37 protein-coding genes are annotated in these 45,781 nt (G+C 70.8%); 24 read left to right on the top strand and 13 right to left on the bottom strand.

What is annotated here, in order from left to right:
- Positions 1-1,171, bottom strand: a 1,171-nt coding sequence (locus E1285_RS12880; protein ID WP_132151515.1) for an acyl-CoA dehydrogenase family protein, incomplete at its 3' end; no start/stop codon positions are given.
- 149 nt (positions 1,172-1,320) lie between these two features.
- On the opposite strand from E1285_RS12880, the gene E1285_RS12875 reads away from it, so the two are divergent.
- The gene (locus E1285_RS12875) at positions 1,321-2,112 is read left to right on the top strand and encodes a GntR family transcriptional regulator (RefSeq protein ID WP_132151513.1); all 792 of its coding nucleotides are present in this window, start codon (positions 1,321-1,323) and stop codon (positions 2,110-2,112) included.
- A gap of 8 nt (positions 2,113-2,120) precedes the next feature.
- Here the strand turns inward: E1285_RS12875 and E1285_RS12870 are convergent, their stop codons facing one another.
- Both E1285_RS12870 and E1285_RS12865 read right to left on the bottom strand, forming a co-directional pair.
- On the bottom strand, positions 2,121-3,197 hold the full coding sequence (locus E1285_RS12870) for an acyl-CoA dehydrogenase family protein (protein WP_132151511.1): 1,077 nt from the start codon (positions 3,195-3,197) through the stop codon (positions 2,121-2,123).
- Complete coding sequence (locus tag E1285_RS12865; protein ID WP_132151509.1) at positions 3,185-4,696, bottom strand: AMP-binding protein; 1,512 nt, start codon at positions 4,694-4,696, stop codon at positions 3,185-3,187. The genes E1285_RS12870 and E1285_RS12865 overlap by 13 nt, the downstream gene beginning before the upstream one ends.
- A gap of 75 nt (positions 4,697-4,771) precedes the next feature.
- Between E1285_RS12865 and E1285_RS12860 the strand changes: the two genes are divergently transcribed.
- Positions 4,772-5,536: a crotonase/enoyl-CoA hydratase family protein gene (locus tag E1285_RS12860; protein ID WP_132151507.1), complete on the top strand. Its 765-nt coding sequence runs from the start codon at positions 4,772-4,774 to the stop codon at positions 5,534-5,536.
- Positions 5,537-5,604: 68 nt separating this feature from the next.
- Here E1285_RS12860 and E1285_RS12855 read toward each other — a convergent pair whose 3' ends face one another.
- A complete protein-coding gene (locus E1285_RS12855) occupies positions 5,605-6,837 on the bottom strand; it encodes a CoA transferase (protein WP_165966593.1) in 1,233 nt (410 codons plus the stop codon).
- A gap of 156 nt (positions 6,838-6,993) precedes the next feature.
- On the opposite strand from E1285_RS12855, the gene E1285_RS12850 reads away from it, so the two are divergent.
- Genes E1285_RS12850 through E1285_RS12830 form a run of 5 tightly spaced genes read left to right on the top strand, consistent with a single transcriptional unit; the run spans position 6,994 to position 12,001 of the window.
- The gene (locus tag E1285_RS12850) at positions 6,994-8,184 is read left to right on the top strand and encodes a cytochrome P450 (RefSeq protein WP_132151505.1); all 1,191 of its coding nucleotides are present in this window, start codon (positions 6,994-6,996) and stop codon (positions 8,182-8,184) included.
- 29 nt (positions 8,185-8,213) lie between these two features.
- Entirely contained in the window at positions 8,214-9,692 is a 1,479-nt protein-coding gene (locus E1285_RS12845) for an aldehyde dehydrogenase family protein (RefSeq protein WP_132151503.1), read from the top strand.
- 45 nt (positions 9,693-9,737) lie between these two features.
- Positions 9,738-10,601 carry a mycofactocin-coupled SDR family oxidoreductase gene (locus tag E1285_RS12840; RefSeq protein WP_132151525.1) on the top strand — a complete coding sequence of 288 codons (864 nt, stop codon included), beginning with the start codon at positions 9,738-9,740 and terminating at the stop codon, positions 10,599-10,601.
- Between the two features lie 22 nt (positions 10,602-10,623).
- The gene (locus tag E1285_RS12835) at positions 10,624-11,769 is read left to right on the top strand and encodes an amidohydrolase family protein (protein ID WP_132151501.1); all 1,146 of its coding nucleotides are present in this window, start codon (positions 10,624-10,626) and stop codon (positions 11,767-11,769) included.
- Between the two features lie 10 nt (positions 11,770-11,779).
- Positions 11,780-12,001, top strand: coding sequence for a hypothetical protein (locus E1285_RS12830; protein WP_132151499.1), 222 nt, complete (start codon positions 11,780-11,782; stop codon positions 11,999-12,001).
- A gap of 25 nt (positions 12,002-12,026) precedes the next feature.
- On the opposite strand, the gene E1285_RS12825 is transcribed toward E1285_RS12830, so the two are convergent.
- On the bottom strand, positions 12,027-13,292 hold the full coding sequence (locus tag E1285_RS12825; protein WP_132151497.1) for an ABC transporter substrate-binding protein: 1,266 nt from the start codon (positions 13,290-13,292) through the stop codon (positions 12,027-12,029).
- Positions 13,293-13,578: 286 nt separating this feature from the next.
- Here E1285_RS12825 and E1285_RS12820 point away from each other — a divergent pair, with 286 nt between their 5' ends.
- The 8 genes from E1285_RS12820 to E1285_RS12785 all read left to right on the top strand — a co-directional run bounded on the left by E1285_RS12820 (position 13,579) and on the right by E1285_RS12785 (position 24,266).
- A complete protein-coding gene (locus tag E1285_RS12820; RefSeq protein WP_207946561.1) occupies positions 13,579-15,582 on the top strand; it encodes an ABC transporter permease in 2,004 nt (667 codons plus the stop codon).
- The gene (locus E1285_RS12815) at positions 15,579-16,430 is read left to right on the top strand and encodes an ABC transporter ATP-binding protein (protein WP_132151495.1); all 852 of its coding nucleotides are present in this window, start codon (positions 15,579-15,581) and stop codon (positions 16,428-16,430) included. Before E1285_RS12820 ends, E1285_RS12815 begins: the two co-directional genes overlap by 4 nt.
- Entirely contained in the window at positions 16,427-17,149 is a 723-nt protein-coding gene (locus tag E1285_RS12810; protein ID WP_132151493.1) for an ABC transporter ATP-binding protein, read from the top strand. The genes E1285_RS12815 and E1285_RS12810 overlap by 4 nt, the downstream gene beginning before the upstream one ends.
- 49 nt (positions 17,150-17,198) lie before the next feature.
- Positions 17,199-18,662, top strand: a complete 1,464-nt coding sequence (locus E1285_RS12805; RefSeq protein ID WP_132151491.1) for an FCD domain-containing protein — start codon at positions 17,199-17,201, stop codon at positions 18,660-18,662.
- A 53-nt stretch (positions 18,663-18,715) separates the two neighbouring features.
- Positions 18,716-20,158 carry an FCD domain-containing protein gene (locus E1285_RS12800; protein ID WP_207946560.1) on the top strand — a complete coding sequence of 481 codons (1,443 nt, stop codon included), beginning with the start codon at positions 18,716-18,718 and terminating at the stop codon, positions 20,156-20,158.
- A 97-nt stretch (positions 20,159-20,255) separates the two neighbouring features.
- Entirely contained in the window at positions 20,256-21,905 is a 1,650-nt protein-coding gene (locus tag E1285_RS12795; RefSeq protein ID WP_132151489.1) for an OB-fold domain-containing protein, read from the top strand.
- Between the two features lie 49 nt (positions 21,906-21,954).
- Positions 21,955-22,890: a hypothetical protein gene (locus E1285_RS12790; protein ID WP_132151487.1), complete on the top strand. Its 936-nt coding sequence runs from the start codon at positions 21,955-21,957 to the stop codon at positions 22,888-22,890.
- The gene (locus E1285_RS12785; protein ID WP_132151485.1) at positions 22,890-24,266 is read left to right on the top strand and encodes a phosphotransferase family protein; all 1,377 of its coding nucleotides are present in this window, start codon (positions 22,890-22,892) and stop codon (positions 24,264-24,266) included. The genes E1285_RS12790 and E1285_RS12785 overlap by 1 nt, the downstream gene beginning before the upstream one ends.
- 247 nt (positions 24,267-24,513) lie before the next feature.
- Here the strand turns inward: E1285_RS12785 and E1285_RS12780 are convergent, their stop codons facing one another.
- The 6 genes from E1285_RS12780 to E1285_RS12755 all read right to left on the bottom strand — a co-directional run bounded on the left by E1285_RS12780 (position 24,514) and on the right by E1285_RS12755 (position 30,460).
- Positions 24,514-25,860 carry a tyrosine-type recombinase/integrase gene (locus E1285_RS12780; RefSeq protein ID WP_243722743.1) on the bottom strand — a complete coding sequence of 449 codons (1,347 nt, stop codon included), beginning with the start codon at positions 25,858-25,860 and terminating at the stop codon, positions 24,514-24,516.
- 605 nt (positions 25,861-26,465) lie between these two features.
- Positions 26,466-26,882: a pyridoxamine 5'-phosphate oxidase family protein gene (locus E1285_RS12775; protein ID WP_132151483.1), complete on the bottom strand. Its 417-nt coding sequence runs from the start codon at positions 26,880-26,882 to the stop codon at positions 26,466-26,468.
- Positions 26,883-26,984: 102 nt separating this feature from the next.
- Positions 26,985-27,824 (bottom strand): alpha/beta hydrolase, encoded by an 840-nt coding sequence (locus E1285_RS12770; RefSeq protein WP_132151481.1) that lies wholly within the window; start codon positions 27,822-27,824, stop codon positions 26,985-26,987.
- 42 nt (positions 27,825-27,866) lie between these two features.
- Entirely contained in the window at positions 27,867-28,829 is a 963-nt protein-coding gene (locus tag E1285_RS12765; protein ID WP_243722742.1) for a protein kinase, read from the bottom strand.
- Positions 28,826-29,545: an ABC transporter permease gene (locus E1285_RS12760; protein ID WP_132151479.1), complete on the bottom strand. Its 720-nt coding sequence runs from the start codon at positions 29,543-29,545 to the stop codon at positions 28,826-28,828. The genes E1285_RS12765 and E1285_RS12760 overlap by 4 nt, the downstream gene beginning before the upstream one ends.
- Positions 29,546-29,581: 36 nt before the next feature.
- Positions 29,582-30,460 (bottom strand): ABC transporter ATP-binding protein, encoded by an 879-nt coding sequence (locus E1285_RS12755; RefSeq protein ID WP_132151477.1) that lies wholly within the window; start codon positions 30,458-30,460, stop codon positions 29,582-29,584.
- Positions 30,461-30,729: 269 nt separating this feature from the next.
- Between E1285_RS12755 and E1285_RS12750 the strand changes: the two genes are divergently transcribed.
- The 3 genes from E1285_RS12750 to E1285_RS12745 all read left to right on the top strand — a co-directional run bounded on the left by E1285_RS12750 (position 30,730) and on the right by E1285_RS12745 (position 34,491).
- Positions 30,730-33,462 (top strand): LuxR family transcriptional regulator, encoded by a 2,733-nt coding sequence (locus E1285_RS12750; RefSeq protein WP_132151475.1) that lies wholly within the window; start codon positions 30,730-30,732, stop codon positions 33,460-33,462.
- A 382-nt stretch (positions 33,463-33,844) separates the two neighbouring features.
- The gene (locus E1285_RS45560; protein ID WP_165966592.1) at positions 33,845-34,006 is read left to right on the top strand and encodes a hypothetical protein; all 162 of its coding nucleotides are present in this window, start codon (positions 33,845-33,847) and stop codon (positions 34,004-34,006) included.
- Positions 34,003-34,491 (top strand): STAS domain-containing protein, encoded by a 489-nt coding sequence (locus E1285_RS12745; RefSeq protein WP_132151473.1) that lies wholly within the window; start codon positions 34,003-34,005, stop codon positions 34,489-34,491. Before E1285_RS45560 ends, E1285_RS12745 begins: the two co-directional genes overlap by 4 nt.
- Positions 34,492-34,560: 69 nt before the next feature.
- Here the strand turns inward: E1285_RS12745 and E1285_RS12740 are convergent, their stop codons facing one another.
- Entirely contained in the window at positions 34,561-35,418 is an 858-nt protein-coding gene (locus tag E1285_RS12740; RefSeq protein WP_132151471.1) for an N-acetylmuramic acid 6-phosphate etherase, read from the bottom strand.
- A 689-nt stretch (positions 35,419-36,107) separates the two neighbouring features.
- Here E1285_RS12740 and E1285_RS12735 point away from each other — a divergent pair.
- The 6 genes from E1285_RS12735 (at position 36,108) to E1285_RS12710 (ending at position 41,383) form a co-directional block, all read left to right on the top strand.
- Entirely contained in the window at positions 36,108-36,422 is a 315-nt protein-coding gene (locus E1285_RS12735) for a GNAT family N-acetyltransferase (RefSeq protein WP_132151469.1), read from the top strand.
- 44 nt (positions 36,423-36,466) lie between these two features.
- On the top strand, positions 36,467-37,192 hold the full coding sequence (locus E1285_RS12730) for a flavodoxin family protein (RefSeq protein WP_132151467.1): 726 nt from the start codon (positions 36,467-36,469) through the stop codon (positions 37,190-37,192).
- A gap of 172 nt (positions 37,193-37,364) precedes the next feature.
- The gene (locus E1285_RS12725; protein ID WP_132151465.1) at positions 37,365-38,291 is read left to right on the top strand and encodes a DUF5996 family protein; all 927 of its coding nucleotides are present in this window, start codon (positions 37,365-37,367) and stop codon (positions 38,289-38,291) included.
- A 106-nt stretch (positions 38,292-38,397) separates the two neighbouring features.
- On the top strand, positions 38,398-39,450 hold the full coding sequence (locus E1285_RS12720; RefSeq protein ID WP_132151463.1) for a pirin family protein: 1,053 nt from the start codon (positions 38,398-38,400) through the stop codon (positions 39,448-39,450).
- Between the two features lie 92 nt (positions 39,451-39,542).
- Complete coding sequence (locus E1285_RS12715) at positions 39,543-39,935, top strand: GNAT family N-acetyltransferase (protein ID WP_132151460.1); 393 nt, start codon at positions 39,543-39,545, stop codon at positions 39,933-39,935.
- A gap of 161 nt (positions 39,936-40,096) precedes the next feature.
- Complete coding sequence (locus E1285_RS12710) at positions 40,097-41,383, top strand: glutaminase (protein WP_132151458.1); 1,287 nt, start codon at positions 40,097-40,099, stop codon at positions 41,381-41,383.
- Positions 41,384-41,785: 402 nt separating this feature from the next.
- Here E1285_RS12710 and E1285_RS12705 read toward each other — a convergent pair.
- Positions 41,786-45,781, bottom strand: a 3,996-nt coding sequence (locus E1285_RS12705; RefSeq protein ID WP_132151456.1) for an SDR family NAD(P)-dependent oxidoreductase, incomplete at its 5' end; no start/stop codon positions are given.

The following is a 45,781-nucleotide window of genomic DNA, read 5'->3' as shown; positions in this document are numbered from 1 at the left end:
GGCCCAGGGCTCGCTCGGCGATGATGTTGCGCATGATCTCCGAACTGCCGCCGGCGATCGTGTACGCGCGTGCGTACAGGTAGGCGTCCTGCCAGCGGCCCCCGGCGACGGCGTCCGGATCGCCCTCGGTGAGGACGCCGAGGGAACCGGGCAGGGACAGGGCGTACTCCGCCATCCGCAGGTTGAGCTCACTGAACGTCAGCTTGGTGGCCGGGGCGTCGATCATCCTCGCCTTGCCCGCCCGCCACCGGGCCATGGACGTGTGGGCGAGCAGCGCGCAGGCGTCGACCTCGGCCCGGAACCTGGCGAGCCGCTGCCGCACGTCGTCCAGTTCCAGCGCGGGACGCCCGTCCACGGTGAGCCCGCGGGCCATGGCGACCAGGTCCTCCCAAGCCATCTGCAGTCCCACGACCGAGGCGCCCACGCCGTTGCGCTCCTCGGCGAGCGACGCGTTGGCGATCAGCCAGCCCTGGCCCGGCTCGCCGATCAGGGCGTCCGCGGGCAGCCGGACATCGTCGAAGAAGACCTCGTTGAAGTCGGAGGTACCGGTCAGTTCCCGTAGCGGGCGCACCTGCACTCCCGGGAGGCGCATGTCCAGGACGAAAGCGCTGATGCCCTTGTGCTTCGGTACGTCGGCATCGGTGCGGGCCAGCAGGTAGCCGTGATGCGCCCAGTGCCCGTTGGTCGTCCATACCTTCTGCCCGCTGACCACCCACTCGTCGCCGTCCCGCACCGCGGTGGTCCGCAGGGACGCCAGGTCGCTGCCCGCGTCGGGCTCGCTGAACAGCTGGCACCACAGGTCCTCGCCGGACCGGATCCGCGGGAGGAAGCGCTCCTTCTGCTCCCCCGACCCGAACTTGATCAGTGCGTGCGCGGCCAGCGAGCCGCCGCTCACGGGCATGGGCGCGCGCGCCCGCGCGACCTCCTCCCCCACCACGAACTGGCGCAGCGGGTCGTGATCGGGCGCGCCGCCGTACTCATCGGGCCAGTCGGCGCCCATGTACCCGGCCGCGTACAGCTCGGCCGTCCAGCGCTGGAGTTCCTTCAGCTCCGCGGCGTTCTCGGGGCTGCGCACCCCCGACCTGACCTTGAACCCGGGAGCGTGGGCCGCGACGAACGCGCGCACCTGCTCGCGGAACTCCTCCAGCGGCGTACCGGCACCGAACTCCACGGCGGCACTCCTTCTCCAGGTGGTTAACGAAGTTACCTTAGAACACACATGGTTTACTAGGTTATCTATTAGAGGTCCGGAGGCCGCCGCCGGAGCCGCGGTCGATATCCTTGTCCACTTGGTCAGTCATCTGCAGGGAGCGATCATCCATGGCACTGCCGGAGTCAGGGGTACGGCGCGGCGCGACCGCGGGCGCGGCGTCCGACGGCGTCCGCCCGCCCAAGACCGGCGAGCTGGTCGCGCGCCGGCTGCGGCGCCGCATCGTGGAGGGCTCCCTCACCGACGGCGACTACCTGCCCAACGAGGCCGCGCTCATGGAGCACTTCGGGGTCTCGCGTCCCACGCTCCGCGAGGCGTTCCGGGTACTGGAGTCCGAGGGCCTGATCGAGCTGCGGCGCGGCTCCCGCACCGGTGCCCGGGTGACCGTGCCCGGACCGGAGGTGGTCGCGCGGCCCGCCGGGCTGCTGCTCCAGCTGGGCGGGGCCACGCTCGGCGACGTGTACCTGGCGCGCAGCGCGATCGAACCGCCCGCGGCCCGGCTGCTCGCCCTCAGCGGTGACGAGGAGCGGTACGCGGCGCTGGAGGAGGAGATCGAGCCCGCGCGCGCCTCGGTCACCGACCACGAGCGGTTCGCGGTCGACAGCGCGCAATTCCACCTGCGGCTCGTGGAGCTGTCCGGCAGCCGGACCCTCGCGCTCATGGCGGGGATGGTGCACGAGATCATCCTGCGGCAGACCCAGGCGTCGGTGCGGGCGGGCGAGGCGACCGGCGAGCCCGGCGACTACGCCCGGGCGCTGCGCGCGTACGAGAAGCTGGCCAAGCTCGTCCGGGCCGGCGACGGACCCGCCGCCGAACGCTTCTGGCACAAGCACCTCCAGATCGCCGACCAGATGGTGCTGCGCGACCGCGAGGCCACCTCGGTCATCGACATCCTCGACTGAACCCCGCTTCAAGCCACCAGCTCCATCAGCCGGGCATAGTGGTGCCGGGGCGTGCCGCCCAGCAGCTCACCGGCCTTGACCCGCCGCAGGTAGAGATGAAGGTCGTGCTCCCAGGTGAAGCCCATCCCGCCGTGCAGTTGCAGTGCGGTACCGGCGACCCGCGAGCACGCTTCGCCCGCGATCGCCGCCGCCTCGGCGATCCTGATTCGCCGGGAACCGGGGTCCCCGGAGTCCAGGGCGCGGGCTCCGGCGCGCACGCTCGCACGAGCACGCTCGACGTCCACGGCCATGTCGGCGCAGTGGTGCTTGACCGCCTGGAAACCGCCGATCACCCGTCCGAACTGCTGCCGTTCCAGGACGTAATGGCGCGTCATCGCCAGGAGCCGGTCGGCCGCGCCGAGCGCGTCGGCGGCATGGTGCAGGGCCACCGCGCCGCCCAGCCGCTCGATCGCGTCCGGCTCGGCCTCGGTCCAGGAGCCGGCCGGCACCTGGACACCGTCCAGCACCACGGCGGCGAAGTCCCGCGTGATGTCGAGCGAGGTGCGCGCCGTACGGCCGAGCCCGTCCGCGCCGGCGGCGGCCAGGGCGAGCACCGGCGCCCCGCCGGTCCCGGTCGCGACGACCAGCAGGCCGCCGGCGTCGAGCGCGCCGGCCGCGATGGCCGCCCGCCCGTCCAGGACCAGCGCGCCGTCCGGACCGGCGGAAGCCCTGATCGGGGCCTCCCCTGGCTCGGGCAGAACGGGCACCATCAGCGCCGATCCCGCCGCGACCCGGCCGGCCGCGTCACCGCCGATCCCGGCGTCGTCGAGCGCGCGGACCGCCAGCGCGGACTGGCCGAGCGGCAGCGGGGACGCCGCGTATCCCAGTTCCTCGACTACCAGCGCGAGATCGGTATGTGTGCCGCCCTCCGCGTCACGCAGGAGCCCCACCAGGCCGAGCTCCGCCGCGGCCTGGAAGTCCTCGGGACGTGACACCGGCCCGCCGTCCCGGTCGGCGCGCGCGGCGGCCAGGTCGGTGTGCCCGGCCAGCCAGTCGCGGACCGTCTCGGCGAGCGCCTCCTGCTCCTCGCTGATCAGGAGGTCCATTCGCGCACTTCCTTCCTCAGTTCGTGCTTGCGTACTTTGCCCGACGCGGTACGGGGCAGCGCGTCCACGATGACCAGGCGTTCGGGGGTCTTCAGCCTGGCTGCCCCCAGCGCCGCGAAATGGCCGCGCACACCGTCGAGGTCGAGCTTCGCCCCGTCCCGCAGCACGGCGAACGCGCAGACCCGTTCGCCGTAGCGCTCGTCCGGCTCGGCCACGGCGACCGCCTCGGCCACGGCCGGATGCGCGGCCAGCAGGTCCTCGACCTCCTTGGAGGAGATCTTCTCCCCGCCGCGCACGATGATGTCCTTGAGCCGGTCGGTGATGGTCAGGTGCCCGTCGCCGTCCATCCGCCCCACGTCGCCGGTGCGCAGCCAGCCGTCCGGGGTGAACGCCTGCGCGTTCAGTGCCGGGTCGCGGTATCCGGCGAAGACCTCGGGACCACGCGACCAGATCTCGCCCTCCTCCCCCACCGGGAGGTCCCTGCCGTCCAGGTCGACGATGCGTACCTGCGTGCCGGGCTTCAGCCTGCCGTCGGTGGTGGCGCGCTTGCGGCCGGGGTCGTCCGCAGCACCGGCGCTGATCGTGGGGTGCTCGCTGGACCCGTACGCGCGGTACGCGGCGATCCCGGCCCGTTCGCACCGTTCGACCAGCACGGGCGGGACGCTCGCCGCACCCACGAGATACTCCCGCAGGGTGCCGGCGCCGCGGACGCTGCGCTCGGCCGCGTCCAGCAGCCCGGCCAGGTGGAACGGGACGCCCGCCGAGGCCGTCACCCTGTGCCCGTGGATCAGATCCAGGGCGGTCTCCGGATCCCACTTCTCCATGAAGACGGTCGGCACCCCGCGCGCCAGGACCCGCAGCAGGACGCACAGGCCGGCGACATGGCCGGGCGGGAACGCGTCGAGGTAGACGTAGCCGTCTCCGTGCCCCGCCATGGTCGCCAGCTCCGCGAGGATGGAGCGGTGGGTGTGCTGGACGCCCTTCGGATCCGCGGTGGTGCCGGAGGTGTAGACGAGCACGCACACCTCGTCCGGATCGGGCGGGGCCTGCGCGCCGAGCGGCGGGTGCGCCTCCAGCGCGCTCCAGTCCTCGTCCCCGACCGCGATGACCCGCCGCAACGCGGGCAGTTCGGTACGCATGGCCCGCACCTCGTCCGCCCTTCCAGTGGAGGTGATCAGGGCGACGGCCTCCGACTGGCGGAGCACGAACCGGAGTTCCCGCACACCGTAGATCGGGACGATCGGGAGCACGACCGCGCCGCGCAGCAGCACGGCGGCATGGGCGACGGCGCTCTCCACGCATCCGGTCAGCTGGAGAGCGACGACGTCACCGGGCTCGACTCCCAGGTCCGCGAGTCCGCCCGCGACGCGCAAAGCCCGCCCGAGCAGGTCGTCCAGGCGGGTGGTCACCGTGCCGTGGGCGCCGTGGAAGACCAAGGCCGTGGAGCCGTACCGCCCTGCCGCGGCGCGAAGCGTGCCGCCGAGGTCCCTTTCTTCCATCCTGTCTCCAACATAGTTTACGAAGTAGTCTATGTTTCGCCATCACGAGCCACACACACGCGGTCGAGGAGCCCCATGTCGGACGAGGTCCTGGTCGAGCACGCCGACGGCGTCACCGTCGTCACCATCAACCGCCCCGAGGCGCGCAACGCCGTGAACCGGGCGGTGACCGACGGCGTCGCCGCCGCCCTGGAGGAGTTCGAGTCCCGCAAGGACCTGACCGTCGCCATCCTCACCGGCGCCGGCGGGACCTTCTGCTCGGGAATGGACCTCAAGGCGTTCGTGGCGGGCGAGAACGTGAGCCATCCCGAACGCGGCCTGGCCGGAATCACGCTGCGTCCCCCGCGCAAGCCGGTGATCGCCGCGGTGGAGGGGTACGCGCTGGCCGGAGGCTGCGAGATCGCGCTCGCCTGCGACCTGATCGTGGCCGCCGAGGACGCCAGGTTCGGCATCCCCGAGGTGAAGCGGGGCCTGGTGGCCGGGGCCGGCGGGCTGATCCGGCTGCCCCGCCGCGTCCCGTACGGGGTGGCGATGCGGCTGGCGCTGACCGGTGAGTTCATCACCGCCGCGGAGGCCGAGCGGCACGGCCTGGTCACCGAGATCACCGCACCCGGCAAGGCCCTGGAGGGCGCCCGCGCGCTGGCGGAGACGATCGCCGTCAACGCCCCGCTGGCCGTCGCCGCCACCAAGCAGGTGCTTGACGCCCAGGCCGACTGGGCCTCTGACGAGGCGTTCGACCGGCAGCAGGAGATCATCCGCCCGGTGTTCACCTCCGCCGACGCCCGCGAGGGCGCCACCGCGTTCGCCGAGAAGCGGCCGCCGGTCTGGCGCGGCGAGTAGCGGACCGGGTGCGTCGATGGCAGCGCCGGAGCCGGGCCAGGGCACGCGGCGCCGCCGCGTCCCGCGGCTCACGTGACGGCGCCCTCGATCTTGAGCTGGATCAGCTCGTCGTCACTCCAGCCGAGCTCGCGCAGCACCTCGTCGGTGTGTTCGGCGAACTGCGGGGCGCGGCGCAGTTCCGCCGGGGTCTCGTCGAACTGGACCGGGTTGGCGACCATTTCTCGCTGAACGCCGTCGGTGTCCTCCAGCGGCGCGATGAGATCGTTGGCTCGCAGCGACGGGTCCTGCGCCACGTCCCAGGGCTCCTGGACCAGTGCCCATTGCCCGTCGCCCCCCTTGAGCAGCTCGACCCATTCGGCGTGGTCGCGGCCGGCGATGATCCCGGCCACGATCTCGCTCGCCTCGGCGGCGTTCTTCATGATGTTCTCGACCCCGTCGAAGCGTTCGTCGGTGATCAGGTCCTCGCGGCCCGCGATCGCGCAGAACTCCGGCCAGTACCGGCCGGGCTGCAGCATCGCGAGCTCCAGCCAGCGCCCGTCGGCGGTGCGGTAGGCGCCGATCAGCGGATTGGTCGCCGAACCGTGCTTGGGCTGCTCGGGCCGGGGCAGCGGCCCGCCCATCGCGAGGGCCATGTTGACCGAGAACTGGGTGGCCCACGCACCGACGCCGAGCAGCGACACGTCCACCACGGACGGCTCACCGGTGGTCTTACGGGAGTACAGGGCGGCCGCGATCCCGCCCGCGATGGTCATGCCGCCGATGGAGTCGCCGTAGGCGCCCGCGGGCATGCGCATCATCGACTCCGAGCTCGGCGGGGTGACGCCGGCGGCGCTGCCTCCCCGGGCCCAGAAAGCGGTGCTGTCGTACCCGCCCTTGTCCGCCTCGTCGCCGCGCTGGCCGAAGCCGCTGCCACGGACGTAGACGATGTCGGGGTTGATCGCCCGGATGTCCTCGACGTCGATGCCCAGCCTGGCGCGCGCACCCGGCAGGAAGTTGGTCAGGAACACGTCGCTCTCGCGGACGAGGCGCTCCAGCACCGGCCGCGCCGCCGGGTTCTCCAGGGCGAGGCCGACGCTGCGCTTGCCCCGGTTCGGGCCCTCCATGATCGGGAAGAACGAGCTGCCCCCGCTCAGGGCGTCGAGCCCGAGCACCCGGATCAGGCCGCGCTGCGCGTCACCCCGCTCGGCGTGCTCGATCTTGATGATGTCGGCCCCCCAGTCCGCCAGCACCGCGCCCGCGGCCGGCACGAAGGTGAACTGGGCGACCTCCAGGACGCGCACGCCCTCCATCGGTCGGTGCATGGGTTACCACCTTAGCCCTATTGTGTGCACTCATAGACCCGTGGGCTGGAGAGTAGCAACTTACCGGCGTCCATGGAAGGCTAATTGAGACTACCCAAATCGCGACTGCGGTCGTACGATCCAGGGCATCGCATCGACGCGCACCGAGGAGCCGAGATGGCCGCAGACCCCACCCCACAGACCTGCCCCGTCGAGGACTACACGAGCCAGGGCACGGGACCGGCACTGACGTTCTTCCAGCGGATGGACGGCTACCAGGACCGCACCCGCCCGGTGATGCGCTCCGAGGAGGCCGGCGGCTACTGGGTCTTCACCGACCACGACGCCATCCATGACGGGCTCCAGCGGAGCGATCTGTGGTCCAGTTCGGTCGTCGTGCCGACCGACCCCAATCCGCCCTACAAGCTGATCCCGCTGATGCTCGACCCGCCGGAGCACACCCCCTGGCGGCAACTGCTCCGCGGCTACTTCTCCCCGAAGCGCGTGCGGAGCATGGCCGATGATCAGCGGCGGCTGGCCGGAGAGATCATCGATGGGTTTGCGGCCCAGGGCGAATGCGACTTCGTGGACACCATCGCGCGCACCTTCCCATCCACGATCTTCCTCCAGATCATGGGGATGCCGCTGTCGAAGCTCCCGGAGTTCCTGGAGTGGGAGGGCATGATCCTGCACTCCGGGGGCGACAGGGAGAAGACCGGAGCCGGCACCGGCCTGGTGATCGAGTACTTCGCCGGCCTGATCGCCGAGCGCAGGGCCGATCCCGACCCCGACGCCACCGACATCGTCAGCACCGCGCTCACGTGGGAGATCGACGGCGAGCCCATCAACGACGGCGACCTGCTGAACTGCATGCTCCTGCTGTTCATGGCGGGCCTCGACACGGTGACCAGCCAGGCGTCCTACGCGTTCCTGCACCTGGCCACCCATCCCGAGGACCGCAAGCGGATCGCGGACGACCCCGATCTCATCCCGATCGCGGTCGAGGAGATCCTGCGCGCCTACCCGATCGTGCAGACCGCACGCAAGGCCGTCCAGGACACCGAGTTCCACGGCTGCCCGGTCAAGGCGGGCGACATGGCGGTCTTCCCGCTGTCGGCGGCGGGCCGCGACGAGTCCGTCCACCCTGACGCCCGGCGCGTGAACCTGGACCGCGGTACCACCAAGCACATCTCCTTCGGCGGCGGGCCGCACCGCTGCCTGGGATCGCACCTGGCCCGCCAGGAGCTGGTCGTGCTGCTGAGCGAATGGCACCGGCGCATCCCCGACTACGAGCTGGCCGAGCAGCCGACCGAGCACTCCGGCGGCGTGTGGGCCCTGAACGAGCTGAAGCTGCGCTGGGACGTGTGACCACGGCGGCACCTACAAGGAGACGACTCATGAGCGAAGTGCCGACCCATCGGCTCTACATCGACGGTGAATGGACCGACAGCACCGGCGACGCGTGGATCGAGGTAGTGAACCCGGCGACGGAGGAGGCCATCGGCCTCATCCCCGAGGCGACGAAAGAGGACGTCGTACGGGCGGTGCGGGCCGCGCGGCACGCGTTCGACGAGGGCCCGTGGCCCTCGATGCCCGTGCGCGAGCGGGCCCGGATCATGCTCCGCATGGCGGAGATCATGGAGCGGCGCACGCCCGAGCTCGTCGATCTCAACATCGCCGACGCCGGGACGATCCGGCTGCTGGCCGAGATGCTCCAGATCGGCGTCCCCGTCGCGCACTTCCGGGACATGGCCGAGCGGATCATGCCGGCGTTCGCGTGGGAGCGGCCGATGCCGCCGACCGTCGTTCCCGGGCTGGGCATCGGGCAGGGGGTCCTGCGGCGCGAGCCGTTCGGTGTCGCCGCGCTCATCCCGGCGTACAACTTCCCGTTCTTCCTGAGCGTCATGAAGCTCGCGCCCGCGCTGGCCGCCGGCTGCACGACGGTGCTCAAGCCCGCGCCCGCCGCTCCGCTGGAGGCGCTGCTCCTCGCCGAGATCGCCGAGGAGGCGGGACTTCCCGCGGGCGTGCTCAACATCATCACGGGCGACATCGAGGCCGGGCGCGAGCTCACCACCAACCCGATGGTGGACCTGGTCAGCTTCACCGGCTCCGACAGCGTCGGCCGGCAGGTGTACGAGCAGGCCGCCGGCGGCATCAAGAAGGTCGTGCTCGAACTGGGCGGCAAGTCGGCGAGCATCGTCTGCGAGGACGCGAACCTGGACAAGGTCCTGGGCGAGATGCTGGCCGGGATCACCGTCAACACCGGCCAGGGCTGCTCGCTGTTCACCCGCACGCTGGTGCACCGCTCCCGGTACGACGAGCTGGTCGAGAAGGCCGTCGCCGCGCTGGAGCACATCACGGTGGGCGACCCGGCCGACCCCGGCACCGCGATGGGGCCGCTGATCAGCGCGGCGCAGCGCGACAAGGTCGAGAAGCTCGTCCGGACCGGCGAGGAGGAGGGCGCGCGGATCGTGTTCGGCGGGCGCCGTCCCCCCGCCCTGAGCCGGGGCTACTTCTTCGAGCCCACGCTGTTCACCGAGGTCGACAACGCCATGACGATCGCGCGGACCGAGTTCTTCGGGCCGGTCGGTGCCGTCATCGCCTTCGACGACGACGACGAGGCCGTGCGGCTCGCCAACGACAACCCCTACGGGCTGGCCGGTTCGGTATGGGCGGCCGACCCCATCCGGGCGCACGGGATCGCGACCCGCGTCCGGGCAGGCATGGTCATGGTGAACGGCGGTGGCGGCGGAGTCACGCCGCACGCGGCCTTCGGCGGCTACAAGCAGAGCGGTCTCGGCCGGGAGTGGGGCGAGCACGGCCTCGACGAGTTCCTGCAGACCAAGAGCATCACCTGGCCGGTGGCGTCCGGCTGACCGGCCACCAGTGATCTCACCCGAATGAACGAGGAGGTAGCGGCCATGGGCCGTGTACAGGACAAGGTCGTGTTCATCACCGGGGTCGCCAGGGGGCAGGGCCGCGCGCACGCGCTCCGGCTCGCCGAGGAGGGCGCCGACATCATCGGGGTGGACCTCTGCGCGGACATCGCCACCAACGGCTACGCGCTCGCCACCCGCGAGGACCTCGACGAGACCGTCCGCCAGGTGGAGAAGCTGGGCCGCCGCATCGTCGCCCGGCAGGCCGACGTGCGCGAGCCCGGCGAGCTCAGGGAGGCGGTCGCCGCCGGCGCCGCCGAACTCGGCGGGCTGGACGCCGTCGTCGCGCAGGCCGGTATCTGCCCGCTGGGCACCCAGGACCCGCAGGCGTTCCTGGACGCCGTGACGGTCGACTTCAACGGCGTCGTGCACGCCGTCCAGGCGGCGCTTCCGCACCTGCGCGACGGCGGTTCGATCGTCGCCACCGGGTCCGTCGCGGGCCTGCTGCCGGGCGGTACCGACAACCCGGCCAACGGCTTCGGCGGGATGGGCTACGCGTTCGCCAAGCGGGCCGTCGCCTCGTTCGTCCACGACCTGGCGGCGACGATGGCGCCGCGCAGCATCCGCGCCAACGCCGTGCATCCGACGAACACCAACACCGCCATGCTCAACAGCGACCCGATGTACCGGGTGTTCCGCCCGGACCTGGAGAGCCCCACCCGCGAAGACGTCCTGCTCGCCTTCCCGGCGCTGAACGCGATGCCGGTCGGGTTCGTGGAGCCCGAGGACATCGCCTCCCTGGTCCTGTTCCTGGTCTCCGACGAGTCCCGGTTCATGACCGGCTTGCAGTTGCGGGTGGACGCGGGCGCCTACGTCAAGAACCGCCCGCAGCAGCCACCGGCTCTCTGAGCCCTTCCCGTAGGAGTCACCAATGCCTCTGCAGCCTTGGATGAAACTGCTGTCCGTCGACGACCACCTGATCGAACCTCCGCACGTGTGGTCGGACCGCCTGCCGGCCAAGTTCCGCGAAGCCGGGCCGGTGATCGTCGACCAGCCCCGCCCGAACGGCGGGCCGCCCTCGGAGGTGTGGCGGTACGAAGACCGGATCTACCCCAACATCGGCCTCAACGCAGTCGCGGGCAAGAGCCCCGAAGAGTTCGGAATCGATCCGACCCGCTACGACGAGATGATCCCCGGCTGCTACGACCCGCGGGCGCGGCTGGCGGACATGGACATCGACGATGTGTGGGGAGCCATGTGCTTCCCGTCCTTCCCCCGGTTCGCCGGCACCGTGTTCCTCGAAGGGCAGGATCGCGAGCTGGCGCACCTGTGCGTGCGGGCGTGGAACGACTACATCCTTGACGAGTGGTGCGCCACCGCGCCCGACCGCTTCATCCCGCTGATCATCCTGCCGCTGTGGGACGTGGACCTGAGCGTGGCCGAGATCGAGCGGTGCGCCGCCAAGGGCGCCAAGGCCATCGCGTTCCCGGAGAACCCCGTCCCGCTGGGGCTCCCCTCCTTCCACACCGACCACTGGGACCCGGTCCTGTCGGCCGCCGAGGAGACCGGCATGCCGCTGGCCATGCATTTCGGCACCTCGGGGCAGGCGCCCATCACCGCGCCCGAGGCGCCGATGGCCGTGATGATCGCGCTGTTCGGCTGCAACTCGATGTACGCCACCGCCGACCTGCTGTTCTCACCGGTCTTCCACAAGCATCCGCGGCTGAAGGTCGGCCTGTCGGAAGGCGGCATCGGCTGGATCCCCTACCTGCTCGAACGCATCGACGGGACCTGGGAGCGGCACCGCTTCTACCAGAACCTCAACCAGGACGTCCGTCCCTCGGAGCTGTTCGCCAGAAATATGCACGGGTGCTTCATCGACGACTCCTTCGGCATCGAGGCGCGCCACACGATCGGCGTCGACAACATCACCTGGGAGTGCGACTACCCGCACTCCGACTCCTACTGGCCCAAGAGCCGCGCCGTCGCCGCCGAGCGGCTGGCGGACGTCCCGGACGACGAGGTCCACAAGATCGTGGAGCTGAACACCCGCCGGCTCTACAACTTCGGCGTGTGAAGGCCGGGAGATGAGCGAGAAGCCGGAGTCTGAGCGTTCCGACTGGACGGACCAGGACCTGCTCACCCGCCGGGAGGCGGGTGAGCGGGTCCGCGCCGAGATGGCCGAGACCCAGGCGCGGCTGGAGGCGACCGACCCGTCGCAGGCCGACGAGCGGGCGGCTCTGGAGCGGCGCCTCGCCGCGTTGCGCTCTCATGCCGCCGCCGCGCCCGCTGACCCGTCCGGCGCCTGAGGCGACCGGACGGGTCCCGGACGGGCTACCGCTTCACCTTCTCGTCGAGCAGCGTGCCGCAGGCCGGCTTGGCCTTGGGGTCCGGCACGAACCTCTTACCGCGCAGGGTCGTGACGTAGAAGCAGTTGCCGGCCCCGTGGCTGCCGGCGACGGTGCCGTACTGGGAGAAGTCGATCGGCTTGGGGTGCAGGCCCCCCGCGTCCCAGTCCTTGCTCTTGCGGAGCGCGTCGATGAGCTGTTCCTGGGTCGCGTCGCAGCCCGCCTTCTTCAGCCCGTGCAGCAGCAGGTCGGTGGTCTGCCATCCGAGGGACTGGGAGAAGCTGGGGAGGCTGCTCGTCGACCCGGCGTGCTTCTGGAGGCCCTCCGACATCGCCTTGCCCCCGGCGGTGGGCACCTCGACCGGTGCCGCGGGCGACACGAAGTTGAGCCCCTGGGCGGCCTGCACGGCAGGCTCGGACTTCAGCAGGTCGGCACCGTAGCCGGTGGCCAGCAGCACGGACTTCATCTCGACGCCCGCCCGCTTGAGCCCTCCCGCGATGGCGAAGGCGGTCTCGGGCGTGACGGGGAGGTACAGCACGTCGGCACCGGAGTTCTTGATGCCGAGGACGATGGAGCCGACGTCCTTGCTGCCGAAGGGCACCTTGACGTTGACGTAGCCGCGCTTCAGCCCCGCGTGCTCGGCGGACTGGACGCTGGCCAGGGCGGCCCCGGACGAACTGGCCGTATCGAAGCTCACCGTGGCCGCCTTGGTGCCGCCGAGGCTCTTCCAGTAGTCGCCCATCGTCGAGGCGACCTTCTCGTAGTCGGTGCTGCCGAGGGCGTTGAACAGGTTCCGGTAGTCCTCGTTCAGCCACTGCTTGCCGCCGTCGAAGCCCGCTCCGACGAACGGCGTCTCCTTGGCCTGCGTGCCGGCGTACTGACCCGCGCCGAAGAAGAACGAGCTGTTGGGCAGGACCGCGAATACCTTGTCCTGCCGGACGAGCTTCTGGGTGGCCGACAGGGCGCCCTGCGGCGTGGAGGTGTCGTCGGCCATCACGACCTCGAAGTCGCGTTCGCAGGCGCCGGGCTCCTCCTTGTACGCGGCGAGGCGCGCCTTGACCCCGTCCTGGATGCCGGTGAACCCGGCGCTCGCCGAACCGCTCAGCGAGGTCAGGACCCCGATCTTCGCGCTGGACGTGTCGGCCCCCGACTCCCCGCCGCACGCCGCCGCGGCGAGCAGGAGGACGCCGGCGGCGCCGACGGCGGTGAGGGGCGTGGCGAGAGGTGTCTTCCTCGGCGCGGGTCTTGGCATGGGTTCTCCCCTTTCGGTCGTGACACCGGCCGGCCGTGCGGTACCGCACGGCCGCGGCCGGGTTCACCGAGCCAACTAACCTAGCTAGCTAAGTAAACTTAATGGTCACAATTAAGGCGAGAGCCGTAACACAAGCGTTATCCAAGTTTCGGCCGAGGATTGAGACATGACATGTGAAGTGCGATCCAACAAGAGTTGACAACCAAGATGTCTTGACGCACTTGGATAACTAAGTGCACTGTATGTGGGTCCGCGTGAAGCCCATCACAGCCGTAGCCCCTGGACGGTGTCCGTGCTGCAGTACGTCCTCGCCGGTCTGGCGCTGGGCGCGATCTACGCGATCGCCTCGGCGTCGCTCGTCGTGACCTACGTCTCCTCCGGCGTCTTCAACTTCGCCTTCGGGGCGATGGCCTTCGCGGTCGCCCGGTTCTACTACTTCCTGCACACCGAGAACGGGTGGCCGATCGTGGCCGCGGCGGCGGTGTCACTGGGAATCTTCGCGCCGCTGCTCGGCGCCCTGCTCTACGGGCTGCTGTTCCGCCATCTGCGGCTGCGGCCACCGCTGATCAAGGTCGTCGCCACGATCGGCGTATCGGTGGCGCTGCCGCCGGCCGTCGACCTGATCTTCGGGAAGCTCGCCAACACGACCGCTCCGGGGCTGGCCCCCGTCCCGCTGAAGGTGTTCCACCCGTTCGGCGCCACCATGACGATGGACCAGGTCGTCAACTACCTCGGCCTGGCGGTCGTGCTCGTCGCGGGCGTCGCGGTGCTGAGGTTCACCGATGCCGGGCTCAAGATCCGCGCACTGGTCGACTCCGCCGCCCTGAGCGGCCTGTCCGGGGTGAACGCGTCACGGGTATCGCTCGGGGTGTGGGCCGCGACCACGACGCTGGCCGGGCTCGCCGGGATCCTGGTCGCCCCCACCGCCGGCCTGTCGACCGACGGGATGACCTACCTCATGGCCGCCGCGTTCGCGGCCGTCATCGCGGCGCGGCTGACGAGTCTGCCCATCGCCGTGCTCGCCGCCCTGGCCATGGGCGTGGTCACCACCGTGAGCCAGCGCTACCTGGACCCGGAGAGCGCGCTTTCGGCGCAGATCGTGCCGAGCATCCCGTTCGGGTTCATGCTGCTGTTCCTGCTCTACTACGCGCTGCGCGGGCGGGCCGGGGACGGTCCCGCGGGCGGGGCGCTGGACCGGGCGATCCGGGTGGAGGACGTCGGCGCGGGAGGCGCCGCTCCCCGTCCCGGCCTGCGCTCGCCCTCGACGGCGGCGGCCGTCGCCGCCCTGGTCGTCGTCGCGGCGCTTCCCCTCGTCCTGGACGAGTACTGGGCCGGGCTCGCCGTCACCGGGCTGGCGCTGAGCCTCGTCCTGCTGTCGTACACGCTCGTCACGGGGGAAGGCGGGATGATCTGGCTCTGCCAGATCACCTTCGCGGGACTGGGGGCGCTCGTCTCGGCGGAGCTGGCGACCTCGTACGGCTGGCCGCCGCTGGTGGCCGTCGTCGTCGGTGCGCTGCCGGTCGTCGTGCTGGGCGTCGCCATCGGGCTGCTCACCATCCGGCTCGGCGACCTGTACGTGGCGCTGGTGACGCTGACCTTCGGCCTGCTGGTCCAGACCCTGGTGTTCACGCGCGACCGTTTCGACAACTACGGGCAGGGCGTGCCGATGCCCCGTCCCGGCTTCGCCGAGGACAACCGCGTGTTCGCCTACCTGACGCTGGGCGCGTTCATCGTGCTCGCGCTGCTGCTCATCAACTTCCGCCGTTCGACCGGAGGGCTGGCGATGAGCGCGGTGCGCTGGAGCGAGGACGGCTCCCGCACCGTGGGCCTGAGCATCGTCCGGACCAAGCTGCTGGTGTCGGCGATCGCGACCTACATCGCCGCCGTCGGCGGCGGTTTCCTGGCCATGGACTCCCAGGCCGCCCTGCTGGACTCCTACGGCGTCTTCGGCGGGCTGGTCTGGCTCGCCGTCCTGGTGACGATCGGCTCCCGCTCCCCCGCCGCGGCGCTGGTGGCGAGCCTGAGCTTCCACCTCCTGCCAGGGGTCTTCCACACCTACCTGCCCATCAGCTGGGCCGAGGTTCCGGTGCTGCTGTTCGGGTTCGGCGCGATCATGGTCGCCAAGGACCCGGACGGGATTCTCGCGATGCACGCACGGCAGCTGCGCGGCGTCCTGGACCGCCGGGCGCGCGGGCCCGCGGTCGCCGCCGCACCCGGCCCCGCGGGTGGCCTTGCGGGCACCCCGGAGCCTTCACCCGAATCCGAACCGACCGGCGGGGAGCGCGTATGAGCACGGTGGCCACCGATTCCGCCGCGGCGACCGCCCGGCTGGAGGCGTCCGGGGTCACGGTCCGCTTCGGCGGGCTCGTCGCCCTGGACTGCGTGGACCTGGCGGTCCCGCCCGGCGCCATGGTCGGGCTCGTCGGCCCGAACGGCGCGGGCAAGAGCACCCTGTTCGCCGTTCTGTCGGGCCTGCTCAAACCGAACGCCGGGCGGGTGCGGATGGGCGGCGCGGACGTCACCCGCGCCTCGCCCATGGAACGGGCCCGGCGCGGCCTGGCGCGGACCTTCCAGCGGCCCGAACTGTTCTCCGACCTGACCGTCCGCGAGCATGTCGTGCTGGCCGACCGCGTCCGCCACCGCGGCGGCCGGATCCTGCGCGACCTGGTGACGGGCGGGGGCTTCCGGCGACCGGGCGCGGACGAGGACGAGCGCGTCGACGCGGTCCTGGAAGCCCTGCACCTGGAAGACCTCCGGGACCGCCAGGTGTCGGGGCTGCCCCTCGGCGCGTCCCGGCTGGTCGAGATCGCCCGGGCGCTGGCCACCGGTCCCGAGGTCCTGCTTCTGGACGAGCCCTCGTCCGGGCTGGACGGCCGCGAGACCGAGGAACTGGCGGCAACGCTCGCGCGCCTCAACGCCGACCGCGGCGTCTCGCTGCTGCTCGTCGAGCACGACGTGGAGATGGTGCTGGGGATGTGCGGAACGGTGTACGTCCTCGACTTCGGCGCCATGATCCGGTCGGGCCCGCCCGAGGAGATCCGCTCCGATCCGGCCGTGCGCGCCGCTTACCTCGGGACCGAGCAGCCGTCCTCCCCCAGCGCCACCCCGGACACCGCCCCGGACGAGGAGAGCCGTTGAGCACCAGCACGCCCCTGCTGTCGGTACAGGACCTCCAAGTCCACTACGGGCCCGCGCTCGCACTGTCCGGGGTGTCCTTCGACGTCCCCGCCAAGGGCGCCGTGGCGGTTCTCGGCGCGAACGGCGCCGGGAAGAGCACGCTCGCCCGTGCGCTCAGCGGCCTGGTGCCGCCGAGCGCGGGCCGGGTCGCCTTCGCCGGACGGGACATCACGTCCGCGTCGCCCGACGCGATCCGGCGGTCCGGCCTGGTGCACCTGCCCGAGGGCCGGGGCGTCTTCCCCGGCCTGACCGTGCACGAGAACCTCCGGATGGCGCTGACCGCGGCCGGCGCGGAGCGCGAGGGCGCGATCGACCGCGCGTTCACGATCTTCCCGGTGCTGGGCGAACGGCGGCGGCAGCGGGCCGGCACGCTCTCCGGCGGCGAGCAGCAGATGCTCAGCCTGGCCCGCGCCCTCATGATCACGCCACGGCTGCTGATCGCCGACGAGCTCTCCCTGGGCCTCGCCCCCAAGCTGGTGGACGTGGTGTTCGAGAGCCTGGAGCGCGCGCGGGCGGCGGGCGTCGCGATCATCATGATCGAGCAGTTCGCGCACCGGGCGCTGGAGTTCGCCGACCGCTGCCTGGTCCTGCAGCGAGGGGGCGTCGCGTGGTCGGGGCCGGCGGACGCGGCCGGCGACGAGGTGCTGCGGCACTACCTCGGGGAGGCCGCCACCGCCTGACGGTCACTAAAATGGTCGCAATCGACCACCCGTGAGGAGTTCACACTCCATGGCGACGCCCGCTGTGAACGTCCCGCCGACCGGCGGCGCCGACGCCGCCCCAACTGCCCCCGCCGTCCCGCCGGACGTCCCGGACGGCGTGCGCGCGGGGACCCTGGGCGCACGGGTGGCCCAGCGGATCGAGGACGAGATCGTCCGGTCGGGCTGGCCGGTCGGCCGCAACCTCGGCTCGGAGCAGGACCTGCAGGACCGCCATGGCGTGAGCAAGTCCGTGCTGCGCGAGGCGGTCCGGCTCGTCGAGCACCACGGCGTCGCCCGGATGCGGCGCGGCCCCGGCGGCGGCCTGTTCGTCACCGCGCCGGACGTGGCGCCCGCCGCCCGCGCGATGGTCACCTACCTGGACTATGTCGGCACGACGGTCGACGACCTCATCGACGTCCGGCTGCTGCTGGAGCCCCGCGCCGTCATGCTGGCCTCCGCGCGGCTCACCGAGGACGGCGTCCGGCTGCTGCGGAGCGTGCTGGAGCAGGAGCACCGGCGGCGCGCCGAGCCCGGCATCTGGTCCCAGGACCCGGTGCACACCGCGCTCTGCGAGCTGTCGGGTAATCCGGCGCTGCTCGTCTTCACCGAGGTCCTCACCCGGCTCACCGACCGTTACGCGCACACGGCGCGGCGCAAGTCGAAGGCCGAGGCGGTGCGCAACAAGGAGATGGCGGGCCGCAGCCACGCCGCCATCGTCGAGGCGGTCATCGCCGGCGACACGGCGCAGGCCCACGCCGTGCTCACCGAGCATCTGCGCGATGCCGCCGGATGGCTGAAGCAAAACCGTCCCGGCGCGGACGGCCCGGTCGCATGGCAGCTGCTGGAGGCCCCGGGCGCCAAGCTCAGCGAGCTGATCGCCGCCCGGATCCAGGACACGATCGCCGCCGGCGGCTGGCCGGTCGGGACACTGCTCGGCTCCGAGGCCGACCTGCTGGAGCGGTACGACATCAGCCGCGCGGTGCTGCGCGAGGCCGTCCGGCTACTGGAGCACCACGGCGTCGCCCGGATGCGGCGCGGCCCCGGCGGCGGCCTGCTGGTCACCGCGCCGGACCCGGCCGCCAGCATCGACTCCATGGCCCTCTACCTCGGCCACCGGCGCGCCACGGCGGGGCACCTGCGCGCGGTCCGTGAGGCGTTCGAGCTGGGCGCGCTGGGCCCGGTCACGGCGCGGCGGCGGGAGCCCGGGGTTGCCGGGCGGCTGGAGGCGGCGGCGTCCGGCGGGCCCGCGGCGTCCTTCCACGACGAACTGGTCCACCTCGCCGGGAACCCTGTGCTCACGCTGTTCGTCCGGATACTCTCCGAACTGCGGCGCAGGCAGGCGGGCACCGGCGTCGCGCGGCCGCCGGAGGCGGACGCCCCGGCCGGGCGGGAGCGGGCGCACCGGGACGTGGCCGACGCGATCCTCGCGGGGGACGAGAGCCTGGCACGGCATCGCGTCCGCCGCGATCTCACCGCCTGCCACACCTGGTGACACCTCCCCTCCCGGCCGACCGTCCAGGATCGCCGACTACCTAAGATCGGAGCGTGGAAGCCACGGAAGTCAGGGATGAGCCGCCCGCGTCCGGATCGGACAGGCTGGGCACCACCGGCTCCGTGGACAAGCTCGCCTCACGGGTGGCGCAGCGGATCGAGGCCGAGGTGATCGCCCAGGGCTGGCCCGTCGGGGAGGTCCTCGACTCCGAGCCCGTGCTCCGGGAGCGCTACGGGGTGAGCCGCACCGTGCTGCGGGAGGCGGCACGGCTGCTGGAACACCATCAGGTCGCCCGGATGCGCCGCGGCCCCGGCGGCGGCCTGGTGGTCTGCGCACCGGACGCGGAACCCACGGTGGCGGCGATGGTCGTCTACATCGAGCACGTCGGCACCGATCTGCGCGACGTGCTGCACGCCCGCCGCCTCATCGAGCCGATCCTGGGCAAGCTCGCCGCGGAGCGCATCGATGAGGAAGGCATCGGGAGGCTGCGCGGGACCCACGCGGCGGAGCTGGCGCCCACGCAGGCCGGCGAGTGGGCGGGCGGACTCTTCCACAGCGTTCTGAGCGAGATGACCCGCAACCCGGTGCTCCAGGTGTTCATCGAGGTCCTGGAGCAGCTCGCCTACCGCTACGTGGCCCTGGCCAGGCCCATGCCCGCGGACGAGGTACGCCGCTTCACCAAGGCCACCCACCACCGGCACGCCGGCATCCTCGACGCCACCGTCGCCGGGGACGCGCCCCGCGCCCAGGTCGAGCTGATCAAGCACCTGGACGAGGTGTCCGAATGGTTCGGCGACGCGATCGGCGGGGCCGGGAACGGCGAAGGCCCGGCGGTCCGGCTGGCGCCCGAGCCGGTGGGCCTGGCCGCCGGTCGCACGCTGGCCGAGGTGGTCGCGATGCGCATCTACGGGGACGTCGTCCGGGAGAGCATGGCGGCCGGGACGGTCATCGGGTCCGAGTCCGAGCTGATGGAGCGGTACGAGACCAGCCGGGCCGTGCTGCGCGCGGCCGTCCGGCTGCTGGAGCACCATTCGGTCGCCACGTCCCGGCGCGGCCCCGGTGGCGGGCTCGTCGTCACCCGCCAGCAGCCGCGGGCGGCCATCGACGCCACCGCGCTGTACCTGGCCTACCGCCGCGCCGCCACCGGCGACCTGCTCGTCGTCCGCGAGGCGATCGAAGTCGGCCTGGTCGCGCAACTGGCCGCACGGCGGGAGGAACCGGACGTCGCCCGGAGCCTTGCGACCATGGGCGACCGGCTGGGACGGCCGCAGGGCGACGGGCCTGACCGGGACTTCCACGCCGACCTCACCGAACTGGCCGGCAACCCCGTCCTGACGCTCTTCCTGCGGATCATCACGGAGCTGTCAAGCCGTACCGGGGCGTCCGGCGGCTGCGGGCACCAGGCCGGCGCTCGGCATCTGGAGATCCTCGGCGCGATCCTGGACGGCGACGTCAGCCTGGCTCAGTACCGGATGAGGCGCCACCTGTCCCTCTGATCGTCCCGTTTTGAGAGCACTCAATACCGCAATAATAAGAGATACTCCGGCTTCTAGCCTTGATGTCCCGAAATTGTGAGCACTATAATCCCGTCTCATGGATCAGCCGACGGCGCGGCCCGTACCGCAGCCGACACTCGCCAGCGCGGACTTCTGGGCCGCGGGCGGGGACGGGGAACTGCGCATCGCGCGATGCGCCGACTGCTCGGCCTACACGCATCCGCCGCTGCCGCGCTGCCGGTCCTGCCGGAGCCCGGCGATGACCATGACGCCGGTCGGCGGCGGGGCCACGGTCGCCGGGTTCACCGTGAACCACCAGCAGTGGCTGCCGGGCTTCCCGCCGCCCTACGTCATCGCGATCGTCGTCCTGGACGAGGACGAAGGGGCGCGCCTCACCACCAACATCGTCAACTGCGAGCCCGGCGACGTGCACGTGGGCATGCGGGTGCGGGTGCTGTTCGAGAAGGCCGGCGAGGTCCACGTACCGCTGTTCGAGCCGGACCCGGACCGTCCCGGAGGACCCGTCCCCGGCCCGCCGGCCCGCCGCCCCGTGCCGCGTCCGATGGCCGCCCCGCGCAAGTTCGAGGACAGGGTGGCCCTGACCGGCGTCGGGCAGTCGGCGGTCGGCCGCCGCCTCATGGTCGATCCGCTGGCACTCACCGCGGACGCCTGCATGAACGCGATCGAGGACGCGGGCCTGACCCCGGACGACATCGACGGCCTGGCCACCTACCCCGGCCCGGCCCCCGGGGGCATGTCGGAGGGCGGGGTCATGGCCCTGGAGGAGGCCCTGCGGCTGCGCCCGACCTGGGTCAACGGCGGCTCGGAGACGCCCGGCCAGATCGGGTCGATCACCTCGGCGATGCTGGCCGTCGCCGCCGGGCTGTGCCGGCACGTGCTGTGCTTCCGGACGGTGTGGGAGTCGTCCCACATGGCCCTGGTCCGCTCCGGCCGGTGGCACCTCCCCGAGGGCCCGGCGACCGGCATGATGGAGTGGCGGCTGCCGTTCGGCGCGGCGTCGGCCGCGAACTGGATCGCCTGCCAGGCGTCCCACTACTTCCACCGGTACGGCGGCGACCGCAAGATGCTCGGCTGGATCGCGGTCAACACGCGGCGCAACGCCGCCCTCAACCCCGACGCCGTCTACCGCGACCCGCTGACCATGGACGACTACCTCGCGGCCCGGATGGTCTCGACCCCATTCGGGCTGTACGACTGCGACGTCCCCGTGGACGGCGCGGTCGCCGTCGTCGTGTCCGCTGCGGAGACCGCGGCGGACCGGCCGAAGCCCTCCGTGCTGGTCGAGGCGGTCGGCACCCAGATCACCGAGCGGCTGAGCTGGGACCAGGACACCCTGACCCACCTCCCGCAGTCGCTCGGCCCCTCGGCGCACCTGTGGAGCCGCACGTCGCTGCGCCCGCGCGACGTCGACGTCGCCGAACTGTACGACGGGTTCTCCTTCAACGCCCTGTCGTGGCTGGAGGCACTCGGGTTCTGCGAGTTCGGCGGCGCCCGGGACTTCATCGACGAGGGCCGCGGCATCGCGCTCGACGGACGGCTGCCGCTCAACACCCACGGCGGCCAGCTGTCCGCCGGGCGCACCCACGGCTACGGATTCGTCCGCGAGGCGATGCTGCAACTGCGGGGTGAGGCCGGGGCCAGGCAGGTGCCGGACGCCCGCGTCGCCGTCGTCAGCGCCGGCGGGGGCGTCCCGTCGGGCGCCCTGCTGCTGCGTGCGGACGGCTGAACCCGCCGCTCCCCTTGGCAAGCCACCCCCTGACGGAAGGGACCCGACCGTGATCGAGACCGAGGACCGCTTCTCGCCCGCCGACGACGACCTGCACACCCCCAGCGACGACTTCTACGAGACGGAGACCTTCTGGTACTCCTTCTTCGTCCCGGAACGCGATCTCGGCGGATGGCTGTACGCGTCGATCCGCGGGACCCCGGGGACGACGGGCGGCGGCATGTGGATGTGGGACCGTACCGGGACGGTCCCGTGGCGCGTCCCCTTCTTCCAGAGTTTCGGCCACCTCAAGATGCCGACCCCCCGCGGCCCGGGAGCCCTCGACTTCCCCACCGGCCTGTCGGTCCGGACGCTGGAGCCCGGCATGTCCTACGACCTCCGGTACGACGACCGCGACCGGGTCGAGGTGCGGTTCCGCTTCGACGCGGTCGAGGAACCGGTACCGCTGCGCCCCGGCGAACCGCCGTACCCCAAGGCGTCCCACTACGACCAGACGGGACGGATCAGCGGTCACATCCTCCTGGACGGTGAGCGGATCGACGTCGACTGCCACGCCATGCGCGACCGTTCCTGGGGGCCTCGGCACGAGCGCGGCTACCGCCGGGTCGGCTACACCTGGGCCGCGTCCCCCGATCTCAGCTTCCTGACCTACACCGCGCCCAGGGGCCCCGGCGCCGAGCACGTCTACAGCGGCTACGTGCGGCGGGACGGCCAGGTGGCACGCATCGTGGACGGCCGCCGCGAGGTCGAACGCGACCCCGCCGAGAACTGGGTGACCGCGATCTCCGTGGAGGTCCGCGACGAGCTCGGCCGCGTCACGCAGGCACGTGCGGAGGGCACGAGCAGGCTGGTCCTGCCGGGCGCCACCTCGCTGTGCCTGTGCACCTGCCTGCGTTGGACCGTGGAGGGGCAGACCCTGACCGGCGAGGACCAGGACGTCTGGCCGCTGCGGGACTGGCCCCGGCCCTGGAACGGAGGAGCGTGATGGGCACGTCCGCCTCACCCCGGAAGGAACCGGCCACCGGGCTCAGCCAGGACCTCGTCGACTGGATGGCCGGCGCCGTCCAAGGGAAGATCGTCTCCTTTGACCGGCGGCCGGGAGGGGGACGCCGCGAGGCCTGGTTCGTCGACGCGGAGAAGGCGGACGGAACGCGGCTGGAGCTGTTCCTCCGCTACGACCGAGGCAAGGGGGACGACTCCTTCACCCTTCACGACGAGGCACGCTTCTTCCTCGCCCTCCAGGACACGCCCGTCCCGGTGCCGCGCATCCACGCCGTGCACCCCACCGAGCAGGCCATCCTCGCCGAGCGGGCCCCAGGCCAGACCTGGTTCTCCCAGTTGCGGGACGAGGAGCAGCGGCTCCGCATCGCGCGCGAGTTCATGGAGATCCTCGCCGCCCTGCACGCGGTCGACCCGCGCAGGATCCTCTCCACCGCCCCGGACACGGACCTGCGCGACCTCGTGCACGCCGAGATCGACCGCTGGGAAGCGCTCTACCGGGCCTCCAGGGCTCCCGCCGACCCGCTCGTCGAGCTCGGCCTCGCCTGGGTGCGCCAGAACGTCCCCAACGCGTCCGGTCCTGTGGTGATCGTGCAGGGCGACACCGGCCCGGGCAACTTCCTCTACCAGGACGGCCGGGTCACCGCCGTGCTCGACTGGGAGCTCGCCCACCTGGGCGACCCGCACGACGACCTGGCATGGCTCACGCTCCGCGCGGTCCAGGAGCCGTTCACGCACATCCCCGACCGGCTGGCCGACTACGCGACGGCGTCCGGAAACACCGTGGACCCCGACCGCATCCGCTACTACCGCGTCCTGGCCGAACTGCGCATCCTGATCCTGGGCCACCAGGGTGCAGAACGTCCCGACCCCTTGGGGGAGGTGGGCAACGGCCTGGTGTACGGCATCCTGCACCGCCGCCTGTTCGTCGAGGCACTGGCGGACGCCACCGGCACCACCCTGGAAACCCCGGCGCCGCTGGAGGCGTCCCCCAGCGCCAACGAGCGGTACTACGACGCGGCGCTCGCCCAGATCAAGGACATCATCGTCCCGCGCAGCGAGGACCCCTTCGTCGTCCTGCGCAGCAAGGGCCTGGCGCGCATCCTGAAGTACCTCCGCGAGAGCGAGCGGCTCGCGGACGCCAAGAACCGCAGCGAACTCGACGACCTCGAATCCGTCCTCGGATCCCGCCCGGCCGACGTCGCAACGGGCCAGGCCCACCTCGCCGAAGCACTGCGCGCAGGCACGATGTCCATGGCGTCCGCACTCCCGATCCTCCACCGATGGGTGCTCCGCGAAACACAGGCGGGCCTGCCCGCCATGGGCCGCCTCGCGGCTCGCCGGTACGACCCTCTTTCCTGACTCCCGCGCGCTGGAGCCGGATGATGTTTCCCGGAAGGTCGGGAACCGGCGGCACCGGCACGGGATGGTGCTGAATGTGGACAGAGCGGTACAGCCCGACAGGGAGAGCACTGTTCTGATACGAGAGCAGCCGACTTTTAATCCGGAGGTTGCGCAACCCAGCATCACCGCATGATGACGCAGACATATCAGGTGATCACTTCCCGGGCATATCTCCTTGCCTGACCCGCTTCGAGCAGAACATCCATCAATCGGTGCGGCGGCGGCTGCGGATCTTGTCGAAGGCGGCGAGGGCGGTGTCGTCGGCGTCGTCGAGGGTGTGCAGGTAGCGCTCGGTGGTCGAGATTGACCCGTGCCCGAGGCGTTCCTTGACGACTTGGAGGTCGGCGCCGCCGGCCAAGAGCCAGGAGGCGTGGGCGTGGCGGAGGTCGTGGATGCGGACCTTGACGTCCAGGTCGGCCTTCTTGAGGGCGGGCTTCCAGATCTGGTTGCGGAACCAGTTGGCGGGCATGTGACCGTCGGTCTCACGGCGGCGGTGTTCGCGGGGGTTGTCCTTGCCGTCGGCGCGGCGGCGGGCCCGGTATTCGGCGAAGGCTCTTCTGCAATGGTCGCAGCGGCATTTGGCGGCGTTGTAGGCGCTTAGTGTGCCGTGTCGGTATCGGCGTCCCTTGGCGTTCTCTTCGGTCCAGCCGAGTGCCTCCGGGGCGAGAGGGGCGGATTGCTGCTCGATCGCGGCTTCCGGCTGGTACACGAACAGGAGTCCGTCGGTGCCGAGTTTCTCTTCGATGATGTGGTCATCGAGTTTGGCGACGATCTGGTCACTGAGCTTGAAGCGTCGCCACTCTTTGTCTTTGGGGTAGTCCTTGACCAGGAAGCGTTTGCCTTCGGGGTGGAATTTCGGGTTGAGTTCCACTACGACGCGGCTGACCGTCAGGAGGCGGGAACGGGTTTTGAGGTCGCGGCCGCGGAGTTCGGTGAGCTCACCCCAGCGCAGGCCTGTTTCGATGGCGGTTTCGACCAGGAGTTTGGAGTCGGCGTCCGGGAGTGCGTGGTAGAGATCGTCGAACTGCTCTGGGTTGATGATTTCCAGCGGCTTTTCGGGGACGGTGGGGGTGCGGACTCCTTTGCAGGGGTGGATGTAGGTCACCTGGTCGTTCAGTGCGGTGGTGAAGATGGCGCTGAGGACGACCTTGTTGTAGCGGATGGTGGCGGCGGAGACACCGTTCTTCTTCATGCGCCTGATCCAGACGCGGACGTGCTCGGGCAGGATGTCCATCATCCGCATGGCACCGAACTCGGGCATGACGTGCTTGTAGATGGAGTAGTGGTAGCTCTGCATGGTGGTCGGCTCGACCTCGTGGTTGGGCAGCCAGGTCTCCTCGACGTACTTCTTGAAGGTCTGTCGTCCTCGCTTGAGGTTGAGGTCCCGGCCCTTGCCGACCTCGGCCTCGGCGCGTTGCCAGGCCTTGTCGGCCTCCTTCTTGGAGGAGAAGGTGCCCGCCGATGTGATCTTGCCCTTGAGGTCTTCGTAGCAGGCGGTGTAGCGCGGCTTGCCGTGCCGGTCCAGCCGCTTGAACGCGTACCCCAACGTCACTCCCCCGAATGATCGTTTGTTAGTGGCTCGTTAGTGGACTCTGCCCTACGGGGCGGCATCCAGGATGACTGCGTGTCATCCAGTTTAGGTCGCTGACCTGCATGTTCTCATGGATTCGACTGATCGCAAAGACGGCAGGTTGAACACCTCAAAGCCACTGGGGGTCAAGGGGTCGTGGGTTCAAATCCCGCCGTCCCGACACAGGAACACCAGCTCAGAGGGCTTCGGAGATCATTCCGGAGCCCTTTTTCGATCTTCAAGGTCGAAGGGGAGCCACCGCCGGTCGGCCTATGCCGACTTTCCCGTACCGAACACCGCGTCGGCGGCCCCGGCACCCGGCTCGGGCGCCCGGCCGTTCCCTTGGGGTCTTGACCAGTTCCGCCATGTTCCGCATAGCCATGTCCCGCGCTCGGGCCTGCCGGATCGCCGCTCTTCGGGATCGCGTGCAACCCTCAGCAAATCACCGGGAAGGCCCGCCCCTTCCCGGCCGATCCACAGGTCTCCAGCATTGCTCCTCGATTGAACTTCCCCGGCTCGCGGGATCGAGTGCCGGGTACCGCCCCCTCACCGGACCGGCCGGGCAACAGGTCGCCCAGCACTTCCGTTCAGAATGCGAAGCGGCGCACCCGCTCCGGGTGGAGGACGACACGGACGTGCTCGTCGGCGAGCATCGCGGTCAGGTCGTCCGCCCGCTCGTCGAGATCCCAGTAGCGGGCGGCGAGCCGCTCGGCGAGCTCCCGTGCGCCGTCGTCTTCGGCGGTGGTATGGCCGGTGACCGATACCCAGCGCTCACGCTCGCCGACCGGGGCGGCGACGACGACCGAAGCGCGCGGATCGCGGCGCAGCCGTCGCAGTTTCACCGAGTCCGACGGCGTGAACAGTTGGATGGTCCCGTCCGCGGTGGCCTCGAACCAGACCGGCCGGGGCTGTGCGGGTTGCGGTGACCCGGCCACGGTCAAGAAGCCGTGCAGCGGTCGGGCGAGAAACTCGAGGTCCTCCGTGGTCAGGGTGCCGGTGTCCATGAAGCTCCTCTGTTGGTAGGGCCGTCGTCTGTGGGGCCGCTCCGTGCGGTCTTCTGCACCGCGGCCCCGCAGCAAAGGACGGTGGCCGCCCGTCACATCAGCTCAGCCGAGGAAGGAGCGCAGGGCGGCGTTGACGTCGTCGGCGTGGGTCCAGAGCAGCCCGTGCGGGGCGCCCTCGATCTCGATGTACTCGGCGTCTGGGAGGAGTTTGCGGAAGCGGCGGGCGGTGGCGTCGATGGGCAGGATGTTGTCGGCGGTGCCGTGCAGGATCAGGGCCGGCTTGCCGCTCGCGCGAACCGCCTCGACGTCGGCGCGGAAGTCCTCGATCCACGAGGAGACGACGGCGTAGGCCGCCACCGGAGCGCTGGAGACGGCGGTGTTCCAGCTGCCGGTGACCGCTTCCTGGCTGATCCGGCTGCCGAGGTTGTCTTCAAGGTTGTAGAAGTCGGAGAAGAACTGCGTGTACCAGGCGTAGCGGTCCCCCTTGGCCGCGGCCTCGATTCCGTCGAAGACCTTCTGCGGCACGCCCTCTGGGTTGTCGTCGCGGGCGACGAGGAAGGGTTCCAGCGAGGCGAGGAACGCGAGCTTGGCGACCCGCTGGTGGCCGTACCGCGAGACGTAGCGGGCGAGCTCGCCTGTGCCCATCGAGAAACCGACGAGGACGACGTCGCTGAGGTCGAGGGTCTCCAGCAGCGTGTTGAGGTCGGCGGCGAAGGTGTCGTAGTCGTAGCCGGACCCGACCTTCGACGAACGGCCGAAGCCGCGACGGTCGTAGGTGATGACGCGGTACCCGGCGGCGAGCAGCTCGCGCGTCTGCCGCTCCCAGCTGTGACCGTTCAGCGGATACCCGTGGATGAGGACGACGGGCTGTCCCGCGCCCTGGTCCTCGTAGTAGAGCTCGATGGGAGTGCTGTTCTCGTTCCCGATGGTGATGAGGCCCATGAGGTGGGTTCCTTTCCTCGTTGTTCGGTTCTGTTGTGCCCGTCAGGTGCTGACTAGAGCGCCGTGATGGACGTGTTTGGTGTCTTTCACCGCGGACAAGAGCGACTCCTGGAACGAGCGCGCGTCCTGGAAACGGTCCTCCCGGTCCTTGGCGAGAGCCTTCGCGAGTACGGCATCAAGTGCCGGACGGACGGTGCGGACCTGCGTGGGCGGCTCGTGGATGTGCTGGTAGGCAACGGAGAGGGGGTTGTCCCCGACGAACGGTGGCCGCCCGGTCAGAAGTTCGTAAAGCACGCAGCCTGCGGAGTAGAGGTCGCTGCGGGCGTCCACGGTTTCACCGCGCGCCTGCTCGGGAGAGAGGTACGAAGGGGTTCCGACGAACACCTGGGCCTGGGTCAGGGTCGCGGCCAGATCGCCGGTGGCACGCGAGATTCCGAAGTCCACGACCTTGACAGCGTCCTCCGGCGTGATCATCACGTTGGCCGGCTTGATGTCGCGATGGACGACGCCCGCCCGATGGCTGAAATCGAGCGCCGAGAGGATCCCGACCTGATACCGAAGGGTTTCGTTGAGCATGAGCCCGCGCGTCCTGAGCAGATCCCGCAAGGACCGCCCCTCGACGTACTCCATGACGATGAAGGGAACTCGGACCTTGCCCCCTGAGCCGTCCCCGGCTTCCTCGTGCCCGGTGTCGTAGATGGAGACGATGGCGGGATGGCTGAGACCGGCCACCGTCAGCGCTTCGCGCTCGAAGCGGGCCTGGAACGCCGGATCTCGCACGAGGTCCTGGCGGAGCATCTTGAGGGCGACCGAACGGCCCGAGCGGATGTCGCGGCCGCGGTGGACGTGGGCAGTGGCACCCCGGCCGATGACGTCACCCACTTCGTACCGACCGCCAATGACTCGATCCACATTCATCAGCTTTTCTCCGCCGTCCGATAGAGATCGTGATGGTGATCGTGTCGCCGAGACCGGGTGAGCCCGTTCGGTGGACGTCAGGCTCATCGGCGCGGCTCCCAGCGGAAGAACCGGTTGGCCAGTGCGACGGCGACGAGGACCCAGGCCATGGTGATCGGCAGCAGGACCAGGGAGTCGGCGAGGGGGACGCCGCCGTTCCAGGCGTTGACGACCAGTTCGGTGGCCGCGCCTCCGGGAAGCAGCAACTTGAGCAGGGCGAGGTCCTCGGTGCCGGTGATTCCCACCCAGCTGGCCACCGCGATCACGGACAGGCTCACCGGCAGGGTGGTCACCTGGGCGTGCTCTGGAGAGTTCGTGAGTCCTGCGGTGGCCAGGGCCAGGGCGACCAGCATGGCCGTCGTTGCCAGGATCGCGACCGCCAGGAGCGGAATCTGAGCCGGTCCGGTGGCGACCGCACCCAGCACGATCAGGATCACGACCGCTTGGACGAGCGCGATGACGGTGACCGGCAGGACCAGCCCGGCGAGGATGCTCGCGTCGCTCGCGGCGGTGGCGCGCAACCGTTTGAGGAAGAGGTTCTGCCGGCGTGAGGCCAGCGTGGTCACCGCCGTGATGTACAGCCCGAAGGCCAGCACGGTGAACATCACGATCGCCGCGATGTAGCCGAGGCTGCCGAGATCGGAGAACACCTCGTGCTGGTGAACGAAGTAGCCACTGACGACGACCGGGATGACGAGACCGGTGACCAGGACCAGCCGGTTCCGGAGAATCTGGATCATCTCACTGCGAGCGATCTCCAACATGCTGGCGGTTCCTTTCGCGGCGAAGTGCCGTGGGGGTCAGTCGCGGCTGATGGCGCGGAAGATGTCGTCCAGGCGGGTCGGGCCGGCCTGCAGCTCTCGCAACTCAACCCCGGTGTCATGCGCCCAGCCCAGTAGCCGGTGGAGGTCGTCCTGCAGCCTGAAGGTCTCGATGTGGAAGGCCCCGTTGACCGCACCCACGATCGGCGGCTCGGGAGCGCCGGGTGCAAGCCCGAAACTGATCACCGACGGCAGGGACTGCGTCAGCTCCGCGACCGTGCCTTCCCGATGGAGCGTGCCCTCGTGCATGATGCCGATGCGGTCGGCGCGCTGCTGGGCCTCCTCCAGGTAGTGGGTGGTGAGCACGATCGTGGACCCCTCATCGCGCAGCCTGTCGACAGCGGCCCAGAGGGCGTCGCGGGACTGGATGTCCAGCCCGGTGGTGGGCTCGTCGAGGATGACCAGCTCGGGCCCGCCGTACACGGCGGTGGCGAAGTCCAGGCGGCGTTTCTCGCCACCGGACAGCTGGGAGACCCTGGTGCCGGCCTTGCGGGTGAGGCCTGCGATGCCGAGCACCCGGTCAACGTCGTCGCGTCTCCCGCTCAGGGCGCCGATCAGGCCGACCGACTCCCGCACCGTCAGATCCGGGGAGAAGCCGCTCTCCTGCAGCATGATGCCCGTCCGCGGACGCACCGCGCGCCGATCCTGCGGGCTCTCACCGAAGATCCGCACCGTGCCGGAGGCGGCCCGGCGGTGCCCCTCGACCACCTCCAGGGTGGACGTCTTGCCGGCTCCGTTCGTGCCCAGCAACGCGTAGAACTCGCCGCGCCGCACGTGGAAGGACAGGTCACGGACAGCGGCGAAATCACCGTAGGTCACGTTCAGACGTTCGACGTCGATGACGGGAGTGGCGGGCATCGTGCTTCCTTTCGCGTCCACGAGCCGGTGGCGTCACCGGTCAGGCCCGGTCCCGGGCCGAGGGGGTCCTGCTGACCCGGTCGATGCCGGTTCGTGCCGTGTCGTCAGTCTCGCGCCGGGCGCGGTGCCTTCGCGTCGGTGGAAGCCGCGATGCCTTTCGCAGGTCAGCACGCCCACATGCTGAGATCAGGCCTGGCGGAATGTGGTTCGCATAGGTAACAATCACCTAGTCCGGTACGTACTCGAGGGGAGCGAAGCTGACCGACCTCTTGGGCCGGCGTGCGGAGCGCGAGGCGGTCGAACAACTGCTCACGCAGGCGCGGGCCGGGCGCAGCGGGACGCTTGTGCTGCGCGGGGAGGCCGGCATCGGCAAGACCGCCTTGCTGGAGTACGCCCGCGAGTGCGCGGCTCCCTCGGGTTTCCGGGTGGAGAGCTCGGTCGGAGCGGAGTCGGAGTCGCAGTTCGTGTTCGCCGGCCTGCACCAGTTGTGCACGCCGCTGCTGGGCCACGCGGACGCGCTGCCCGACCCGCAGCAGGCCGCCCTGGGCGTGGCGTTCGGGCTGAGTTCCGGTACCGCGCCGGACCGTTTCCTGGTCGGGCTGGCCGTCCTCAACCTGCTGGCCGAGGTGGCCGAGGAGGGGCCTTTGCTGTGCCTGGTCGACGATGCGCAATGGCTGGACGAGGCGTCGGCTCAGGTTCTGGCGTTCGTGGCGCGGCGGGTGGAGGCCGAGCGGGTGGCGTTGGTGGTCGCGGCGCGCGGCTCCGGCGAGGGTGACGTCGAGCGGTTCGCCGGGTTGCCGGAACTGCGCCTGGACAGGCTCGGAGAGAGTGACGCCCGGGCGTTGTTGACCGCAGGTGTACATGCACCGCTGGATGACGCCGTGCGCGAGCGTGTCCTCGCCGAGGCGCGCGGCAACCCGTTGGCGCTGCTGGAACTGCCCCGGGGCGCACCCCCGGCGAAGTTGGCCGGAGGGTTCGAGCTGCCGGATGTGCTGAGCGTTCCTCGCCGCATCGAGGACGGCTTCCGGCGCCGATCGGCCGGCCTGCCCGCCGAGGCGCGGCTGCTGTTGCTGGTCGCGGCGGCCGATCCGACCGGCGATACGGCGCTGCTGTGGCGCGCCGCGGCACGGCTTGGGATCGACCCCGAGGCGGCCGCGCCGGCGGAAGCGGCCGGGCTGCTCCAGATCGACACCCTGGTGCGGTTTCGTCATTCGCTGGTGCGCTCGGCGGTCTATCTGGCCGCCGCGCCCCCGGACCTGCGTCGCGTGCACGGCGCGCTGGCCAGTGCCACCGACCCGGTGTCCGACCCCGACCGGCGAGCCTGGCACCACGCTCAGGCGGTGCTGGGCGCCGACGAGCAAGCCGCCGCGGAGCTGGAGCGCTCCGCCGACCGGGCCCGTGCCCGCGGCGGGTTGGCCGCTGCGGCCGCGTTCCTGCGGCAAGCGGCCGAGCTGACCCCCGATCCCGCCGCCCGTGCGACGCGGGCACTCGAAGCCGCGCACGCCAAGCACGACGCCGGCGCATCCGAGGCCGCCTTGGAGCTACTGGCGGGCGCCGCGACCGGACCACTGGACGCCCTGCAACACGCGCGGCTCGAGTTGCTACGCGCCCAGATCGCGTTCCACCTGACGCGAGGCAGCGACATGCCGGGGATGCTGCTCGACGCCGCCAAGACACTGGCCCCACTGGACCCGGCGCTGGCCCGCGAAACCTACCTACACGCGCTCGATGCCGCGATCCACGCCGGTCACCTCGCCCGCGGCTGCGGGATAGCGGAGGCTGCCGAAGCCGCCCACGACGCGCCCCCACCACCGACGCCGCCGCGGCCGGTCGATCTGCTGCTGGACGGGCTGGCCACGAGGTTCACGCACGGGTTCGAGGCGAGTGTTCCCACCCTCCAGCGGTCACTGGCGACGCTTCTCGACCACGAATCCCGAGTCGACGACGACGACCGCCGCTGGCTGTGGCTGGCCTGCCATGTCGCGTCGATGCTGTGGGATGACGAGGCGCTCTACGTACTGGCCGGCCGCGCGGTCCGGCTCGCCCGCGAGGCCGGCGCGCTGTCCACGCTGCCCGCCGCGCTCAACGCCGTCGCCTCGATACGCGTGCTCACCGGTGAGCTCGCCCGTGCCACCGAGCTGGCCGCCGAGGAGGCCGCGATCACGCAGGCGACCGGGGCCCCGCCGCTGCCGAACGCCCGGCTCATGCTGGCCGCCTGGCGTGGCCGACAGCCCGAAGCGTTGGAACTGTACGCAGCCATGGTCAAGGAGGCGACGGAGCGGGGTGAGGGCACACCGGTCAACCTGGCCCAGGCCACACTGGCAACGCTGCACAACGGCCTCGGCAACTACGACGACGCCCTCGCCGCCGCGACACCGCCTTGCGAGCACGACGACCTGGCGTACAGCAGCCTGGCCCTTCCCGAGCTCGTCGAAGCGGCGGCCCGCGCCGGTGAGCAGGAACGTGCGGCAGCCGCGCTGGAGCAGCTCAGCTCCCGGGCCCGCGCCAGTGGGACGGACTTCGCGCTGGGGCTGGCCGCGCGATCGCGTGCGCTGACCATCACTGGTCCTGCCGCCGAGGAGCACTACCGCGAGGCGATCGTACGGCTCACCAACTGCCGGTGGGCCGTCTTCCTCGCCCGCACCCACCTGGTCTACGGCGAGTGGCTGCGCCGTGAGGGCCGTCGCCAGGACGCCCGTGAACAGCTCCGCACCGCCCACCGGCAGCTTTCGGACATGGGCATGGAGGCGTTCGCCGAGCGGGCCGCGCGCGAGTTGCGCGCCACTGGTGAGCACCCCCGCAAACGGACCGCCCAGCCGACCGACTCCCTCACCGCCCACGAGCTGCACATCGCACGGCTGGTGGCCACCGGGGCTACCTCCCGGGAGGTGGCTGCGCAGCTGTTCCTCAGCCCGCGCACGGTGGAAGCCCACCTCCGCAACATCTTCCGCAAGCTGGGCATCACCTCCCGCCGGCAGCTCAGAGAACTGCCGCTTCCCTGAGCGGACAGGAAGACCACGGTCAGAAGCTCCGGATGACAATCGTCAAGTTCGACCGGGCTAGGTAATTCTCCCTGACGCGAACGAGCGTCTGCTGCGCGAGTCTGGGGACACCGCAACGCTCCGAGGCGAAAAGGACCGCCGTGTTCGCCAGCCCATCATCGACGTCGATGAAGCCAACGCGGGCTTTAACGACCTCCGGCCCGACGAGTATCTGTCGAACGGCAGGAGATTCCGTCGACCCCCGGGCCCTTCGTCTCGCTTATGCGCCATTTCTCCTCCGACGGAAAGCTCGTGGAGTAGAGGCGCGCTGAACGCGAATCCGTCGCCCGCGATGACCGCCGACGGGACCGTCCAATCACCCGACGCCTGAATCGAGACACCCATGAACCACCGAGAACCGTCGGCGATCATCATCACCAACACCGCACGGGCGGGACTCGCCGAAAAGATCTTGCGCTTCGTCGTCCGGGATCGCGGCCCCCGCGTCACCCGCGGCTCGGCGGGCGGCGACGTGCTCGTCTGGCCGATCAAGGAGGTGACATGACCGAGCGGGGCGTCGAGTGCGCCGTCGTTCCGGTGAACAGCGGCGGTGGCCGTTCACCGGGCGGGGACGACTCGGGCTTCGTGGTCGAGGGCGTGCGGGTGCGCAGCGCGCTGCTGCGCCTGGACGGCGTCTTCGAACCGCCGTACCTGGTCGTCGACGGGGAGATCGACATCAGCACGCTCGCCCCCTTCACCACCGCGCTGTCGAGCATGCTCGAACACGGATACGGTGACGTGTGGATCGACGTGGAGAAATTGAGCTTCATCGACGTCGGCGGACTCCGTGCCCTGGCCGCCGCCGCGTGCCGGCTGCACATTCAGGACCGGCGGCTGGTGCTGCGCTCGGTCGCGCCCCATCTGGTCAAGCTCATGGATCTGGTGGGGTGGAGCCAGATTCCCAGCCTGTTCATGCTCGCGCGCGAGACGGGACCTTCGTCCAGCGGTAGTCGGGCCCGGCGACCGGGGCCACGCGCCCACGACGACTGATCACGTGGAAGCGCGGCGCTCCGGGTCGAGGCGCCGTGACCGGATTGCCGACCGGGGGGCCACACGGTGCTACGCGTCGAGGCCTTCCTCGAGCATCAGCAGGGCGGCCCGGATGTCATGGCCGGACGCGGCGAGCGCGGCGTCGATCTGATGGTCGGACCGTCCCGTGATCTGAGCGAGGATGTGGTTGGCTCGGGCGCGCGATTTCGCGGTGACGGGGGCCTGGTTCACCATGAGGTTGGAGTAGGTCCGCCCGGAGCGGATCATCACGGCGGTGGAGAAGGCGTTGAGGACGAGTTTGGCGGCCGTCGCCGCCTTCAGCCTGGTGGATCCGGCGATCACTTCGGGGCCGGTGTCCGCGCACAGGTGGACGTCGGCGTGCCGGGTCAGCGGTGCCCGTGGGTCGGAGGAGATCAGGACCGTGTAGGCGCGGACCCGCTGGGCGTACTCGAGGGCGCCCGCGACATAGGGGGTGCTCCCGCCGGCGGAGATACCGATGGCCACGTCGCCGGGTTGCACGCTGGAGGCATCGCGTGCGCCGGCCCGTTCGGAGCGTTCCAGGTCGGTCACCTGCCCGCGCAGGGCGGGCATGCCACCGGCGATGTTGGCCGCGAACCGCCCGGGTTGCAAGCCGTATCCGGTGGTCAGTTCGGCCACGTCCAGGAGGCCGAGCCGTCCGGAGGTCCCGGCGCCGAAGTAGTGCACGCGTCCCCCGTCTCGCAGGGCGCGGAGCGTCTGGTCGACCACGCCGGCCAGTGCCGGCAACAGGTCCCGCACCGCCGGCGCCACGCCCATGTCCGCGTCGTTGATCAGTTTGAGGATGGCGAGGGTGTTGCGTGTGTCGATGTCGTAGGTCGCCGGGTTCCGCCGCTCGGTGACGGGTGGTTCGTCCGACCGGGGCAGTTCGGGTAGGAGCGGAATTGTCATCGGGAATCCTTCCGGGTCGAGGGCCGGGCGAGAGCCGGGCCCGGTTATGGGCACATGGCTCTCGCGCTGACCGGCCACCGACGAGTCGAGTTCTCAAATTTCTTCGGCCACTTGGCCTAAGGCCTTGATGGCTGGTGACCACGGTTCGGTCAGTGGAGGGATAATTCGGTTTCCGGAGCCTTTCCTGTCGTGTCCACGAGCCGGTCGATGCCGGTTCGTACCGTGTCATCAGACTCGCGCCGGACGCGGTGCCTTCGCGTCGGTGGAAGCCCCGCTGTCTTTGGCGGACCGGCACGCCCACATGCCGAGCCCCCGCCTGGCGGGTTGTGGTTCGCATAGGTAAGAACCACCTAGTCACCCGAGGGGCGGAGCTGACCGGCCTTCGCCCGCGGGAGCGTGGCCTCTCGGGTTTCCGGGTAGAGAGCTCCGGATGACCGGGCTAGGTAATTCTTCCTGACGCGAACGAGCGTCTGCTGCGCGAGTCTGGGGACACCGCAACGCTCTGAAGCGAAAGGAACGCCGTGTTCGCCGGCCCCGTCGTCGACGTCGACGCACCCAACGCGGGATCTGACCCTTCCGCGTGGCGATCGGCAAGCGCTGCCGATCCGATTCGTCCGGCCACCGGGCGACCCGCGGTCGACCCGAGATGACGACCTGTCGCAGCACCGAAGCAGGAGGCTCAACAAACAATGTCCATCGACGTCAACGTGACCAGGAATCCGGACCGGCTGCGCTACGAAGCCTCGGTCGACGAGACGGCGGTCGCCGGATTCATCGACTACCAGGAGACCAGCGAGCTGATCGTCCTGACTCACACCGAGGTCGACCCGGCCTTCGAGGGACGAGGAGTCGGCGGCGCCCTGGCCCGCGCCGCGCTCGACGAGATCCGCGAACGAGGACTGAAAGCGCTGGTGATCTGCCCCTACATCATCAGTTGGCTGCGCAAACACCCCGACTACCACGACCTGCTCTACAACGCGGCACCGTCCAAGGTCAGCGACTGACCGGTCGGACACGACAGTCCACTCGAGGAAGAAGGCAGGGACCCATGACCGCATCGGTGACCGAGGAACCGGACTTCACCGGGCTGCGCGCGATGTACATCAACTGCACCCTCAACCGTTCCCCCGGCCGCAGCCACACCCAGGGTGTGATCGACCGCAGCGTGGCCGTCATGGAGGCGAACGGGGTCGGCGTGGATCAGATCCGCGCCGTCGATCACGACATCGCCACCGGCGTCCGCCCGGACATGACCGAACACGGGTGGGACACCGACGAATGGCCCGCACTGCTGACCCGGGTCCTGGCCGCCGACATCCTGGTCATCGCGGGACCGATCTGGCTCGGCGACAACAGCTCGGTGACCCGCCGGGTGATCGAGCGGCTCTACGGTTACTCCGGCGTACTCAACGAGCGCGGCCAGTACGCCTACTACGGCCGGGTCGGCGGCTGCCTGATCACCGGCAACGAGGACGGCCTCAAGCACTGCGCGATGAGCATCCTCTACAGCCTGCAGCACATCGGGTTCACCGTCCCGCCCCAGGCCGACGCGGGCTGGCTCGGCGAGGTCGGCCCCGGCCCCTCCTATCTCGACGAGGGCTCCGGCGGCCCGGACAACGACTTCACCAACCGCAACATCACGTTCATGAGCTACAACCTGCTCCACCTCGCGTCGATGATCCGGCGCGCCGGCGGGGTCCCGGCCTACGGCAACCAGCGCACGGCCTGGGACGCCGGCCGCCGCCCCGGCAACGCCAATCCCGAATACCGCTGATCATCTCCGGCCGGTTCCGAGACGGGAGACTTCCTGGAGTTTCTCGATCGGGGGCGGCGACACCGAGCTTGCAGTCCACCACCGACCGCGACCGGGCTCGAAGAGCCCGTCCGCAGGACAGGAGCACGATGACCGCCACACTCCCGTCGCGCCGCGAAGGGCATGAGATCCGATGACCGGCGCGCCGATGACGAGCTGGCCGAGCCTGCGGGTCTCGGACTGGACCCCCACCCGCGACACCCTGCACATGTGGACCCAGATCGTGGGCAAGATCCGCATGGCGCACACTCCTCTGCTCAACCACTGGTGGCAGGTGACCCTGTACGTCAGCCCGCGCGGGTTGACGACGTCGGCCATCCCGCACCGCGCGGGGGCCTTCGAGATCGAGTTCGACTTCCTCGGCCACCGGCTCGAGATCCGCAGCAGCGACGGCGGCGCTCGGAGCCTCCCGCTCCGGCCGATGCCCGTCGCCGAGTTCTACACCCGAGTCCTGGCCATGCTCGATCAGCTCGGGATCGAGGCATCCATCCGGCCGCACCCCAACGAGGTCGAGCCGGCGATCCCCTTCGCCGAGGACCACCACCACGCCTCCTACGACGGCGAGGCGGCCGACCTGTTCTGGCGACAGTTGCTGCAGGCGAACCGGGTGATCGGCGAGTTCCGCTCGCACTTCGTCGGCAAGGTCAGCCCGGTGCACTTCTTCTGGGGAGGGATGGACCTCGCCTGCACCCGCTTCTCCGGGCGGTCGGCTCCGCCGCACCCCGGCGGAGTGCCCAACTGCGGGGACTGGGTCATGGTCGAGGGCTACTCCCGGGAACTGTCCAGCTGCGGGTTCTGGCCCGGCGGCGGAGACGAAGGCGCCTTCTACTCCTACGCCTACCCCGAACCCGACGGATTCGCCGACCAGCCGGTCGGCCCCGAAGGCGCGTACTTCAGCACCGAGTTCCAGCAGTTCCTGCTGCCCTACGAGGCCGCCCGTGCCGCGCCCGACCCCGACCGCGCCGTCAGCGAGTTCCTCCACACCACCTACGAAGCCGCCGCGGACCGCGGACGCTGGGACCGCTCGGCGCTGGAAGACACCCCCTTGCGGTGGGGCTGAGCTGCTGCGTCCCACGGAACGACCCGAGCACGAGAACGCTCCCCGAGTTTGATCATCTATGACTGCCGTGGGCCGTGCGCCGACGAGGAAGGCAAGGGATGCCGCAATGACCAACCCAGAGGCTCGCCCGGCTCCCCGCGTGTGCGCCGAGGGAGGCCTGCCGGGGCCGTGGGCGGAATGCGAGGGCGGGGCCCCGGTCGAGATCATCAGCGCCCGTGCCGTGCCGCTGGGTGGGCAGCGCGCGATGAACGTGCGCCGCACACTGCCGCAACGGCAGCGTTCGCTGATCGGAGCGTGGTGCTTCGTCGACCATTACGGGCCGGACGACGTGGCCGCCACCGGCGGGATGGACATGGCACCGCATCCGCACACCGGGCTGCAGACGGTCAGTTGGTTGTTCGAAGGGGCCATCGCCCATATCGACTCCGGCGGCAACAGCGCGGACGTCCTTCCCGGGGAGATGAACCTGATGACGGCCGGGGCCGGCATCTGCCACTCCGAGACCTCTGCCCCGGCCACCGGCCGGCTCCACGGGGTGCAGCTCTGGATCGCCCTGCCGGAGGAGTTCCGTCACAGCGGGGGACGCGGGTTCGAGCGTTTCGTGCCCGAGCCCGTCGAGTTCGCCGGAGGGTCCGCGCTGGTCTTCCTAGGTTCGCTTCTGGGGTCGCGGTCGCCGGTGAGCGTGTACACGCCGCTGGTGGGGGCCGAACTCCGGTTCGCCCCCGGCGCTGAGATCGATCTCCAGGTCGATCCCGGGTTCGAACACGGTCTCCTGGTGGACACGGGCGAGTCCGTCACGCTCGAAGGCGTCCACGTGCCCGAGGACGCCGTGGGCTACACCGGGGTGGGGTCGCAGACACTGCGCATCGCCAACGGTGGTGGCGAACCGGCCAGGCTCGTGCTCCTGGGCGGCGCCCCTTTCGGCGAGGAGGTCGTCATGTGGTGGAACTTCCTGGGCCGCTCGACGGAGGAGATCAGGCAGTACCGGGAGGAGTGGGAGAACCACGGCGAGCGGTTCGGGCGCGTCGAAGGTTACGTGGGGCACGGCGGCCCGGGAAAAAATCGCGACGGGATGGCGAGGATACCCGCCCCGGAGCTGCCCCAGGTCCAGCTGCGGCCGAGGAAGAACCCCGCACCCCACGCACAGTTCGACGGCTGACGGCCCGGCCGCTGCTTGCCCCGCCTCGTCCCCGCGAACCGCTGTGCCCGCTTTACCGAGTTGGACACCATCCCCACGGAGAGGTACCCGAAGTGACCGAACAATGGACCGACAGAACCGGCGCCCCCGTACATATCGCGCTCGACGAGACACGCGCCATCAGCGCCTACACCGTGAGCCTGGACGACGGAACCATCGCCGGCCGTGCGGACTTCGTCGACCCGCCGGAGGCCGGCGGCGAGCGCGTCTTCTTCCACACCGAGATCGCCGAGGAGTTCGGCGGTCGCGGCCTGGCGGGACTTCTCGTCCGCGAGGCGCTGGCGGACAGCATCCGCAAGGGCCTCACGGTCGTACCCGTGTGCCCGCTCTTCAGCAAGCACCTGGACAAGCACGGCGAGGACTACAAGGCCGAAGGCGGACGGTTCCGCCGGCCGAGGCCGGCCGACCTCGCCACCGTGAAGCAGACGATCAAGGATGGGGCATGAGCGCGGGGGGCGGGCTGTTTCGCAATGGCCCGCCTCATCGCCGAGGCTGCTCGGCCTCGGCCTCCCGGTTCACCGACGTCGGAACCGTGACGCGCAGAGGGACGGCCGCCGCTGCGGAGGCCGCTCACGCGTCGCCGGGTCCTGATCCCTAGGAGCGCGGTATGCGATCACCGATACCTGACTATCTCGCTGAGGCGTGCGGAGCCGTCGAACCCGACGGCTCCGGCGCGCCGGCGGACTACATCCCCGAGCTCGCAGCGGCCGACCCGGAGCGACTGGGTGTGGCCTTCGCGATGGTGGACGGCGCGGTCTACGCCGCCGGCGACGTCGATCAGGCGTTCAGCATCCAATCGATCTCCAAGCCGTTCGCCTACGCGCTCGCGCTGGCAGACCGCGGTTTCGGCGCCGTGCTGGACAGGATCGGGGTCGAACCATCGGGAGAGGCCTTCAACGAGATCTCCCTGGAACCGGGGACCGGCCGCCCGCTCAACCCGATGATCAACGCGGGCGCGATCGCCACGCACGCCCTCACCGGTACCGAGCGGATGGGGCCCGGCGCCCGGCTGCAACGGGTGATCGAAGGGCTGTCCGCATTCGCCGGGCGCACCCTGGAGACCGATGAGTCGGTGTACACCTCGGAGATGGCACACGCCCATCGCAACTTCGCGATCGCGCACATGCTCCGAACCCACGACATCCTCACCGAGGACCCCGAAACAGTGGTCGAGGGCTACACCCGGCAGTGCTCTGTCCTGGTCACCGTGCGCGACCTCGCTGTGATGGCGGCGACCTTGGCCAACAACGGCGTCCACCCGGTCTCCGGGCAGCGGGTGGTGCCGGGCCCGGTGGTGCGACAGGTCCTGAGCGTGATGTCCACCTGCGGGATGTACGACGCCGCCGGAGACTGGGCGACCCAGGTAGGCATCCCCGCCAAGAGCGGTGTGGCCGGAGGGCTGATCGGATCCCTCCCGGGGCAGGTCGGTATAGCCACGTTCTCCCCACGGCTCGACTCACACGGAAACAGTGTCCGCGGAGTCTCGCTCTTCGAACGCCTCTCCTCCGACATGGGGTTGCATCTGATGGAGGTTCCGGCACCGGCACGCGCGGTCGTACGCGGCACACGCGTAGTGGGTACGGGGGCAGCCGCGGGGAGGGTCGTGGAGCTCCAGGGCGCGATCCGCTTCGCCGGGGCAGAGCGGTTCGTGCGCGAGATCGTGTCCATCGCGCCCAGTGAGCGCGGGGTGGCTCTGGAACTCACACACGTCCACTCCATCGACGACGTGGCCCGCAGGATGCTACTGGAGGTCGTACGGCGACTCACCCTCGACGGCCACGAGGTGTACCTGGTCGACCCCGAAGCGGTGGTGCCCGATCCCGATCCCGGCGACGGGGGCCGGGTTGTCACCGTCCACACGGTGGAAGAGTTCGTGCACCGCCGTGGAGGATGAGGCAGGCTCTCTCTGTGTGTACCGGTACCACTACGTCGGCCCTGCTGGTCTCTGAGATCAGTAATCAGTCCACCGGTTACTGTCCCGACGTCACCTCGTGACACCGTGCAGGAGCCGGCCCGCACGGGTGGAAGCCGGTTACAGCTGGTCCCACAGGCGCTGTTCTGATGGGGAGGGCGGCGTGTTGCACATGCACTCCGGATGGCCCGGGGGAAGGTCTGTGGGCGCTGCCGGGTCTGGTGGCACGGCCCCCACCGGAGGCAACGGATACCCGAGGTAGACGCACCATCCGCATCCGATGTCGTGCAGAAACCGGTCAAGGAACCGCCGCAGCCGGTGCCGGTCCGCCATCGGTGACCTCCGCTGTTTCCGATCTTCATGGGCGGCCCGCGGGCCGGCCGGTCAGGTGATGCCGAGCTCGCTGTCGATCATGGAGAACATCTCGTCGTCGGTGGCCGACTCGATCCGGGTGCGCCCGTCCTCGGCGCCGTCCCCGCCGGTCAGGCCGGCGAGCACCTCCTGGAGCCTGGCGGTGACCGTGGCGCGTGTCCCGTCGTCCAGGGCGGAGAGCGTGAGGTCGGCTTCGAGCCTGGCGAGCGTGCCGAGTAGGGCCGCGCTTGGCTCGGCCTCCTCCGGGGAAAGCCGCGCTGCCAGATACCGGGCGAGCGCGGTCGCGTTGGGGTGGTCGAACACGACCGTGGACGGCAGGCGCGTGTCGACGACGGTGCTGAGCCTGTTGCGGAGTTCGACCGCGGTGAGTGAGTCGAAACCGATGTCCAGAAACCCGCGTTCGGTGTCGATGCTCTCCGGTGTCGTGTGGCCCAGCACCGCGGCGGCGTTGTCCCGCACCGCCTGCAGCAGGCGGTCGAAGCGGTCTTCCGCGGTGAGACCGGCCAGGTGCCCAGCGGAGAAGGCGGCGTCAGGCCGCTGCGCGGCCCCGCCGGTGGGCCGGACGAGCGTGTGGAAGAGCCTGGGCAGCGTCCCCCTGGGCTGCCGGCGCAGCGCCCGCATCTCCAGGCGGACCGCCACCAGCAGCGCCTCATCCGTGCCCAAGGCGGCGTCGAACAACGCCAGCGCTTCCGGGGTGGGCAGGGGCAGGATTCCCGAGCGGCCGAGCCTGGACAGGTCCTTCCGGTCGAGGTCCCGGGTCAGCTCGCTGGTGTCCTCCCACAGTCCCCAGGCCACCGATGTGGCCGGCAGTCCGCGGGCCCTGCGCCAGGCGGCGAAGGCGTCCTCGAAGGTGTTGGCCGCCGCGTAGTTGGCCTGGCCCGGTGCCCCCAGCACGCCTGCGCTCGACGAGAACATCACGAAGGCCGACAGGTCGTGATCCCGGGTCAGTTCGTGGAGGTTCATGACGGCGTCCACCTTGGGACGCAGCACCCGCGCCAGCCGGTCCGGCGTCAGCGAGCCGACGACGGCGTCGTCCACCGTCCCGGCGGTGTGGATCACCGCGGTCAGCGAATGGGCCCCCGGTATGCCGGAGAGCACCTGGGCGAGCCGCTCGCGGTCGGTGACGTCGCATGCCGCGATCTCGACCTGAGCGCCCGCGCCGGCCAGCTCGGCCCGCAGTTCGGCCGCCCCGGGGCTGCCGGGTCCGCGCCGGCTGACGAGGAGCAGGCGGCGCACCCCGTGCTCGGCCACCAGGTGCCGTGCCGCAAGGGCGCCGAGCGCCCCGGTGCCGCCGGTGACCAGCACCGTGCCGTCCGGGGCGGGCGGCGCGGGCACGGTGAGGACGATCTTTCCGACGTGCCGCGCCTGGCTCATGAACCGGAACGCCTCCGGTGCCCTGCGCACGTCCCAGGCGCGCACCGGCAACGGGGTCAGGGTGCCGCTCTCGAACAGCTCGCGGAGTTCGGCCAGCATCTCGCCGATCCGGGCCGCCGGTACGTCCGCCAGGGAGAACGCCTGGTAGGCGACTCCCGGACATGCGGCGGCGACCTCCGCCGCGTCGCGGACGTCGAGCTTCCCCATCTCGATGAAGCGCCCGCCCCGCGGCATCAGCCGGAGTGAGGCGTCGACGAACTCGTGCACCAGCGAGTTGAGGACGACATCGACGCCCCGGCCTCGCGTCTCGTCCATGAACCGCTGTTCGAACGCGGTGTCGCGGGACGAGGCGATGCACGCGCCGCCGATTCCCGCCTCGCGCAGCACGTCCCACTTGCGGGGGCTCGCCGTCCCGTACACGCGGGCGCCCCAATGCCGCGCGAGCTGCGCGGCGGCCATTCCGACGCCGCCGGCCGCGGCGTGCACCAGGACGGACTGCCCGGACTCCAGCCCCGCCAGGTCGGCCAGCCCGTAGTAGGCGGTCAGGAACACCGCCGGGACGGCGGCGGCCTGCTCGAACGACCAGCCGGACGGAATCGGCGCCACGACGCGGTGATCGGCCACCGCCACCGGGCCGAAGGTGCCCGGGAACAGGCCCATGACCCGGTCGCCGACACCGAGGCCGCGGACCTCCGGGCCCACCTCGGTGATCACACCGGCCGCCTCGCTGCCGATGGCGCCCCCGTCCTGGTGCGCGCCCAGCGCGATCAGCACGTCGCGGAAGTTCAGTCCCGCCGCCCGGACGGAGACCCGGACCTCGCCCGGTTCCAGTGGCCGGAGCGCTTCCGGGGCCGGCACGAGGGTCAGCCTCTCCAGGGTTCCGCCGGGGCCGGGTGCCAGCGTCCAGGCATCCGCGCCCTGCGGAAGTGACAGCGTGCCCGGCTGTGCGGCGGTTCCGCGGAGCAGCCTCGGGATCCTCGCCTGGCCGCGGCGCAGCGCGATCTGCTCCTCTCCTTCTCCGACGGCGGTCGCGATCGCGGCCGGCAGCGACCGGAGGGAATCCGCGTCCCCGTCGAGATCGGCGAGCAGGAAGCGGCCGGGGTTCTCCGACTGCGCCGAGCGGAGCAGGCCCCAGACCGGGGCGTGCGCCATACCGGCCACATCGTCGTCGGTGCCGGACGCCACCGCGCCATACGTGACCACCACGAGGCGAGCGTCCTCGAAGCGCGGTTCGGCCAACCATTCCTGGACCAGCCGCAACGCCTCGGCGGCGGCCCGGTGCGCCTCGCCCGCCGGGTCGTCCGCGGCCCCGGCCCCGGACGGGCAGCACGCCAGCACGAACCGGGGCACCTCGGCTTCCGTGCGGCGGGCCAGATCAGCCAGATCCGGATGGGTCCGCACCCTCACAGGAGCGGTCTGGAACGCGTCGCTCAAGCCCAGGGGATCGTCGCCGGCCAGGGCCCACTCCCCCGGTGGCGAGCCGCCGGGCATGCTGAGCGGGTGCCAGGCGACCCTCAGCAACCGGTCGTCCCGCCGCGCCATCCGGCCCACCAGACTCTGCGCTGCGACCGGCCGAACCGCGACGGACTCCGCCAAGGCCACCGGGCGCCCTGTGAGGTCGGTCATCCTCAGTGACACGGCGTCTTCACCGGCCGGCGCGACGTGCACGCGCAGCGAACGGGCCCCTCGCTGGAGCACCCGGAGGCCCGACCAGGCGAACGGCAGGCGGAGCCGGTCGGTCCCGTCGTCGGTGAAGTCCAGCAGCGCGACCTGCAGAGCGGCGTCCAGCAGTGCCGGGTGGATCTCGAAGGCGTCCGCCTGCTCCGCCTGTTCTTCGGCCAGGCCAACCTCGGCGTACAGGTCCTCGCCGCTCCGCCATGCCCGCTCGACCCCTTGGAACGCCGGGCCGTAGACGTAGCCGCGCTCGGCCAGGCCGTCATAGAAGTCGGTCGTGTCGAGCGGGTTCGCGCCCGCGGGTGGCCACTCGTGCGGGGCGGGCGCCTCGTCCGCCGTGGCTGCGGGCGCCAGCAGTCCCTCGGCGTGGCGTGTCCACGGCGCGTCAGCGGAATTCCCGAGCGTCCGCGAGAAGACACCGACCGTCCGGGCGCCTCCGTCGCCGGGAGCGCCGACCCGGATCTGCAGCGCGACCACGGCCTGCTCGTCCAGGACGAGCGGCTCCCGCAGCGTGATCTCCTCCAGCCGGTCGCATCCGAGCCCGCGGCCCGCCCGCAACGCCATCTCGGTGAACGCCGCGGCCGGGACCAGCGGCGTGTCCCTCACCCGGTGATCGGCCAGCCATGGGTGGGACGACGGCGACATGCGCCCGGTGAGCACCACTTCCTCGTCGTCGGCCAGGGCGATGGACGCCCCCAGGAACGGGTGGCCGGTTCCTTCCAGCCCGAGTCCCTCGGCGTCACCACGGGCCGCCCCGCCGCCATCGAGCCAGTACCGCCGCCTCTGGAAGGGGTAGGTGGGCAGGTCCACCGGCGGCGTGGAGCGAGGGCCGGCGATGGCTTCGAGGATGTGGGTCCAGTTGAGGTGGGTGCCTTGGGTGTGGAGGGTGGCGAGGTTGGTGAGGAGTTGGGTCCAGGTGGGGTGGTCGCGGTGGAGGGTGCCGATGGCGGTTGTTGTGTT

The organism is Actinomadura sp. 7K507 (assembly GCF_004348425.1).
GTDB lineage: Bacteria > Actinomycetota > Actinomycetes > Streptosporangiales > Streptosporangiaceae > Spirillospora.
Note: the sequence above shows the minus strand (reverse complement) of the source record. Positions and strands in the feature narration are given on the sequence as shown.

Coding starts and splice junctions, on each gene's coding strand:
- E1285_RS12760 (WP_132151479.1), bottom strand. CDS start 29,545: ATGTTGGAGATCGCTCGCAGTGAGATGATCCAGATTCTCCGGAACCGG.
- E1285_RS12865 (WP_132151509.1), bottom strand. CDS start 4,696: ATGGAAGAAAGGGACCTCGGCGGCACGCTTCGCGCCGCGGCAGGGCGG.
- E1285_RS12860 (WP_132151507.1), top strand. CDS start 4,772: ATGTCGGACGAGGTCCTGGTCGAGCACGCCGACGGCGTCACCGTCGTC.
- E1285_RS12745 (WP_132151473.1), top strand. CDS start 34,003: ATGACCGAGCGGGGCGTCGAGTGCGCCGTCGTTCCGGTGAACAGCGGC.
- E1285_RS12830 (WP_132151499.1), top strand. CDS start 11,780: ATGAGCGAGAAGCCGGAGTCTGAGCGTTCCGACTGGACGGACCAGGAC.
- E1285_RS12775 (WP_132151483.1), bottom strand. CDS start 26,882: ATGGACACCGGCACCCTGACCACGGAGGACCTCGAGTTTCTCGCCCGA.
- E1285_RS12710 (WP_132151458.1), top strand. CDS start 40,097: ATGCGATCACCGATACCTGACTATCTCGCTGAGGCGTGCGGAGCCGTC.
- E1285_RS12875 (WP_132151513.1), top strand. CDS start 1,321: ATGGCACTGCCGGAGTCAGGGGTACGGCGCGGCGCGACCGCGGGCGCG.
- E1285_RS12725 (WP_132151465.1), top strand. CDS start 37,365: ATGACCGGCGCGCCGATGACGAGCTGGCCGAGCCTGCGGGTCTCGGAC.
- E1285_RS12765 (WP_243722742.1), bottom strand. CDS start 28,829: ATGAGCCTGACGTCCACCGAACGGGCTCACCCGGTCTCGGCGACACGA.
- E1285_RS12870 (WP_132151511.1), bottom strand. CDS start 3,197: ATGGACCTCCTGATCAGCGAGGAGCAGGAGGCGCTCGCCGAGACGGTC.
- E1285_RS12720 (WP_132151463.1), top strand. CDS start 38,398: ATGACCAACCCAGAGGCTCGCCCGGCTCCCCGCGTGTGCGCCGAGGGA.
- E1285_RS45560 (WP_165966592.1), top strand. CDS start 33,845: ATGAACCACCGAGAACCGTCGGCGATCATCATCACCAACACCGCACGG.
- E1285_RS12755 (WP_132151477.1), bottom strand. CDS start 30,460: ATGCCCGCCACTCCCGTCATCGACGTCGAACGTCTGAACGTGACCTAC.
- E1285_RS12840 (WP_132151525.1), top strand. CDS start 9,738: ATGGGCCGTGTACAGGACAAGGTCGTGTTCATCACCGGGGTCGCCAGG.
- E1285_RS12835 (WP_132151501.1), top strand. CDS start 10,624: ATGCCTCTGCAGCCTTGGATGAAACTGCTGTCCGTCGACGACCACCTG.
- E1285_RS12825 (WP_132151497.1), bottom strand. CDS start 13,292: ATGCCAAGACCCGCGCCGAGGAAGACACCTCTCGCCACGCCCCTCACC.
- E1285_RS12740 (WP_132151471.1), bottom strand. CDS start 35,418: ATGACAATTCCGCTCCTACCCGAACTGCCCCGGTCGGACGAACCACCC.
- E1285_RS12805 (WP_132151491.1), top strand. CDS start 17,199: ATGGCGACGCCCGCTGTGAACGTCCCGCCGACCGGCGGCGCCGACGCC.
- E1285_RS12785 (WP_132151485.1), top strand. CDS start 22,890: ATGGGCACGTCCGCCTCACCCCGGAAGGAACCGGCCACCGGGCTCAGC.
- E1285_RS12815 (WP_132151495.1), top strand. CDS start 15,579: ATGAGCACGGTGGCCACCGATTCCGCCGCGGCGACCGCCCGGCTGGAG.
- E1285_RS12850 (WP_132151505.1), top strand. CDS start 6,994: ATGGCCGCAGACCCCACCCCACAGACCTGCCCCGTCGAGGACTACACG.
- E1285_RS12735 (WP_132151469.1), top strand. CDS start 36,108: ATGTCCATCGACGTCAACGTGACCAGGAATCCGGACCGGCTGCGCTAC.
- E1285_RS12795 (WP_132151489.1), top strand. CDS start 20,256: ATGGATCAGCCGACGGCGCGGCCCGTACCGCAGCCGACACTCGCCAGC.
- E1285_RS12855 (WP_165966593.1), bottom strand. CDS start 6,837: ATGCACCGACCGATGGAGGGCGTGCGCGTCCTGGAGGTCGCCCAGTTC.
- E1285_RS12770 (WP_132151481.1), bottom strand. CDS start 27,824: ATGGGCCTCATCACCATCGGGAACGAGAACAGCACTCCCATCGAGCTC.
- E1285_RS12730 (WP_132151467.1), top strand. CDS start 36,467: ATGACCGCATCGGTGACCGAGGAACCGGACTTCACCGGGCTGCGCGCG.
- E1285_RS12845 (WP_132151503.1), top strand. CDS start 8,214: ATGAGCGAAGTGCCGACCCATCGGCTCTACATCGACGGTGAATGGACC.